At 67.5% G+C, this 57,355-nt stretch carries 50 protein-coding genes and 2 pseudogenes (1 of these 52 cut by a window edge); 28 read left to right on the top strand and 24 right to left on the bottom strand.

Features of this window, described 5'->3' with window-relative positions:
* Positions 1–2,936, bottom strand: the 5' portion of a protein-coding gene (locus CEX88_RS22555; protein ID WP_094295203.1) for a TM0106 family RecB-like putative nuclease. Its footprint begins 490 nt before the window's first position; 2,936 of the gene's 3,426 nt are visible here — the first part of the coding sequence; it begins with the start codon at positions 2,934–2,936; the stop codon falls past the left edge of the window.
* A 199-nt stretch (positions 2,937–3,135) separates the two neighbouring features.
* Between CEX88_RS22555 and CEX88_RS22550 the strand changes: the two genes are divergently transcribed.
* Positions 3,136–4,041 (top strand): hypothetical protein, encoded by a 906-nt coding sequence (locus CEX88_RS22550; RefSeq protein ID WP_094295202.1) that lies wholly within the window; start codon positions 3,136–3,138, stop codon positions 4,039–4,041.
* Positions 4,042–4,129: 88 nt separating this feature from the next.
* On the opposite strand, the gene CEX88_RS22545 is transcribed toward CEX88_RS22550, so the two are convergent.
* Positions 4,130–4,708, bottom strand: coding sequence for an LppP/LprE family lipoprotein (locus CEX88_RS22545; RefSeq protein ID WP_420799242.1), 579 nt, complete (start codon positions 4,706–4,708; stop codon positions 4,130–4,132).
* Between the two features lie 93 nt (positions 4,709–4,801).
* Here CEX88_RS22545 and CEX88_RS22540 point away from each other — a divergent pair, with 93 nt between their 5' ends.
* The 3 genes from CEX88_RS22540 to CEX88_RS22530 all read left to right on the top strand — a co-directional run bounded on the left by CEX88_RS22540 (position 4,802) and on the right by CEX88_RS22530 (position 8,479).
* Positions 4,802–6,487, top strand: coding sequence for a DEAD/DEAH box helicase (locus CEX88_RS22540; RefSeq protein ID WP_064396277.1), 1,686 nt, complete (start codon positions 4,802–4,804; stop codon positions 6,485–6,487).
* The gene (locus CEX88_RS22535) at positions 6,484–7,623 is read left to right on the top strand and encodes an acyltransferase family protein (protein ID WP_094295201.1); all 1,140 of its coding nucleotides are present in this window, start codon (positions 6,484–6,486) and stop codon (positions 7,621–7,623) included. The genes CEX88_RS22540 and CEX88_RS22535 overlap by 4 nt, the downstream gene beginning before the upstream one ends.
* 139 nt (positions 7,624–7,762) lie before the next feature.
* The gene (locus CEX88_RS22530; RefSeq protein ID WP_094295200.1) at positions 7,763–8,479 is read left to right on the top strand and encodes a siderophore-interacting protein; all 717 of its coding nucleotides are present in this window, start codon (positions 7,763–7,765) and stop codon (positions 8,477–8,479) included.
* An 11-nt stretch (positions 8,480–8,490) separates the two neighbouring features.
* Here CEX88_RS22530 and CEX88_RS22525 read toward each other — a convergent pair whose 3' ends face one another.
* The 3 genes from CEX88_RS22525 to CEX88_RS22515 all read right to left on the bottom strand — a co-directional run bounded on the left by CEX88_RS22525 (position 8,491) and on the right by CEX88_RS22515 (position 11,792).
* Positions 8,491–9,075 (bottom strand): TetR/AcrR family transcriptional regulator, encoded by a 585-nt coding sequence (locus tag CEX88_RS22525; RefSeq protein ID WP_064396283.1) that lies wholly within the window; start codon positions 9,073–9,075, stop codon positions 8,491–8,493.
* Entirely contained in the window at positions 9,075–10,316 is a 1,242-nt protein-coding gene (locus CEX88_RS22520; RefSeq protein WP_094295199.1) for a cytochrome P450, read from the bottom strand. The genes CEX88_RS22525 and CEX88_RS22520 overlap by 1 nt, the downstream gene beginning before the upstream one ends.
* A 111-nt stretch (positions 10,317–10,427) precedes the next feature.
* Positions 10,428–11,792 carry an FAD-binding oxidoreductase gene (locus CEX88_RS22515; protein WP_238382168.1) on the bottom strand — a complete coding sequence of 455 codons (1,365 nt, stop codon included), beginning with the start codon at positions 11,790–11,792 and terminating at the stop codon, positions 10,428–10,430.
* Between the two features lie 100 nt (positions 11,793–11,892).
* Between CEX88_RS22515 and CEX88_RS22510 the strand changes: the two genes are divergently transcribed.
* Positions 11,893–14,508, top strand: a complete 2,616-nt coding sequence (locus tag CEX88_RS22510) for a LuxR family transcriptional regulator (protein WP_094295224.1) — start codon at positions 11,893–11,895, stop codon at positions 14,506–14,508.
* A 27-nt stretch (positions 14,509–14,535) separates the two neighbouring features.
* On the top strand, positions 14,536–16,092 hold the full coding sequence (locus CEX88_RS22505) for an acyl-CoA synthetase (RefSeq protein WP_094295198.1): 1,557 nt from the start codon (positions 14,536–14,538) through the stop codon (positions 16,090–16,092).
* Here CEX88_RS22505 and tap read toward each other — a convergent pair.
* Complete coding sequence (tap, locus tag CEX88_RS22500; protein ID WP_094295197.1) at positions 16,089–17,318, bottom strand: multidrug efflux MFS transporter Tap; 1,230 nt, start codon at positions 17,316–17,318, stop codon at positions 16,089–16,091. The genes CEX88_RS22505 and tap overlap by 4 nt on opposite strands.
* Before the next feature lie 83 nt (positions 17,319–17,401).
* Here tap and CEX88_RS22495 point away from each other — a divergent pair, with 83 nt between their 5' ends.
* Positions 17,402–18,220, top strand: a complete 819-nt coding sequence (locus CEX88_RS22495; protein WP_202931618.1) for a uracil-DNA glycosylase — start codon at positions 17,402–17,404, stop codon at positions 18,218–18,220.
* Here the strand turns inward: CEX88_RS22495 and CEX88_RS22490 are convergent.
* Positions 18,195–18,788: a TetR/AcrR family transcriptional regulator gene (locus tag CEX88_RS22490; RefSeq protein WP_094295195.1), complete on the bottom strand. Its 594-nt coding sequence runs from the start codon at positions 18,786–18,788 to the stop codon at positions 18,195–18,197. The two genes, CEX88_RS22495 and CEX88_RS22490, sit on opposite strands and share 26 nt — an antisense overlap.
* A 78-nt stretch (positions 18,789–18,866) precedes the next feature.
* Between CEX88_RS22490 and CEX88_RS22485 the strand changes: the two genes are divergently transcribed.
* A complete protein-coding gene (locus tag CEX88_RS22485; RefSeq protein WP_094295223.1) occupies positions 18,867–20,117 on the top strand; it encodes an FAD-dependent oxidoreductase in 1,251 nt (416 codons plus the stop codon).
* Between the two features lie 5 nt (positions 20,118–20,122).
* On the top strand, positions 20,123–21,160 hold the full coding sequence (locus CEX88_RS22480; protein ID WP_094295194.1) for an LLM class flavin-dependent oxidoreductase: 1,038 nt from the start codon (positions 20,123–20,125) through the stop codon (positions 21,158–21,160).
* 85 nt (positions 21,161–21,245) lie between these two features.
* On the opposite strand, the gene CEX88_RS22475 is transcribed toward CEX88_RS22480, so the two are convergent.
* From CEX88_RS22475 to CEX88_RS22465, 3 genes are read right to left on the bottom strand one after another with little or no spacing between them, the layout of a single operon-like run.
* Complete coding sequence (locus tag CEX88_RS22475) at positions 21,246–21,707, bottom strand: nitroreductase family deazaflavin-dependent oxidoreductase (RefSeq protein ID WP_094295222.1); 462 nt, start codon at positions 21,705–21,707, stop codon at positions 21,246–21,248.
* A gap of 10 nt (positions 21,708–21,717) precedes the next feature.
* Entirely contained in the window at positions 21,718–22,155 is a 438-nt protein-coding gene (locus CEX88_RS22470; protein ID WP_068194338.1) for an HIT family protein, read from the bottom strand.
* A 16-nt stretch (positions 22,156–22,171) separates the two neighbouring features.
* On the bottom strand, positions 22,172–22,645 hold the full coding sequence (locus CEX88_RS22465; RefSeq protein WP_094295193.1) for a VOC family protein: 474 nt from the start codon (positions 22,643–22,645) through the stop codon (positions 22,172–22,174).
* Between the two features lie 95 nt (positions 22,646–22,740).
* Here CEX88_RS22465 and CEX88_RS22460 point away from each other — a divergent pair, with 95 nt between their 5' ends.
* Together CEX88_RS22460 and CEX88_RS22455 are read left to right on the top strand one after the other, a co-directional pair.
* Positions 22,741–23,574 (top strand): AraC family transcriptional regulator, encoded by an 834-nt coding sequence (locus CEX88_RS22460; protein ID WP_094295192.1) that lies wholly within the window; start codon positions 22,741–22,743, stop codon positions 23,572–23,574.
* 17 nt (positions 23,575–23,591) lie between these two features.
* A complete protein-coding gene (locus tag CEX88_RS22455) occupies positions 23,592–24,971 on the top strand; it encodes an amidase (protein ID WP_094295191.1) in 1,380 nt (459 codons plus the stop codon).
* Here the strand turns inward: CEX88_RS22455 and CEX88_RS22450 are convergent.
* A pseudogene (locus tag CEX88_RS22450) lies at positions 24,968–25,469 on the bottom strand (DNA-deoxyinosine glycosylase). The gene CEX88_RS22455 and the pseudogene CEX88_RS22450 overlap by 4 nt on opposite strands.
* A gap of 34 nt (positions 25,470–25,503) precedes the next feature.
* On the opposite strand from CEX88_RS22450, the gene CEX88_RS22445 reads away from it, so the two are divergent.
* Complete coding sequence (locus tag CEX88_RS22445; protein WP_066842539.1) at positions 25,504–26,622, top strand: adenylate/guanylate cyclase domain-containing protein; 1,119 nt, start codon at positions 25,504–25,506, stop codon at positions 26,620–26,622.
* Between the two features lie 102 nt (positions 26,623–26,724).
* Positions 26,725–27,135 carry a hypothetical protein gene (locus tag CEX88_RS22440; protein ID WP_094295221.1) on the top strand — a complete coding sequence of 137 codons (411 nt, stop codon included), beginning with the start codon at positions 26,725–26,727 and terminating at the stop codon, positions 27,133–27,135.
* 1 nt (position 27,136) lies between these two features.
* Here CEX88_RS22440 and CEX88_RS22435 read toward each other — a convergent pair whose 3' ends face one another.
* The 3 genes from CEX88_RS22435 to CEX88_RS22425 are packed head-to-tail and all read right to left on the bottom strand — an operon-like array spanning position 27,137 to position 30,466.
* Entirely contained in the window at positions 27,137–29,350 is a 2,214-nt protein-coding gene (locus CEX88_RS22435; RefSeq protein ID WP_094295189.1) for a heavy metal translocating P-type ATPase, read from the bottom strand.
* Positions 29,340–30,260: a hypothetical protein gene (locus CEX88_RS22430; protein WP_066842535.1), complete on the bottom strand. Its 921-nt coding sequence runs from the start codon at positions 30,258–30,260 to the stop codon at positions 29,340–29,342. Before CEX88_RS22430 ends, CEX88_RS22435 begins: the two co-directional genes overlap by 11 nt.
* On the bottom strand, positions 30,260–30,466 hold the full coding sequence (locus CEX88_RS22425; protein WP_066842533.1) for a heavy-metal-associated domain-containing protein: 207 nt from the start codon (positions 30,464–30,466) through the stop codon (positions 30,260–30,262). Before CEX88_RS22425 ends, CEX88_RS22430 begins: the two co-directional genes overlap by 1 nt.
* An 85-nt stretch (positions 30,467–30,551) precedes the next feature.
* On the opposite strand from CEX88_RS22425, the gene dtd reads away from it, so the two are divergent.
* Complete coding sequence (gene dtd, locus CEX88_RS22420) at positions 30,552–30,983, top strand: D-aminoacyl-tRNA deacylase (RefSeq protein ID WP_094295188.1); 432 nt, start codon at positions 30,552–30,554, stop codon at positions 30,981–30,983.
* Here dtd and CEX88_RS22415 read toward each other — a convergent pair whose 3' ends face one another.
* A complete protein-coding gene (locus CEX88_RS22415) occupies positions 30,984–31,877 on the bottom strand; it encodes an AIM24 family protein (RefSeq protein WP_066842531.1) in 894 nt (297 codons plus the stop codon).
* A 97-nt stretch (positions 31,878–31,974) separates the two neighbouring features.
* Here CEX88_RS22415 and CEX88_RS22410 point away from each other — a divergent pair, with 97 nt between their 5' ends.
* Both CEX88_RS22410 and CEX88_RS22405 read left to right on the top strand, forming a co-directional pair.
* Positions 31,975–32,178: a hypothetical protein gene (locus tag CEX88_RS22410; protein WP_066842530.1), complete on the top strand. Its 204-nt coding sequence runs from the start codon at positions 31,975–31,977 to the stop codon at positions 32,176–32,178.
* A gap of 109 nt (positions 32,179–32,287) precedes the next feature.
* Positions 32,288–32,854, top strand: coding sequence for a hypothetical protein (locus CEX88_RS22405; RefSeq protein WP_094295187.1), 567 nt, complete (start codon positions 32,288–32,290; stop codon positions 32,852–32,854).
* Here the strand turns inward: CEX88_RS22405 and CEX88_RS22400 are convergent.
* The 3 genes from CEX88_RS22400 to CEX88_RS22390 are packed head-to-tail and all read right to left on the bottom strand — an operon-like array spanning position 32,851 to position 38,685.
* Complete coding sequence (locus CEX88_RS22400) at positions 32,851–35,013, bottom strand: molybdopterin-containing oxidoreductase family protein (RefSeq protein WP_094295186.1); 2,163 nt, start codon at positions 35,011–35,013, stop codon at positions 32,851–32,853. The two genes, CEX88_RS22405 and CEX88_RS22400, sit on opposite strands and share 4 nt — an antisense overlap.
* A 19-nt stretch (positions 35,014–35,032) precedes the next feature.
* Positions 35,033–36,937, bottom strand: a complete 1,905-nt coding sequence (locus CEX88_RS22395; protein ID WP_094295220.1) for an ABC transporter ATP-binding protein — start codon at positions 36,935–36,937, stop codon at positions 35,033–35,035.
* An 8-nt stretch (positions 36,938–36,945) separates the two neighbouring features.
* Entirely contained in the window at positions 36,946–38,685 is a 1,740-nt protein-coding gene (locus CEX88_RS22390; protein WP_094295185.1) for an ABC transporter ATP-binding protein, read from the bottom strand.
* Positions 38,686–38,762: 77 nt separating this feature from the next.
* On the opposite strand from CEX88_RS22390, the gene CEX88_RS22385 reads away from it, so the two are divergent.
* Positions 38,763–39,326, top strand: coding sequence for a DUF3558 domain-containing protein (locus CEX88_RS22385; protein ID WP_066842526.1), 564 nt, complete (start codon positions 38,763–38,765; stop codon positions 39,324–39,326).
* Positions 39,323–39,880: a DUF3558 domain-containing protein gene (locus CEX88_RS22380; RefSeq protein ID WP_094295184.1), complete on the top strand. Its 558-nt coding sequence runs from the start codon at positions 39,323–39,325 to the stop codon at positions 39,878–39,880. Before CEX88_RS22385 ends, CEX88_RS22380 begins: the two co-directional genes overlap by 4 nt.
* 9 nt (positions 39,881–39,889) lie before the next feature.
* On the opposite strand, the gene CEX88_RS22375 is transcribed toward CEX88_RS22380, so the two are convergent.
* Entirely contained in the window at positions 39,890–40,408 is a 519-nt protein-coding gene (locus CEX88_RS22375; RefSeq protein WP_094295183.1) for a SixA phosphatase family protein, read from the bottom strand.
* A 103-nt stretch (positions 40,409–40,511) separates the two neighbouring features.
* Here CEX88_RS22375 and CEX88_RS22370 point away from each other — a divergent pair, with 103 nt between their 5' ends.
* The 4 genes from CEX88_RS22370 (at position 40,512) to CEX88_RS22355 (ending at position 46,403) form a co-directional block, all read left to right on the top strand.
* Positions 40,512–41,660: a metallophosphoesterase family protein gene (locus CEX88_RS22370; protein WP_094295182.1), complete on the top strand. Its 1,149-nt coding sequence runs from the start codon at positions 40,512–40,514 to the stop codon at positions 41,658–41,660.
* Positions 41,657–44,278 (top strand): AAA family ATPase, encoded by a 2,622-nt coding sequence (locus CEX88_RS22365; protein WP_094295181.1) that lies wholly within the window; start codon positions 41,657–41,659, stop codon positions 44,276–44,278. The genes CEX88_RS22370 and CEX88_RS22365 overlap by 4 nt, the downstream gene beginning before the upstream one ends.
* Before the next feature lie 99 nt (positions 44,279–44,377).
* The gene (locus CEX88_RS22360) at positions 44,378–45,913 is read left to right on the top strand and encodes a GMC family oxidoreductase (RefSeq protein ID WP_094295180.1); all 1,536 of its coding nucleotides are present in this window, start codon (positions 44,378–44,380) and stop codon (positions 45,911–45,913) included.
* Positions 45,914–45,938: 25 nt separating this feature from the next.
* The gene (locus CEX88_RS22355) at positions 45,939–46,403 is read left to right on the top strand and encodes a DUF309 domain-containing protein (RefSeq protein WP_066842517.1); all 465 of its coding nucleotides are present in this window, start codon (positions 45,939–45,941) and stop codon (positions 46,401–46,403) included.
* On the opposite strand, the gene CEX88_RS22350 is transcribed toward CEX88_RS22355, so the two are convergent.
* Genes CEX88_RS22350 through CEX88_RS22335 form a run of 4 tightly spaced genes read right to left on the bottom strand, consistent with a single transcriptional unit; the run spans position 46,400 to position 51,814 of the window.
* Complete coding sequence (locus CEX88_RS22350; RefSeq protein ID WP_094295179.1) at positions 46,400–48,070, bottom strand: ABC transporter family substrate-binding protein; 1,671 nt, start codon at positions 48,068–48,070, stop codon at positions 46,400–46,402. The genes CEX88_RS22355 and CEX88_RS22350 overlap by 4 nt on opposite strands.
* A gap of 11 nt (positions 48,071–48,081) precedes the next feature.
* The gene (locus tag CEX88_RS22345) at positions 48,082–49,923 is read right to left on the bottom strand and encodes a dipeptide ABC transporter ATP-binding protein (RefSeq protein ID WP_094295178.1); all 1,842 of its coding nucleotides are present in this window, start codon (positions 49,921–49,923) and stop codon (positions 48,082–48,084) included.
* Entirely contained in the window at positions 49,920–50,840 is a 921-nt protein-coding gene (locus CEX88_RS22340) for an ABC transporter permease (RefSeq protein WP_094295177.1), read from the bottom strand. The genes CEX88_RS22345 and CEX88_RS22340 overlap by 4 nt, the downstream gene beginning before the upstream one ends.
* Positions 50,837–51,814 (bottom strand): ABC transporter permease, encoded by a 978-nt coding sequence (locus tag CEX88_RS22335; protein ID WP_068194400.1) that lies wholly within the window; start codon positions 51,812–51,814, stop codon positions 50,837–50,839. Before CEX88_RS22335 ends, CEX88_RS22340 begins: the two co-directional genes overlap by 4 nt.
* A gap of 221 nt (positions 51,815–52,035) precedes the next feature.
* On the opposite strand from CEX88_RS22335, the gene CEX88_RS22330 reads away from it, so the two are divergent.
* The 5 genes from CEX88_RS22330 to CEX88_RS22310 all read left to right on the top strand — a co-directional run bounded on the left by CEX88_RS22330 (position 52,036) and on the right by CEX88_RS22310 (position 55,586).
* Positions 52,036–52,284 carry a hypothetical protein gene (locus tag CEX88_RS22330; RefSeq protein ID WP_094295176.1) on the top strand — a complete coding sequence of 83 codons (249 nt, stop codon included), beginning with the start codon at positions 52,036–52,038 and terminating at the stop codon, positions 52,282–52,284.
* 153 nt (positions 52,285–52,437) lie between these two features.
* Positions 52,438–52,683 carry a hypothetical protein gene (locus tag CEX88_RS22325; RefSeq protein ID WP_094295175.1) on the top strand — a complete coding sequence of 82 codons (246 nt, stop codon included), beginning with the start codon at positions 52,438–52,440 and terminating at the stop codon, positions 52,681–52,683.
* Positions 52,684–52,803: 120 nt separating this feature from the next.
* Positions 52,804–53,508, top strand: a complete 705-nt coding sequence (locus tag CEX88_RS22320) for a response regulator transcription factor (RefSeq protein ID WP_066842504.1) — start codon at positions 52,804–52,806, stop codon at positions 53,506–53,508.
* Positions 53,486–55,024, top strand: a complete 1,539-nt coding sequence (locus tag CEX88_RS22315) for a sensor histidine kinase (RefSeq protein ID WP_094295218.1) — start codon at positions 53,486–53,488, stop codon at positions 55,022–55,024. The genes CEX88_RS22320 and CEX88_RS22315 overlap by 23 nt, the downstream gene beginning before the upstream one ends.
* Positions 55,025–55,094: 70 nt before the next feature.
* Positions 55,095–55,586, top strand: coding sequence for a beta-class carbonic anhydrase (locus CEX88_RS22310; protein WP_064347063.1), 492 nt, complete (start codon positions 55,095–55,097; stop codon positions 55,584–55,586).
* A gap of 94 nt (positions 55,587–55,680) precedes the next feature.
* On the opposite strand, the gene CEX88_RS22305 is transcribed toward CEX88_RS22310, so the two are convergent.
* On the bottom strand, positions 55,681–56,106 hold the full coding sequence (locus CEX88_RS22305) for a PaaI family thioesterase (RefSeq protein ID WP_094295174.1): 426 nt from the start codon (positions 56,104–56,106) through the stop codon (positions 55,681–55,683).
* Between the two features lie 232 nt (positions 56,107–56,338).
* Between CEX88_RS22305 and cysD the strand changes: the two are divergent.
* Positions 56,339–57,309: pseudogene (gene cysD, locus CEX88_RS22300) on the top strand (sulfate adenylyltransferase subunit CysD).
* Positions 57,310–57,355 lie beyond the last annotated feature (46 nt).

The raw sequence follows: 57,355 nt of genomic DNA, 5'->3' as shown, positions 1-57,355 counted from the left end.
GCCTGGCCGTCAAGGCGGCGCGCTGCCGGCTGGCCCTCCGCGGACTGCAGCCTGCCCTGGTAGGCGAGCCGGGACACCCGGGCGCACACCGCGGGATGCATTCGGTGGGAGCGGTCGAGGAAGTAGCCGAATTGTTCGGGCAGCGTGCGGTTCTCCTGCACCAGCCAGCCCAGCGCCGATGCGTCGACCGGCTCGGGATGGTGGCCCTGGCTGACCTGAGGCAGCTGTTGCGGGTCGCCTAGCAGCATCAGGCTGTCGGCCGCCCTGGCCACCGCGATGGTGTTGGCCAGGCAGTACTGGCCAGCCTCCTCGATCACCAGCAGGTTCAGGCTGCGGGCCTCCACGCGGGTGTCGTTCGCGAAATCCCATGCGGTGCCGCCGATGACGCAGCCGGCGTGGTCGGCGATAAACGCGGCGTACTCGTCCTTGTCGATCGCCTGACAACCGACGTCGTCGGGACAGTCCTTCTTGGCGATGCGCTCAGGGGCCACGCCTGCCTTGATCAGGTCGCGAAAGAGGTTCTCCACCACCGCATGTGACTGCGCCACGACACCGATGCGCCACTGGTGGTCGTTGACCAGGCGGGCGATGATCCGGGCGGCCGTGTACGTCTTGCCGGTCCCGGGTGGGCCGTGCACCGCCAGATACGACGAGTCCAGGTCGAGCACCGCGGCGGCGATGTCGGCGGTGACATCGCCGGTGCGGGGAAGAAGGGCGCCGCTGCGGGTGCGCGGCGGCCGGCGCAGCAGGATATCGACCACCGCCGTGCGCGGCAGATCCGGTAGCGCAGCGGCGACCTCTGCGGCCGCGCTGTCGATGGCCTCACGTAACTTCTTGTTGGGCACGATGTTTCGCGGCGTCAGCGCGAACGGGGTTTGCGTGAACGTCCCGGCAGGGGTTTCGCGTTCGCAGATCACCACCCGGGTGGGCGGGTCGTCGACCTCGATGACGTCGGCGTTGCCGGCCGCGCGCCGGTCCGCGTTGTCCGCCATGCCCGCGGGCGACGGCGGTTCATACAGTGCGAACACCTCTCTGCTGACGTCACCGCCCTCCAGCGCCCCGGTCAGTTCCAGCCAGCGCTGCTGTTTGCGGGCCCGCGTCGACGGCAGATGCCAGTCCTTGACGACCGCCACGCCGTCGGCGTCGACCAGGAACACGTCGCTGGTGTCACCCCACTCGTCGACAGGACTGTTCAACCGGTCGAAATGCGCCCACCAGAACGGTTTGTCCTCGCGGCGGTGATATCCACGCGCGGCGGCCATCAACGCCACGGCCGTCTGCTGCGGACTGCGCTGGGCCACACCGTCTCCGGCGAAGTCCATCAGCGTGCGCGCCAGTTGATCGGTGTCCTCGACCGCGACGCTCTGGGTGACCGGCTGCGGCCCGAGCGGCGGGACGCTCGACTCGATCGCGATCTTGATCAGCCAGTCGCGCAGCCGGTGGGTCGATCGGCAGTCGTAGCGGTTGTAGTCCTCGATCTTCTTGAGCATGTTGTCGGCTTCGTCGCGGCGACCTTCGGCGCGCAGCTCACAGAACCGCGCGTACATCGTGATCGATTCCGTGGCGGTGGTGACGTCGCCGGTGCGCAGTTCGGAGCCCATGTACAGCGGCTCCAGGGACTTCAGGCTGTAGTTCTCGGTGCCGACGCGAATGCTCTTGCGCACCAATGGATACAGGTCGACCAGAACACCGCTGCGCAGCAGGTCGTCGACCTCGTCCTCGCCGACCCCGTAGCGCCCGGCCAACCGGAGAAGCGCCGTCTTCTCGTACGCCGCGTAGTGGTAGATGTGCATCTTCGGATACCGCTTGCGGCGCTGGCGCACCAGCTTGAGGAAGTCGACAAGGGCCTTACGCTCACTCGGACGGTCGTGCGCCCACAGCGGCCGGAAACCGCCGCCGACCTCGAGCACTCCCCACATGTACTCCAGGCCCCACTCGCGGCCGTCGGCGCTCCACAGGGGGTCGCCTTCGAAGTCGAAGAACAGGTCGCCCTTGTCGGGGTCGGGTAGCAGGGTCAACGGTTGGGCGTCGACGATCTGATACGGCGGCTTGCCCTCCACCCGCGGCGCCAGCTGCAGCCTGGCCTGCTCCCGCAGTGCGGTAAGGGTCCGGGCCGGAAGCTCGGCGACCGGTCCTTCGTGTCGCGCGAGTTCGGCGACCGTGCTGATGCCCGCGTCGAGCAGGCGCGCCCGTTGGCTCACCCGCATGTTCGCCACCAGCAACAGGTCGTCGCCGGCGCGGACCTGGGCCTCGCATTCCGGGCAGCGGAAGCACGCGCGCACGGTGTCGTCGGCCCAGTCGACCGGCTCGCCCGACGCGAAGTGGTCGTCGAGCAGGCGCTGCAGGGCTTCGCGCCGCGGGCGATAGACCGGGAGCAGTTCGTCGATGCGGTAGCTCGCGGTGGCGCCGTCGCCCAGGATCAGCTCGACCTCCTCGGCCACCGGCACACCCGCGGCCGCGAGTGTTTCGGCGTAGGCGGCCAACTGCAGCAGCGCCTCGACCTTCACCGAGCGCGCGAGCTTGGTGTCGCGCAATCGATACCGCTCACCGTCGGCGTCCCGCTCCAGGATCAGGAAGTCGGCGAAGCCGACGAATCGGCCGTCGAACATCGCGGCCTGGTAGATCACCTCGGCGCGGCGCTCCACAGCGCGACGCGTCTGCTCGGCGGCGGCGGTCAGCCCGTCGATCGTGTACGGAGGCCTGCCGATGATCGCGACGTCGGCCCCGTCGCGCAGCAGATCGAGGTGTCGCTGTTCATGCTCATCGCCGAGCTGAGCCGTCCTGGCCAACAGCTCGTCCTCGCTCGCGACGGCGGGACCTCGCCCGAGCTTGGCGTCGAACGCGCGCAGCAGCGCGTACTCGCAGCGGGCTGCCGCTGCGAGATCGGATGCGCTGTATACGACGCGGGTTTCGGCGCCCTCGGAGGCCACGAACACGCTGCCACTGTATGTGACCCGGACGACACATCCCGGTCCCTCAGTCTCCGCGAACGTGGGTTACCCGCACGCCAATTGCGGCTCGGGCGTGACACGAGGCCACACTCGCCGATTCACAACGACGCGCGTATCCACAGCCCGAGCGTTCCGTGGGCCGCGCTGACCGAATTGTGTGAGACCCCGTACTGACCGTCTCCGCATGGATACGAATTCATTGCCGTTCATCGGCACCGAGGGGTTGGCGGCAGGCGGAGTGACCAGGCGAACACTGGTCAGCCGCCACAACATGGTCTATCGCAATGTCTACCTGCCGAAAGGGGTGACGCTGACGCCGGAGAGACGGGCGGTTGCGGCGTGGCTGTGGTCCCGGCGAAACGCCACGATCGCCGGACTATCCGCCGCGGCGTTGTACGGATCCCGATGGATCGACGAGAACCTGCCCGCCGAATTGATCCGTGGCGAGGCCTGTGCTGTCGACGGAATCACCATCCAGCGGGCGAAACTGCGCGCTGAGGAGATCGGCATCGTCCACGGAATGCCGGTGACCACGCCGGTGCGAACGGCGTTCGACCTCGGCCGCTGGGGCAGCCTCGAGACGGCGATCATCAGGGTCGACGCGCTGGCGAACGCCACCGGTCTCAAGCCGGTCGACGTCGAGCGTCTCGCCGAAACGCGTCGTGGCGCCCGCGGCATCGTGCAGCTGCGGCGGGTGCTCGAGTTGATGGACGGCGGCGCGGAGTCGCCGCAGGAAACCAGGACACGCCTGCTGCTGCTCGCCGCCGGATTTCCGAGGCCGCAAACGCAGATCCTCGTCGCTGACGAGTACGGCTCCTTCATCGGCCGCGTCGACATGGGCTGGGAGGAATTCAAGGTCGGCGTCGAATATGACGGTCCGCAGCATTGGGATGATCCCGCACAGCACGCGCGCGACATCGACCGGCTGGCTGAACTGGCGGGTCAGCGCTGGCTGATCATCCGGGCGAGTCGCGATATTCTGCGCACTCGCCCCCATATCTTTCTCGCGCGCGTACGGGACGCGATGCAGGCGAGGGGTTGGCCGCGTTCGGATGAGGTTCGACTCGACGCGCGAATTGCTTGGCTCTAGGTCGCCGAGTGTGGGCTCGACACACGTCGGCGCCACGAAAGGTGTGCGGGTAACCCACGTTCGGCGGAGGCGGCCGCCGGGCGGTCCCTCAGCCGCCGGTGTTCCCGATCAACTCGACGCCGTTTCCGTTCCAGCGGAACCTGACCACGCTGTCGAGGCCGGGCACGCCGTTCGAGTAGCGCAGCGCGACCGTGTCGCCGGTGCTCTCCGAGGTGTCGACGCCGTTGAACCCGTAGGTGTCCGGCGCCCCGCTCGGGATGAACTTGCCGAGGTGGAACATCACTGCCCGAGTGTTCGGGTTGGTGGCGTTGGTGTTGGCCTTGACGATGACGACCGATAGCTGCGCGCACTCGTTGTAGTTGCCTGCGATCGGCTCCGGGTTCCAGCCCTGGTCGCTGCGCGGGTCGCGGGGCAACTCGGCCACCGCCCTGGTGATCTCCGGCGCGGCGAGGTTGACCGCGCACGGATCGGCCGCCACGGGTGCGCTGGACGCCGCCGCGTTCGGGGCCGACGGCGGCGGCCCGGCCGGGGGAGGTGCGGCGGGGGGCATCGCGTCGGGGGTCTTGGAGACCGTCGAGTCGCTTGCTCCACAGCCGACGGCGACCACCAGCACCGCCGAGAGCACCGCCGCCGATCGCATGAGGCCGTTGAGCCGAACCGTGCACATCACCTGAGCCACCCTTGCAAATCGCGTCGACCAGGTCGCGCCGACACACCGCGTGGCGAATCGGGCTGCTCGCGGGCACTAGACTCGACGCCGATGACCTCCGCCGAGTCGGATGCGAGCCACGACGGCTCGACCGGCGACCTGACCTTCGACGACCTGCAGATTCACCCTTCGGTGCTGCGGGCCGTCGTCGACGTCGGCTACGAGACACCGTCGGCTATCCAAGCGGCCACCATTCCGGCAATGATGGCCGGTTCCGACGTGGTGGGTCTGGCCCAGACCGGCACCGGCAAGACCGCCGCGTTCGCGATTCCGATCCTGTCGAAGATCGACACCGACAGCCGGGCGACCCAGGCGCTGGTCCTGGCGCCGACGCGCGAGCTGGCGTTGCAGGTGGCCGAGGCGTTCGGCCGCTACGGCGCGCACCTGCCGGAGGTCAACGTGCTGCCGATCTACGGCGGGTCGTCCTACGGTCCGCAGCTGGCGGGGCTCAAACGCGGCGCCCAGGTCGTCGTCGGCACGCCGGGCCGGGTGATCGACCACCTCGAGAAGGGCCGCCTGGACCTGTCGCGGCTCGACTACCTCGTGCTCGACGAGGCCGACGAGATGCTGCAGATGGGCTTCGCCGAGGACGTCGAGCGCATCCTGTCCGACACCCCCGAGTTCAAGCAGGTCGCGCTGTTCTCGGCGACCATGCCGCCGGCGATCCGCAAGATCACCAAGAAATACCTGCACGACCCGGTCGAGGTCACGGTCAAGGCGAAAACCGCCACCGCAGAGAACATTTCGCAGCGCTACATCCAGGTCTCCGGCCACCGCAAAATGGATGCGCTGACGCGCGTGCTCGAGGTGGAAGAGGGCGACGCGATGATCGTGTTCGTCCGCACCAAACAGGCCACCGAAGAGGTCGCCGAGCGGCTCAAGGCGAGAGGCTTCGCCGCGGCAGCGATCAACGGAGACATCCCGCAGGCGCAGCGCGAGCGCACCATCGCCGCATTGAAGGACGGCAGGATCGACATCCTGATCGCGACGGATGTCGCCGCCCGTGGACTGGACGTCGAACGCATCTCGCACGTGTTGAACTACGACATCCCCAACGACACCGAGTCCTATGTGCACCGCATCGGTCGTACGGGCCGGGCGGGCCGGTCCGGGTCGGCGTTGCTGTTCGTGACGCCGCGCGAGCGCCATCTGCTCAAGGCCATCGAGAAGGCCACCCGGTCCAAGCTGGTCGAGGCGGAACTGCCCACGGTCGAGGACGTCAACGCCCAGCGGGTGGCGAAGTTCCGCGACTCGATCACCGAAGCGCTGAGCGCTCCGGGCGTCGACGTCTTCCGCAGCATCATCGAGGACTACGAACGCGAGCACGACGTGCCGATCGCCGACATTGCTGCGGCGTTGGCGACACAGGCGCACGGCGGTGACGAGTTCTTCATGGTCGAACCGCCGCCGGAGAAACGACGCGAACGCGAAGAGCGTCCCCGCCGCGACAAGCCCGACCGCAAACCGCGGGAAGGCCTGGCCACCTACCGCATCTCGGTGGGCAAACGGCACAAGGTCGGACCCGGCCACATCGTCGGCGCCATCGCCAACGAAGGCGGTCTGCACCGCAGCGACTTCGGCCACATCACCATCCGCCCGGATTTCTCGTTGGTGGAGCTGCCCGCCGATCTGCCGAGGAAGACACTCAAAGCCCTTGAGAACACCCGTATCTCGGGGGTGAAGATCAACCTGCAGCCCGACCGACGGCCGGACAAGGGCCGGCACAAGCAGAGATGACGCTGTCGCGCGGCTTGGACGCGCAGGGCGGACTGGAATCCGTCAGCAGGGTCGAACGTGTCTCCTCGCTCACCGGTATCCGCGCCGTCGCCGCGTTGTTGGTGATGCTCACCCACGCCGCGTACACGACCGGCAAGTACCCGCAGGGCTATGTCGGCCTGGTGTACTCCCGCGCCGAGATCGGGGTGCCGATCTTCTTCGTGCTCAGCGGATTTCTGTTGTTCTCGCCGTGGGTGAAGGCGTCCGCGGCTGGGAGGCCCGGACCTTCGGTGCGCCGCTACGCCTGGCGCCGGGTGCTTCGCATCATGCCCGCGTACGTCGTCACGGTCCTTGCGGCATACCTCGTCTACCACTTCCGCACGGCGGGCCCGAACCCCGGACACACGTGGGAGGGGTTGCTGCGCAACCTCACGCTGACCCAGATCTACACCGACAACTATCTGTATTCGTTTCTGCATCAAGGGCTTACGCAGATGTGGAGCCTGGCGGTCGAGGTCGCGTTCTACGCGGTGCTGCCGCTGCTGGCGTGGTTGTTGCTGGTGGTGCTGTGCCGACGACGGTGGCGTCCGGGCCTGCTGATCGGCGGACTGGCCGCCCTGGCGCTGATCACGCCCGCGTGGCTGATCCTGGTGCACACCACCGACTTTCTGCCCGACGGCGCGCGGCTGTGGCTGCCGTCGTACCTCGTCTGGTTCATCGGCGGGATGCTGCTTTCGGCGTTGCAACCGCTGGGGGTGCGGGCGTACGGCCTGGCGTGCGTACCTCTGGCGGTGGCGTGCTATTTCATCGCGTCCACGCCCATTGCCGGAGAACCGACGACCTCGCCCGCCGAGCTGCGCGAGGCGCTGGTGAAGGTGTTCTTCTACACGGTGATCGCCACGCTGGCGGTGGCGCCGCTGGCGCTCGGTGATCGCGGCGTCTACGCCCGGTTGCTGTCCAGTCGGCCGATGGTGTTCCTCGGCGAGATCTCCTACGAGATCTTCCTGATCCACCTGATCTTGATGGAGCTGGCGATGGTTGAGGTGCTGCACTATCCGATCTACACCGGTTCGATCGTCATGCTGTTCCTCGTCACCTTCGTGATGACCGTCCCGCTGGCGTGGCTCCTGCACCGGTTCACCCGCGTGCGGCCCTGACGGCACCGCGTTGACGAGTTGATCGCACCCACCAGGTGGGTGGGATCAACCTGCTAAGGCCCCCAAGCGTGCTATCTGCCGCTTCCGCACATCGGAGATTAGGGTAGCCTAACCGGGACAGCGACACGGAAGGCTAGTGATGTCGGACAAGAAGCCAACGCGAGGTTTCCAGGGCGCGGTGCTCAAGCTGCTGCGCGCGGGCGACTACCGGCTGACCGTGACCGGTAAACGCGAGATCAGCCCGCACTACCTGCGGCTGAGCTTCGACGCAGGCGGCATGCTCGAAGGCTCGCCGCTGCACCCGACGATGTGGATCCGCATGTGGTTCGCCGACGGCGAGAAGCTGCATCAGCGCGGCTACACGCTGGTCGACCCGAACCCACAAGCCGACACCGTCGACATCGAGTTCGCGCTGCATGACGGCGTCGCCTCGCACTGGGCGGAAAACGCGCAGCCCGGCGACACGATCGAGGTCACGGTGCTCGGCAGCAACTTCACGCTGCCCGAACCGCCGCCTGCCGGTTACGTGATCGTCGGCGACACCGCGTCGCTGCCCGCCATCAACTCGTTGCTGACCGCCATCGGCGACACCCCGGCGCGGGTGTTCCTGGAGGCGGCACACGACGACGACCGGCAGCTACCGGTCGCCCGCACCACCGACGTGATGTGGGTGGACCGCAAGAACGCCGGCGAGGCACTCGTGGAAGCGGTGGCCGCAGCCGCGTTCGACGCCCCCGACCACTTCGGATGGGTCGCATGCGACAACCGCACGACCCGCGCGGTGGCCAAGGTCTTCCGCGAGCAGTACAAGATCTCGAAGAAGGCGATCAAGGCTCAGGCTTACTGGGTGGCCTGACGAATCCGGCGCTAGAGCGTCGGCTCCCGTTGGCTGGGCAGCACGATCGGAACGACGAACTCCTCGAGCATCGACCGCTCGTCGTCCTCGTCGTGGCCGGGGAACAGCATCAGCGAGGTCATCACCCGCACCAGCCACCGCGCGCGGTGTGCGACCAACTCCGGTGCGTCGGGACCGAGCGAGATGACGAACGCCTCGGTCAGCGCCTTGATCACCTCGGACTCCTCGGCCATCTCCGCACCGATCGGTCGCTGGGTCGTGGCGAACCACGATGCCAGGGCTGGGCTTTCGCGCACGTTGCGCAGCGAGGCCAGCATCCCCTCGATCAACCGCTCACGCGGATCGGTCAGCGCGTTGATCTGTTCGGTCATCTCGCGGTACAGCCGGTAACTCTCGCGGTGCACGTAGGCGGTGTAGAGCGCTTCGCGGTTCTCGAAGTAGCGGTACAGCGTGGCGCGAGAACATCCTGCCGCCGAAGCGATCTCGTTCATGCCGACGGTCGCGGCCTCTTTCTGGGTGAACAGCTCACCCGCCGCGTCGAGAATTCGGTCCGCGGCCACCTCGGTGCGCCGCGCGGCCAACCAGTCACCGGCCATCAGGCGACCACCTCGAACGGAACGGACAGCGGTCGTCGTACATAACTGCCACCGGCCCAGACGATTCCGCTCTCGTCGACCTCGAAGTCGGGGATGCGCGTCAGCAGTTCGGTCAGAGCGACGCGCGACTGCATGCGCGCGGCCGCCGCGCCGAGGCAGTGGTGCGCGCCGTGGCTGAAGGTCAAGATGTTACGGGGTCTGCGCGTCACGTCGAGTTCGGATGCGTTTTCGCCGAATTGGCGTTCGTCGCGGTTGGCCGATGCGTAGAGGAACAGCACCCGCCTGCCCTCCGGGATGGTGGTGTCGGCCACCGTCACATCGCGGGTGACGGTGCGGGCCAGCCCCTGCACCGGTGAGGTCATGCGCAAGAACTCGTCGACCGAATCCGGTATCAGGTCCGGGTTTTCGACAAGAAGGCGACGCTGGTCGGGCCGCTGATGGAGCAACTGGACCGAGCCGCCGAGCATGCCGGTGGTGGTGTCGTTCCCGCCGGTGACCATGGTGAAGGTGAACGCGAGGATCGACAGCACACCGGCGATGTCGCCGTCGGCACCCACACCCGCGGCCACCAGATGCGACACGGTGTCGTCCTCTGGCTGGACCCGTCGCCGCTCGATGAGATCGGTGAAGTATGCCATCATCTCGCCCAGCTTGTCGCCGAGCGTCTCGAGCGCACCGCCGATTCCGCCGTCGGCGGTGTTGGCGGCGACGATCGCCTCGGTCCAGCCGTCGAACTTGTCGCGATCGGCCTCCGGTACGCCGAGGTAGTGGGCGACCACCATGGACGGCAGCGGTTTGAACAGTTCGGCGACGATGTCGCCGCCGCCGTTGCTCCGGATGCGCTCGATGCGCTCGACGACGTAATCGCGGACCTTCGGCTCGACCGCCTCGACCTGCCGAGGCGTGAATCCCCGCGACACCAGCTTGCGGAACTCGGTGTGCACGGGCGGGTCCTGCATGACCATCGGCGGGTTGTCGGCCAAGCCGATCAGTTCGAGCTCCCCGTAGTTGACCGTGAGCCCCTGCGCCGAAGAGAACGTCTCGTGATCACGCGCGCCGGCCCAGATGTCGGCATGGCGCGACATGACGTAGTAGTCGTGATCCGGCCGGTCGCTCGGCACGACGTGGTGTACGGGATCGTGGTCGCGCAGGGACTGATACATCGGCCACGGATCGGCCCACGTGTCGGCGTTGGCGAGCTGGAATCGAACCGGCGTGTCATGAGACAGAGCAGCCGTCATGTCTCATTGGTACGACAGAACCTGGGGCCATGTCAATAGCATCGACCTCGAAACCGACGAATTGGTCGAGGCCGGCGGGTGATTTCAACCAATACGTCGGTCTCGGCGCAATCAAATCGCGGCACCCGGGTTGAGGAGGTTGTCCGGATCGAGCGCGGCCTTGATCCGCCGGTTGAGCTCCATCGCCTCCGGGCCGATCTGACCGGCCAGCCACGGCCGCTTCAGCCTGCCGACCCCGTGTTCGCCGGTGATCGTGCCGCCCAGGCTCACGGCCAGATCCATGATCTCGCCGAACGCCTGGTGGGCGCGGTCGGTCATCGCGGGATCGGCGGGGTCGTAGACGATCAGCGGATGCGTGTTGCCGTCGCCCGCATGCGCGATCACCGAGATCAGCAGTTCGTGGTTGGCCGCGATCTTGGCCACGCCGCCGACGAGATCGGCCAACGCGGGCAATGGAACTCCGACGTCCTCGAGCAGCAGCGAGCCCTTCAACTCCACGGCCGGAATGCAGAACCGCCGCGCGGCGACGAAGGCCTCGCCCTCCTCGGGGTCCGACGTCGAGAACACTTCCTTGGCGCCGTGTTCGGTGAAGACGTCGGCCATGAACCGGGCGTCTTCGGCGCCGGACGGACCACGGTCGTCAGAGGCGGCCACCAGCATCGCGGCAGCGCTGCGGTCGAGGCCCATCTTCAGCTTGTCCTCGACGGCGTTGATGGCCGCCGAGTCCATGAACTCCAGCATCGAAGGCCGGATCCTGGCCGTGATAGCGACGACGGCCGCCGCCGCGGATTCCACCGAGCCGAAGGCCGCGACCACAGTGCACGCCGCCGACTGCGCGGGCAGCAGCTTCAACGTCACCTCGGTCACCACGCCGAGCGTGCCCTCGCTGCCGACGAACAGCTTGGTCAGCGGCAGCCCGGCGACGTCTTTGAGCCGCGGACCGCCGAGCCGCACCGCGGTGCCGTCGGCGAGCACCACCTGCAGGCCGAGCACGTAATCCGTTGTGACGCCGTACTTCACGCAGCACAGGCCACCGGCATTGGTGGCAACGTTGCCGCCGATGCTGCAGATCTCGAACGACGACGGGTCCGGCGGATACCACAGCCCGAACTCCGCGACCGCCTTCTTGACCTCCGCATTGAGCAGACCAGGTTGGACGACGGCGGTGCGCGTCACCGGGTCGACGGCGATGTCGCGCATCTTCTCGGTCGTCAGCACGATGGCGCCGTCGAGGGCCGATGCGCCGCCGGACAGGCCGGTGCCCATACCGCGTGGCACCACAGCGATCTTGTTCGCGGTCGCCCAGCGCAGTACGGCTTGTACCTCTTGGGTGCTGCGCGGACGCACCACCGCCAGCGGTGTGCCCGCGTTCGGGTCGAACGCCCGGTCCTGCCGGTATGACCCCAGGATGTCCGGATCGGTGACGACGGCTCCCTCGGGCAGCGCGTCGACCAGATCGGCCAGGGGTGACTCCACAGCGCCATGGTACGAGCCGGCGGCTTCGACAGGTCCGGAGCCGCGTGACGGCGGCTCGAAAACCCGCGCGGGTGGGAGAACGGCGGGATATAGTTCCGCCGTGATCAGCGGGGATCCGCTGGCGGGACGTGACGGCGAACTGGCAATCATTCGTCGCGCACTCAGCGGGGGCGCCGACGCATCCGGCGTCGTGCTCGTCGGCGCCGCAGGGGTGGGCAAGACCCGGCTCGCACGTGAGGTGCTTCGGCTCGCCGACCGCGCGGGCGACCGCACGAACTGGATCGTCGGCACCGAATCCGCGAAAGCGCTACCGCTGGGCGCGTTCACCGCCGTCATCGACGAGGCCGTTGCCGAGCCGGTGCCCAACATACGCCGACTGGTCAATTCCCTTGTCGGCCAACATCGTCACGGCCGCACCCTGATCGGGGTCGACGACGCGCATCTGCTCGACGGGCTGTCCGCGCACGTGGTGCATCAGCTTGCGCAGGCCCGGGCGGCCCGTCTGGTCGTCACCCTTCGCGCGGGCGCCGACGAACCCGATGCGATCACCGCGCTGTGGAAGGACGGACTGCTCGTCCGCCTCGACCTCGCACCGCTGTCCGTCGACGCGGCCCGCGCCGTGATCGAGCAGATCCTCGGTGGTGCGGTCGACGCCCGTAGTGCTCACCGGTTCTGGAAGCTGACCGGCGGCAACGCCCTCTTCCTGCGCCAGTTGGTCACCGATCAGATCGACGCAGGCCGGCTACGGCAGACGGCTGGGGTATGGATCTGGGACGGCGGCGTGGCGGTGTCGCAGAGCATCAGTGACATGGTCGGGCGCCAACTGCGTGAACTGACCCCGGCTGTCGCCCTCGTCGTCGACACGCTGTCGCAGTGCGAACCGCTGGAGGTCGACGCCCTGTGCGACGTCGTGGACCGGGACGCGCTGGAGACCGCCGAGCGGTTGCGGCTGGTGACCGTCGAGCGAAGCGGGGCCCATTTGGCGGCGCGCCTGGCCCATCCGCTGTTCGGCGAATTGCGTCGGGCCACCGCCGGCGAGCTCTACCTGTCGACGATCCGCGGCAGGTTGGCCAACCGGCTCGCCCAGGACGGTGAGTCCGACGGTCAGGCGACGGTGCGACGGGCACTGCTCGCGCTCGAATCAGACCTGCCACCGGACACCGAGCTCTTCCTGACGGCGGCTCGGGGCGCAATGACGCTGCTCGACCTCGAACTGGCCGACCGGTTCGCGACCGCGGCAGCCGACGCCGGTGCCGCCGAGGCGCCGGGGCTGCGCGCGTTGAACCTCTTCCTGCTCGGCCGCGGCGCGCAGGTCGAGGAAGTGTTGAGCCGGATGGTCGGCGACGGCACCGCAAGCGCACACCGCTGGTCGATTGTGAGGGCGGCCAACCTGATCTGGATGCTCGGCCGCATCGACGACGCGTGTGCGGTGCTGACCCGGCTGGCATCGGGTCCCGAGTCGACGGCCGAGCAGTTCGCGCGCATGGCCGTCGAAGCGTGCGTCGACGCCGCATCGGCGCGATGTGACGCCGCAGCCCAAAAGGCCACGGCCGCACTGGAGTCGGGACTGCTGACCGACTTCGACGCGATGTTGGCGGCTGTGGCGCTGACGATGGCGCTTGGTGCGCTCGGCCGGGCCGACGAACTTACCGCGGTCGCGGAGTCGGCGCTGGAGCGGGCGATGACGTCGTTTCAGGCGTCGCACATGCGGTTCTGGTTCGCCAGCGTGTATGCCCGGGCCTGCCGGTTGACCGGACATGTCGACGAATGTGAGGCTATGACACGGCGAATCGCGGACTCCGCCAAAGAGATGCCGAGCCTGGCCTACGCCAATCTGGCGTCGCTGCTGGGTAACGCCGAACTCATGCGGGGCAACGTCCGCGCAGGGGTGACGCTGTTGCACGAGGCGTTGGCCGGTGTGCAAAGGCATGGTGTGACAAGCGGTTTGCGGCCGGCCACCTGTTTCGCCCTGGCCGAGGCGCACGCGAAACTGGGTGAGGGGAAGGCGGCCGAGCACGCAATCGCCGAGGCGTGTGAGAGCGTGCCACCCGACTACGTGTTCATGCAGACGGCGCTGAGCATCGCCACCGGTTGGTCCTTGGTGGCCAACGGATGCGTCACAGACGCCAACGCCACCGTGCGAGCGGCGGCGTTCCAAGCCCGCACGCGTCGCCAGCCCACTCACGAGCTGGCGTGTCATCAGGCGGCGGCGCAGTGGGGTGACACATCGTGCGCCAAGCCCGCACGTGAACTCGCCGACGCACTCGGGTTGCCGTTGGCCGATGCCGTTGCGCGCCATACAGAAGCGCTGGCCGCCGACGACGGCGAAGGATTGCTCGCGGCCGCCGACGCCTACCGCACCATCGGTGACCGGGCGGCCGCAGCGGACGCCGCCGCGCAAGCGGCGGTCGCGTTCACCCGCGGCCAGCACCGCAAGCGCGGCCTGTATGCCGCCGCCGTGGCCAAAGAACTCAGCGACGCCTGCGGGGGACTGTGCACACCGGCCCTGAGGGTTCCGGCCAGTCAACCGCTGACCGGCCGTCAGCGCGAGATCGTCGAGTTCGTGGTGGCCGGTTTGTCGAACCGTGAAATCGCCGAGCGGCTGGTGATGTCGGTGCGCAGCGTCGAGGGCCACATCTATCGCGCGTGCCAACGGGTCGGGGCGAGTTCTCGTGAGGAACTCGCCGCAATCGCCAGGCAGGGCCCTGCTCGCTAACGGAGGCTCTTCGGGAAAGGTCGCTCCATGGACGAGATCCACTACCGCAATGCCGGATTCGGCGACTGGGCGACCCGCCGTGCCTTCCTCTGCGGTGACCGGGTCGCCCTGATCGACGGGGACCGCCGGATCACCTACACCGAATTCGACCGGCGCACCAATCGGCTGGCGCAGGCGTTCCACGCGTGTGGCGTGCGGCAGGGTGACCGCGTGGCCGGGCTGATGACCAACTGCTCCGCCTTTCTCGAGACGCTGTTCGCCACCGGCAAGCTCGGCGCGGTGTTCGTACCCATCAATTTCCGGCTTGCCGCACCCGAAGTCGCCTACCTGCTCTGTGATTCCGGTGCGGTCGCCTTCGTGTGGTCAAATGGGCTATCGGCGGTCGCACGGGCGGCGTACGCCAACGAGGCCGTTCGAGTGCGGACGCGGGTGGTGGTCGGCGGTGAAGTCGAGGATGGGGAAACGGACTTCGAGCAACTCCTCGCCAGCGGTGAGGATCGCCCTGCGGACGCCGACATCGCCGGTAGCGACTTGTGTTGCCTACCATACACTTCGGGCACGACGGGCCGGCCCAAGGGAGCGATGCTCACCCACGACAACCTGTTCTGGAATACGATCAACGGCGTTTGCGCCGGGAGAGGGCTACGCGAAGGGGACCGGACCGTCACGGCGGCGCCGTTGTTTCACATCGGTGGGCTCAGCGTGCACACTCTGCCGCTGATCTACGTCGGCGGCACCAACGTGTTACTGCCCGCTTTCAGCCCCCCGGAAGTGCTAGCCGCGATGGTGCGTGAACGCGCCACGGTCCAGTTTCTCGTACCGGCGATGTGGGCGGCGCTCATGGCCGTGCCCAATTTTGAGTCCTACGATTTGTCGGCGCTCGAATTGGCCGTCAGCGCGGGCGCACCGTGTCCGATGCCGGTGCTCGAGTACTTCCGGGCCGGTGGTGTTCCGTTCCAGGGGAGCTTCGGTCTCACCGAAACCGGAGGCGTCACGCTCCTCGACGCCGACCACGTCACGGAGAAGTTCGGTTCTGTCGGCCGATCGCTCTTCCACGTGCAGACCCGTGTCGTGGACGACCAGGACCGCGACGTCGCCACCGACATGGTGGGTGAAGTCGTGGTCCGCGGACCCGCCGTTTTCGCGGGCTACTGGAAGAAGCCCGAAGCGACAGCCGAAGCGATCCGTGGCGGGTGGTTCCACACCGGCGACCTGGGACGCATGGATGCGGACGGTTTCATCACCTTGGTCGACCGGAAGAACGACATGATCATCACCGGCGGTGAGAACGTCTACCCGGTCGAGGTCGAGCAGGTGCTCTATCGCCACTCGGCAGTCCATGAGGTCGCGGTGGTCGGCGTCGCGGACCCCAAATGGGGCGAAACACCGATCGCGGTGGTCGCCCTCGAGGACGGTGCGCGGGCCACTGAGGACGAACTGATCGCATACGCGCGGGAGCGGTTGGCCCATTTCAAGTGCCCCACCCGGGTGGAGTACGTCCCGGAACTGCCCCGCAACGCTTCGGGCAAGGTGCTCAAGACGGCGCTGCGCGACGAATTCGACGGCCGACCGTCACGCCGTTAGACCGTTGGCGGGTGGTCGAGTTCGCGCAGGCCGGGCAGGAACACGGCGATGATGCCCAGCAGCAGCATCGGCAGCGCCAGTGCGAGGAACGTGGTGTGCAAGCCGGCCGAGTCGGCAAGCGGCCCGGCGATGATCAGTCCCAGCGGACCCGCCGCATACGCCAGCGATCCCATCACGCCGACCACCCGGCCGCGAAGATGCTGCGGTGCCCGCGTCTGCATGACGTAGTTGTAGATCGGTTGGATCGGCCCGTAGACCAGCCCGACGATCGCCGAGAGCACCAGGATCAGCGGTAGCGGCGGCAGGAATGCGATGACCGTCATCGCGACTCCCAGCGTCAGCACCGCGGTCAACATCGTCACCCGACGGCTGATGTACTTCGAGGACACCGCATAGCCGAGCGCGCCCACCAGGCCGCCGATGCTCAACGCCATCAGCACCCAACCGAGTTGCACGGGTTCGTCGCGGTCGGTGAAGTACTTGGGGAACAGGACCGACTCCATCGGCATGTAGAGCCCGGTCACCACCAGGTCGACGATCGCGAGCGTGCGAAGGACCCTGTTGTGCCAGACGAACCTCAGCCCTTCCACGACGCCCGCCCACACCCCCTCGGGCAGGGAGGTGCGGTCGGGCGTACCGGCTCCCTCCAACCGCAGGACGGCGATCGCGGCGATCGAGAGGATGAATGCCGACGCGGTGACCCACATCGTGTTGATGCCGCCCAGTGTGGCGATCAGCAGGCCGCCGATGCCGGGTCCGACGATGTAGGCGAGGTTGAACACCGCCTCGTAGACGCTGTTGGCGCGGTCCAGCGTCCACCCGGCGCGAATCGCCGCTTCGGGCAGCATCGTCTCGCGAGCGGTCATCCCCGCTGGGTCGAAGAAGGCGCCCAGCGCGGCCAACGCGGCGAGCACCGCGACGTTGACGGCCTCGACGCCGAACGTCAGCGCCAGCACGGGCACGGCGGCCACCGACAGCGCGGAAAGGGCATCGGAGATCATCGAGACCAGCCGCCGGCCCAGATAGTCGACGGCGGCCCCTGCGATCAGCGTCGCGACGAGCAACGGCAGCGAGCCCGCCATCGCCACGATCGAGGCGTCGAGCGCAGAGCCGTTGCGTTGCAACACCAGCCATGGGAACGCGACGAGCGAGATTCCGTTGCCGGCACCGGCCGTGAGCGCGGCGAAGAAAATCAGTATCAGGGGACCGCGCCGGCTATCCGTCATGAGTTATCGCGGCAGAATCTAACAGCGCACAGGCCCGTTCGGCATCAGATTTCCCTACCAGGCACAGTGGTGCTGTGCAGCGCTTGCCTCACCCGCGGACCGGTGGGCGGTTCACGTCGCCGGTTCCTCCCGGCTCGGGCTGGCCGGGTGACCCCGCCACGTCTAGGACCGCCGTCGCGCAGACCGCCGCGCACGTCGTGTCGATGGCCGCGGCGACGCAGTCGCTCGCAGAGCTCGACGCCGAGGTATCGGTGTGCCGCGCCTGTCCCCGTCTGGTCGAGTGGCGTGAGGAGGCCGCCGTCGTCAAGCGCAGGTCCTACGCCGACGAGCCGTACTGGGGCCGTCCGGCTCCGGGCTGGGGGTCATCGCGGCCCCGGGTGTTCGTCGTCGGTCTCGCGCCCGCGGCCCACGGGGCCAACCGCACCGGCCGGATCTTCACCGGCGACCGGTCGGGCGATTTTCTGTTCGCGGCGCTGCACCGGGTGGGCCTGGCGAACCAGGCGCTGTGTGTCGACGCGGCAGATAGCTTGGCGCTCAACGAGACCCGCGTGGCCGCCGCCGTGCGCTGTGCACCGCCGGCCAATGCGCCGACACCCGCCGAACGCGCGACCTGCGCTCCGTGGCTGGATGCCGAATGGCGGCTGACGGCTGCGCACGTGCGCGTGGTCGTCGCGCTCGGCGGGTTCGCATGGCGGGCGGCGCTGCAGATGCTGCGCACGGGCGGTGTGCCGGTGCCGGTGCCCGCGCCGAAGTTCGGCCACGCCGCCACCGCCGAGATGGGCGGCGTCACGTTGGTGGGCTGCTACCACCCCAGCCAGCAGAACACGTTCACCGGCAAGCTGACGCCGCAGATGTTCGACGATGTGTTCCGCACGGCTAAGGCGCTAGCGTCCGTCGAATAGTCGCGAACTGGGCGACGGCCAACTCCTGCAGGGCCGAATCCGCGAAGTCGTCGTAGTGCGCGATGGTCCATTCGTCGAAGACCTGCAGAATTCGGAAAACGAGCTCCGCCTGCAACGGCTCGGGCAGGTCGGTGCGGACGGCACCGGATCGACGACCGACGTGCAGCACCCGGCGCACCCACTCCCGGACTGCTCCGAGCGCTCCGCCGACGGCGGTTTTCGCCGGGTCGGGGGCCTGCAGGTAGAACATCCGTCCCAGCAGCAGGAATGTGGGCTCGCGCTGCGAGGCCCGGACGAGCTTCGTGAAGTACCGTTCGATTTTCGGCCAGAATTCCGTTCCCGCGAATTCCTCGGGCTCGATGACGTCGATTTCGGCTGCCACTTCAGCGATCAATTCCCCCACCACGAATTCGTAGAGTTCCGCCTTCGAAGACAAGATGTAGTAGAACGAACTCTTGCTCATCGCGCACTGCTCGATGATCCGGTTGAGCGACGCGTGTTCATAACCCGCGGAACCGAATTCGAGGGCCGCCGTCTCCACCAAACGCCGTCGCCTCTCTGCGGGCATGCGGGCGATTCTTGCCGAGGTCACGATTCAGGATAACAGAGTGGACCACCCGGTCCACTTAATGGTAGCGTGGAAAACATGTTGAGTCCGAGAAGCCTAGAAGAGCAATACCAGCAGGCGACCGCGGACGAATTGCGAATTTTGGTTGTCGGCGCCGGGATCGCCGGTGTGACGGTTGCGCAACTGCTCCGCGGGGACGGCAGGCACCCGGTCCTGATCGAGCGCGCCGAAAGCGCGCCCGCGCAGGGCTACATGCTCGCGTTGATGCCGATGGTCGACGCCGCACTCGACGACCTCGCCGTGCGCGACGCGTATCGCGCGGCGAGCGTTCCGCTGAAGCGGTACGCCGTGCACGGTCACACCGGCCGCATGCTGCGGACGGACTCGACCGTCGACCTGATGTCGCGGTACGGCGACTACCGCGGCATTGCCCGCGGTCGGCTGATCGATGTACTGGCCGAGGCGGGCTGCCCGGTGACGTACGACTCGGTGGTCACCGACCTGGCGGAGACGTCGGCGGGTGTCGACGTCCGCGTGAGGAGCCAAGGCGCCGATCACCGCTTGCATTTCGATCTCGTCGTGATCGCCGACGGAATGCACTCGAAGTCACGCGATTTCGTGTTCGAGGGGCAATCGGTGCAGTGGGAGGACACCGGCTGGGGCGGCTGGGTGGTGTGGGCGCCCGACGAAGGCGACTCCGATCTCGGTGAGGAGTTGTGGGGAGCGGGCGGCATGGTCGCGATGTATCCGGTGGCCGATGCGCTCGGGGTGTTCCTCGGCGGGCCGCGTGAGGACACCGCGGCAGGTCCCGCGCCCTTCGTCACGGCGATGCGCCGTGGCCTCAAGACCGTCAACCCCAGACTGGACCGCGCGATGGCCGCCGTCGCCACCGATCCGGCTCCCTACTACTGGTCGTTGACCGACTGCCGCGCCCCGCGCTGGACGACCGAGCACACCGTTCTGCTCGGTGACGCGGCGGCCGGGTTTCTGCCGACCGCCGGCGTGGGTGCGGGCATGGCGATGGAGTCGGCGTGGGTGCTCAGCCGCGTGCTCCGCCATGCGCCCCGCATCGCACTCGGTGAGCTGCTGCGCGCCTACGAACGCGGACAACGTCCCCGCATCGAGGCGGCCCAGGACAACTCGCGCCAACTCGCCAAGGTGATGTTCCGCCGCAGCCGGTCGCTCGCCGTCGCCCGCGAGCTCGCGATGCGCGTGATGAGCGTCGAACGCGCGCTGCGGCCGATCCAGCGCCTCCTGCAACAGCAGCCCGACCCGGAAGCGCTGGTGGACGCGGTACGGGGAACGTCCATGCGCTCAAATGCGTTGTGATTGCTATGCGTCTCTCAGTCCTTGATCTCGTACCGGTGCGCACCGACCAGTCGACCTCCGATGCGCTGGCAGCGTCGACGCGGCTCGCGCAGACCGCCGACCGCCTCGGCTACACCCGCTTCTGGGTCGCCGAGCACCACAACATGCCCTCGGTGGCGGCCACCAGCCCACCGGTGCTCATTGCGCACCTCGCTGCGCACACCGAACACATCCGGGTCGGATCCGGCGGGGTGATGCTGCCGAATCACGCGCCGCTGGCCGTCGCCGAGCAGTTCGCACTCTTGGAGGCGGCCCACCCTGGACGCATCGACCTCGGCATCGGCCGCGCGCCGGGCTCGGACCCGGTGACGTCGATGGCGCTGCGCGGTGCCGCCGGTCGCGACGATCGTGACATTGAGGCCTTCCCCGACTACCTCGACGACGTGGTCGCTTTGATGAGTGCGCGCGGCGTGCGCGTGCCGATTCCGAATCAGCGTTACGTCCTCAAGGCGACACCCGCTGCGGTGAGCGAACCGAAGCTGTGGCTTCTGGGGTCGTCGATGTATTCGGCGCACTTGGCCGCCGCGAAGGGACTGCCGTACGTGTTCGCCCACCACTTCTCGGGCCAGGGCACCGCGGAGGCGCTGGAGGTGTACCGCTCGGAGTTCCGGACCAGTGAGCTGGCGCCCGAACCCGTCACCTTCCTCACGGTCAACGCGGTCGTCGCCGAAACACGTGAGGAGGCAGAGGCTTTGGCGTTGCCCAACCTTCAGATGATGGCGCGGCTGCGCACCGGTCAACCGTTGGGTCCGTTGGATCTCGTCGAGGACGCCCAACAGCAGGAGCTCACACCGCAGGCGCAGCGCATCGCCGAAGCCTCCTTCGGGCGCGCTGTCGTCGGGGATCCGACCGAGGCGGCCGAGCAGGTGCGTGCGCTGGCCGACCGGTTCGGTGTCGATGAGGTCATGGTCAACCCGGTGGCTTCGGCCCGCCGCGGCACCGACCCGGCGACCGCGCCAGCGCGCGACAACACGCTGGAACTGCTGGCCAAAGAGTTGTTCTAGGCCGGCGTCAACCGGCGGGCCGGTTATCAGGCGTCAACCGGCGGGCCGGTTATCAGGCGTCAGCCGGCGGGCCGGTTATCAGGCGTCAACCGGCGGGCCGGTTATCAGGCTTCAGCCTGACCACCGGGATCGGACGTGACGTCCGCTTCTGATAGCCGATGTAGCGGTCCTTGTTGCCGCGCATCTCGTTGACGATCTTCCACAGTCGCGGGAAGTCGGGATCATCGTGAGTGACGGGGGTCGCGGTGACCTTGATCCGCTTCGGGCCGACGTTGATCTCGACGTTCGGATCGGCCTTGAGGTTGTGATACCACCCGGGCGCTTTCGGTTCGCCTCCCTTGGACGCGACCACCAGATAGTCGTCTCCGTCGCGGGTATAGGCGAGCGAATTGGACCGCTGCAAACCGGTTTTCGCGCCGACCGTGTGCAGGATCAGCATCGACGGTGCGCCAGGGACTGTGTGGCCGATGCGGCCGTTGGTGCCCTTGTAGATCTTGTCGTGCAGCAACAGCATCGGGTAACCGATGTACTTCTCGTACCAGGGCATGCTCATGGGCTCAGTCTTGCGCAGCCGAGTCGAGTTCCGCCAGCGCCTCGCGCAGCAGCCGTCCCGACTCCTCACGGTCCGGGTCGCGGCGAAGGAGCATGTTCTTGGCGAACGAGAGCTTGTCGCCCTGCTGTCGCGGCAGCACGTGCAGATGGATGTGGAACACCGTCTGAAACGCGGCCTTGCCGTCGTTGATCACCACGTTGTTGCCGTCGGCGTGCAAACCGGACCGGCGTGCGGCACGCGCGATCCGCTGGCCCACCCGCGCCAAGGTGGCGACGGTCTCCGGCGGCGTGTCGGTCAGGTCCACCGTGTGCCGCTTCGGGATCACCAGCGTGTGTCCGCGGCTGAACGGGCGGATGTCGAGGATGGCGAGGACGTCGTCGTCTTCGTAGATGCGGATGGCCGGGGCCTCGCCGGCGACGATGGCGCAGAACACACAGGACATGCCGCCACGGTAGCGCTCAGCCCGCGACGTTCTCGTTCGCCCATGCGGCCAACCGCCGATCTCGCTCCTCACCAGAGATGTCCTCGACGCGTGTCATCACCGACCAGCGAGTGCCGAACGGGTCGACGATCGACGCGAACCGGTCGCCGGTGACGAACGTCTGCGCCGGTTCTCGCACGACGGCTCCGGCCTGTTCGGCCCTCGACACGACCGCGTCGACGTCCTCGCAGTACAGCCCGATCGAATACGTGGCAGGTCCGGATGGGTCCGGCGCGGCGATCTGGTACGCCTCGGCGGGATCGCCGAGTTGCAGGCGGCCGTTGCCGAAGTCGAGTTCGGCGTGCGCCACGGTGCCGTTCGGACCGTCCATACGGTCGACCAGCGTGGCGCCGAACACCGAGGTGTAGAAGTCGATCGCGGCCGCGGCGCCGTCGAGGCAGAGGAAGGGGGTCAGGCTGGTGTAGCCCTCGGGCATCTTGTTGACGGTCATGGTCGCCACTTTGGATGCCCCATGCCCCGGGGTTATTGGAATTTCGCGACAGTCCGAATGCCTCGGGCATGGCGACGTTTCGTAGCCTCGATCCCATGTGCGATGGCGGAACGTCGGTACATGCGAAGCCCGTGCGCGGTGTCGTCGGGCGCGCCGCGAGCGCCTCGGTATTCGACCTCGACCGCTGGGCTCCTTCGCGCCGAGCGGCTCCGTTCGTTGAGCACTTCTGGTCGGTTCAGTGGGATCTCGCTGACGAAGAGCCGTTCACCAGCACGGTGATCACATTTCCGTCGGTGCACATCACTCATGAATGGGGCAGTGACAAAGCGCGCCACGGCTTTGCGTTACCGAACAATTTGGTGCACGGCGTCGTGGACCGCGTGTTCGAGACGACCATCGGCGGACGCGGCGCAGTGGTGGGCGCGCGATTCCACCCCGGAGGCTTCACCGCGCGCTTCGATCGCGACGCGTCGACCCTGACCGGACGAGTGGCGCCGGTGGACGATGGTCTCTTCGGCTCGGTGGTCGATCTCCACGACGATGTGGCATCGGCCGCCCTGCGCCTCGACGATTTGATCGCGGCACACAGCGGTGGACTCGACGAGACCTACTTGGCCCTCCGCGATCTGGTCGACCGGATCAGTGACGACGATCAGCTGCACCGGGTGGAACAGGTGATGCACCTGTCGCCGTGGAGCACGCGCACCACACAACGGGTCTTCCGCCGGTATGTCGGCGTGCCGGTCAAGTGGGTGCTGTGCCGCTACCGACTGCAGCAGGCGGCGCTCGAGATCGAGACGAACCCGGGCGTGGACTTCGCCGACCTCGCCGTGCGCCTCGGGTGGTACGACCAAGCGCATTTCATCAACGATTTCCGGACGATGCTGGGTGCTACACCCGGTGAATACGCCGACCGACACCGGGTCTGAGCGGCTACGCTGCGGCCGTGGACACCAGCGAGCTTGTCTTCGCAGGCGCCGCTGAGCAGGCGCGGTTGCTCGCGTCCGGCGTCATCACCGCTCCGGAATTGCTCGGCCACTATCTCGAGCGGATCGCTCGACTCGACACCACGCTTCGCTCGTACCGCGTGGTGCTCGAAGCCGGCGCACGACGCGAAGCGGACGCCGCGCAACGGCGGCTTGACGCGGGGGAGCGGGCGCCATTGTTGGGCGTGCCGATAGCGATCAAGGACGACGTCGACATCGAGGGTGAGACGACGACCTACGGCAGCGCCGCACACGGGCCCGCCAAGACCCGCGACGCGGACGTGGTGCAGCGGCTACGCGACGCGGGCGCGGTGATCATCGGCAAGACCACGGTGCCGGAGCTGATGCTGTGGCCGTTCACCGAGACGGTGACGTTCGGCGCGACCCGCAACCCGTGGAACGTCGACTTCGCGCCCGGCGGAAGCAGCGGCGGAAGTGGCGCGGCGGTGGCCGCGGGTCTGGCGCCGATCGCGCTCGGTTCCGACGGAATGGGCTCCATCCGCATTCCGGCGACGTGGTGCGGACTGTTCGGCCTCAAACCGCAACGAGACCGGGTGCCCATCGCGCCGCACGACGACGCGTGGAACGGCCTCAGCGTCAACGGCCCGATCACCAGAACGGTGGAGGACGCGGCGCTGTTCTTGGAGGCGACGACGGGGGAATCCGGATTCGTCGCGGCCGCCTCCGCAGAACCTCGACGCCTCCGAATTGCGTTGAGCGACAAGCTTCCTCCGCTGCTGACGAGCCGGGTGGGACATGCGCAGCGCGCGGCGCTGAAGGAGTCGGGTGAGCTGCTGCGGGAACTCGGTCACGAGGTGGTCGACCGCGACCCGGATTACCCGGCATCGGTGATGATCGACCAGGCACTGCCGCGGTATTTCAGGGGCTGCTACGACGACGTCCAGACGCTGCCCCATCCGGAGCGGCTGGACGCCAGGACACGCAGCTTCGCACGGGTCGGCGGAATGATCTCCGATCGGAGGATGGCGGCCATCCGCGACGCGGAAGCCCGTACCGCCGACCGGATTCAGTCCATTTTCGACGACGTGGACGTGGTGCTCACCCCGGGGACGGCAAGGGGCCCCTCGCGCATCGGGGCGTATCAGCGCCGGGGGATGCTGTCGACGCTGTTGTCGGTGGCCTCGCGAGTGCCGTTCCAGGCGTTGTTCAACGTGACGGGTCAGCCGGCGGCGGTGGTGCCGTGGGGTTTCGACGGTGCCGGCGTACCGACGTCCGTGCAGTTGGTGGGCAGGCCCTTCGATGAGGCGACGCTGCTGTCGCTCGCCGGGCAGATCGAGCGCGTACGCCCGTGGGCGCACCGGCGTCCGCCCGTGTCCTAAGTCGCCGCCTCGGAAAGGGCTTCGCGCCAGATCGTGAGCTTGTCGGCGAATGGCATGGTCTGCGCCGGGCTTGTCGACGGCAGTCGTCGGTACCGCAGATCGCTTGCGACGCGGACGAGCCGCGTGAAGTTTCTCTCGGCCGCCGCACCGTTGAACAGCACCACTTCGATGCCGCGGTGTTCATCGAAGAAGCGCTGAAAATCGTTCGGCACCATGCTTTCCAGCCTCACCGCGGAGTCGAGGCTGCCCTCGCGCTGACAGGAGTGCAAGACGTCCCAAGCGGCGATCCCGTGAGCCGTCAGTCCAGTGCAACGCTGCTCGTACGGCGCGTCGGCCGCGAACCCGAAGACGTCGCCCATGACGCCAGAAGGCATTGCGTGGGTTGTCGTAATACCGCTGGGCGGCGAGCGAGATGACGCTGGGCATATTGCCCAGGATCAAGGTGTGCGCATCAACGCCGACAATCGGCGGCAACCCGTACAGCACCGGTGAACCCATCCCTCGACTATCGCACGCGGTATACGTTGGGCCGGTGGCCGATGACTTCGACGTCGAAGGGTCCGGTCTGCTCGACGGGCTCGAAGGTGACGAGCGCGCCGAGCGCGCCGAGCTGGTCGAGTGGTTGGTGAGCAAAGGCATCGACGTCGAGGTGATCCGAGACGCGTTCCTGCCGATGCTGCTCGGCGCGCGTCAGGCGCTCGGCGACGACGGGGTCTACGTCTCCGCGCGCGAAACCAGCGAGAAGACCGGCATCGATCTCGAACTGCTGCAGCGTATTCAACGCGCGATGGGACTGCCCACAGTCGATGACCCCGACGCCAAGGTCCATCTGCGTGCCGATGCCGAAGCCGCGGCGTACGGTCAACGTTTCATCGAGATCGGAATCCTGCCCGACCAGATCATCCAGATCACGCGCGTGCTCGCAGAGGGGCTGTCGAAGGCCGCGGAGGTGATGCGGTACGCCGGGCTGGCTTCGGTGCTCGACCCTGGCGCATCCGAAGTCGTCATCGCCAAGAACGCCGAGGCCCTGGTGCGTACGGCCGATCCGCTGCTCGGTCCGATGATCCAGGACATGTTGCGGTTGCAGTTGCGCCATCTGATGGAGACCGAGGCGATCACCGCGTCAGAGCGCGCGAAGGGTCAACGGCTGCCGGGCGCACGGCTGGTGACGATCGCGTTCGCCGATCTCGTCGGTTTCACCAGACTCGGCGAGGCGGTGCCCCCGGAGGATCTGGAACAGCTCGCCCACCGGCTGTTCGATCTCGCGCATGAGGCGTCCGTCCCGCCCGTGCGGTTCGTCAAGACGATCGGCGACGAGGTGATGCTCGTGAGCCAGGAACCGGTACCCCTGCTCGACGCGGCGCTGACCCTCGTCGAGCAGACCAACGACGACGAGGACTTCCCACGGCTGCGCGTCGGCCTGGCCACCGGAATGGCGGTGAGCCGCACCGGTGACTGGTTCGGCGGGGCGGTGAACCTCGCGAGCCGCATCACCAGCGCCGCGCGGCCCGGCACCGTTCTGGTCTCGGAGTCGACGCGCGACGCCGTCGGTGACGATGAGGGGTTCTCGTTCTCGTTCGCGGGGGCGCGACATCTCAAGGGCATCAAGTCGGATGTGAAGCTGTTCCGCGTGCGACGGGGAGGCGACTGAACTTGGCAGCGGTTCGAACCATTGTTCGAGGCAGCGAAGGGCCGTGAGACGACCGCTGGCATTTCGAAACGGCTGCTGGCGTAGGTGATCTACGATCCAGGAATGAGCCGCGTCGCAAAAGCCGTGCTGGTCACGCTGTTCGTCGCATCATCCGGTCTGCTCGGTGTGGGTCCGGCGAACGCGCAACCGCCGCAGCCGGCATGCGGCTACACGCTGTCGCCGCCGCAGGTTGTGAACACCGGCGGCGTGAGCAAGGTGACGGCGACGGTCTCGTTCCTCGCTTGCGGTGCGCCGTTCCAGCCGGCGTACAGCGTCGCGTGCGTCCACCAGGCCGGCCATGACTCTCAGGGGCAGTGCACGCAGGCGCGAGGGCCGGCCGCCGCGCAAGTGTTCTTCGAGCCGTATCAGCCGGGCGGGACCTACATCGCGAGCGGGCGCGGCTGCGGCAAGGTCTTTCAGGACGCGCTCGAGCCGAACTGCGACATGCTCGGCCCGATCAACGCGACGCTGTAGATCACCGCGACGCGGTAGCCGAGAACCGGCGCAGCCGAAGGCTGTTGCTGACGACGAACACCGAACTGAATGCCATCGCCGCACCGGCGATCATGGGGTTCAGCAACCCGGCCGCCGCCAACGGCAACGCCGCGACGTTATAAGCGAACGCCCAGAACAGGTTTCCCTTGATCGTCGCCAGCGTCCTGCGAGACAGGCGGATTGCGTCGGGGACCGCGTTCAAGTCGTCGCGGACCAAGGTCAGATCGCTCGCCTCGATCGCGACGTCGGTGCCGCTTCCCATCGCGAGTCCGAGATCAGCCTGGGCGAGGGCCGCCGCGTCGTTGACGCCATCGCCGACCATCGCGACCACCTTGCCGTCAGCTTGCAGGCGCTGAACGGCATCCACCTTGTCCTGCGGCAGTACTTCGGCGACGACATCCTCGATGCCCACCTCCGCGGCGATCGTGCGGGCCGCGGCCTCGTTGTCGCCGGTCACCATGATCGGCTTCAGCCTCAGCGCACGAAGCCGCGAGATCGCTTCGGGTGAAGTCGGTTTGATCGCATCCGCGACCACCAACACCCCCCGGGCCTCACCGTCCCATCCGACGACGACGGCGGTGCGACCCTGTGATTCTTCCTGCCGCACCGTGACTTTCAGCGACGCGGGAAGCTCGTGCGACGACAGCAGCCGTTGCCGTCCGACGGTCACATCGCGCCCGTCGACCCGTCCGCGCACCCCGAGACCGCGCAGGTTGGTGAAACCTTCGACCGTCGGCAGCTCACCCAGCTTCTCCCGCGCGCCTGTCACGATGGCCCTGGCGATCGGATGCTCGGAACCATCCTCGACCGCACCGGCCATCCGTAGCACGTCGTCGGGCCGTTCAGCGTCGGCGGCGACGACGTCGATCAACGTCATCCTGCCGGTGGTGATGGTCCCCGTCTTGTCCAACACGATGGTGTCGATTCGCCTGGTCGACTCCAGCACCTCGGGCCCCTTGATCAAGATGCCCAGCTGCGCGCCGCGACCCGTACCGACCATGAGGGCGGTCGGCGTGGCCAACCCCAGCGCGCACGGGCATGCGATGATCAGCACTGCCACCGCCGCGGTGAAGGCCATCGCGGCCGACGCCCCGGTGCCCAACCAGAAGCCCAGAGTCGCAACCGATAGCGCGATCACAACCGGCACGAACACACCCGAGATCCGGTCGGCCAGCCGCTGTGCGTCGGCCTTCCCGCTCTGGGCGTCCTCGACCAGCCGCGCCATCTGGGCAAGCTGCGTGTCGCCGCCGACCCGCTTGGCCCGCACCACGAGTCGGCCGTCGACGTTAACCGTCGCACCCACGACCTCGTCACCGGGTCCGACGTCCACCGGAACCGCTTCGCCAGTCAGCATCGACGCATCCACCGCCGAGGCCCCCTCGACCACGACGCCATCGGCGGCGATCTTCTCACCGGGCCGCACCACGAATTCGTCACCGACACCGAGCTGATCGATCGGAATCCGTTGTTCGCGGCCATCGCTGCGAATCACGACGTCCTTGGCGCCCAGCTCCAGCAAGGCACGCAGGGCCGCGCCCGCGCGCCGCTTGGAACGCGCTTCGAAATATCGCCCGGCCAGAATGAACGTGGTGACCCCTGCGGCGACCTCGAAGTACACGCTGCCCGAGCCGTCGGTGCGTGACAGCGTCAGCTCGAAGCCATGGGTCATTCCCGGGATGCCTGCGGTGCCCCAGAACAACGCGTAGACCGACCATCCCAGCGCGGCGAGCGTGCCCATCGAGATCAGCGTGTCCATGGTAGCGCTGCCGTGGCGCAGGTTCGCCCATGCGGCACGGTGAAACGGCCACGCCCCCCACACCACTACCGGCGCCGTCAGCGTCAGCGAGAGCCACTGCCAGTTCGTGAACTGCAGAGCGGGGATCATCGCCATCGCGATCACCGGAACCGTCAAGGCGAGTGAGACCAGCAGCCGGTACCGCAGGGTGGCGGTCGGATCGTCTTCGACGGCGGTCGCCTGTTCGGTAGGCAGGTGCGCTTGATACCCCGCGTCTTCGACGGTGGCCACCAACGCCTCCGGGGTCACGTCTGCGCTGTACTGGACGCGCGCCTTCTCGGTGGCGAAGTTGACTGTGGCCGTCACGCCCTCGATCTTGTTGAGCTTGCGCTCGATTCGGTTCGCGCATGACGCACAGGTCATACCGTCGATGGACAGCTCGATCGTGTCAGTGGCCATGGCCGGCCTCGCCGTGGTCGTGGGTGGGGACGTCCTGCTGCGCGGAGGAGGGATCGACCGACACGGTGAACTCGGCTGTGCGCACGACGTCGCGGTGTTGGAAGTCAAGGAAAAGGCGGTACTGCCCGGCGCTGGGGAACGTGGTGTGGAACTCGATCGCCGGGCCCGGGCGTGTACCCGGGTCGCCGGGTCCGCCCATCGGATGCACGTGCAGATATGCGAGGTCGGCGGCCCGCAGCGCAACGAGGTGGCCGTAAGCCCCCAAGTACGGCTGCAGGTTGTCGACCGGAATCCCGTTGCGGTGGACGTTGAGCGTAAGAGTCGATGCCTCACCGGCTTTCGGGGTCCCGCTGAGCGTGACGGTGTAGTCGTCGACGGTCGCTGACGTGTCGGCCGCGGGCAGTGGAACGGGGGAGTATGGGCCTGCGACATGCACGTTGGCCCCGAGCGTGAGCGCGGGACCGCCGCTGGGCACGAAGTCGGCGAAGACGCGGTAGTCGCCCGCGCGGCCGAAATCCACGGGAGTCCGCCATGTGCCGCGGTCGTCGAGCACAGGGTGAAGGTGCTGGAAAGCGGACAGGTCGTTGCGGACCACGATCAGGTGCAACAGCTTCTCGTGAGTTTCGTCGAAATGCGTCACGGGAGAACCCTGCTGGTCGAGGATCCTGAACTCCAGAGGAGAGTCTCGGTTCGCCGGCGGGAGCGGTTGTGGCACGTCCAGCGTGTAGCCGCTCTCGGTCACCTCTAAGCCGCCGGGCGCCTCGGTGGCCTGTGCATCTGCGTGAGCGGTGGAGTGCTGCGCGGTAGCGGCATCACCCTCAGGGCCGAACGAGCGGCCGACCCACATCGAGGCTGCGAACACCACCGCGAGCGCGGCGATGAACGCGGCGATCCGAGGGGCGGTCTTCATCAGCTCGCCAACTTATAGCCGGCCTCTTCCACGGCGGCCTTGATGGCGTCGGCCCCGACGGGGGCGTCACTGTCGATGGTCACCGCTCCGCTGGCGACATCCACGTCGACCGCCTTGACGCCCGGGATCTCCCCGATCTCCTCGCGCACCGATGCGGCGCAGTGTTGGCAGGTCATTCCGGTGACTGTGACAGTGGTGGTAGCCATGCAGCCAGGCTACCTGATACCCCCTAGGGGTATTGACTCGGGCGGAGCCCGCCCCCGCGCGACCACCGTGGCAGCATCGGCATCCATGCGTGTTCTCACCCAACGGGTCACTTCAGCAGCCGTCACGGTGGACGGCGAGGTCGTCGGGGCGATCGAGCCCGAGGGGCAGGGTCTGCTCGCGTTGGTCGGCGTGACGCACGACGACGACGCGGCCAAGACTCGGCGGATGGCCGAAAAACTCTGGCAGCTCCGGATTCTCGACGACGAGAAGTCCGCCTCGGATGTCGGCGCCCCGATCTTGGTGGTCAGCCAGTTCACTCTGTACGCGAACACCGTCAAGGGACGGCGCCCGGCATGGAACGCCGCCGCGCCGCGCGCGACCGCCGAGCCACTGGTCACCGCGTTCGCCGATGCGCTGCGTGATCTGGGGGCATCGGTGGCGACCGGTGTCTTCGGCGCTCACATGCAGGTTCAGCTGGTCAACGACGGCCCGGTGACCGTGCTGCTCGAGCTGTGACTATGTGGTGGCGACCGGCGGTGCGCCCTCCGAGGGCTGCACGATCACGAATCCCTGCCCCTGGAACGCGACCTGGATCGCCTCACCGGAGCCGCGGCCGATGAGCGCGCCCGCCTTGAAGCTGGTCTTCAGCTGAGTCTGTAGGTTCGCCGACCACGCCACCACCGCATTGGTGTCGGCGAACGTCGGCGCCTCAGCGGCATTGAGCACGACCGGGGGCCCGTCGGTCGTCAGCGCCACCCAACCGGTCCCGCGCAGCGTGGTGTTGAACAGGCCGCCGGTCGCAATGCTGCCGCCCCGCACACGCTCGATGTTCCAGTTCAGGTTCGACGAGAACGCCAGCACGTTCTTACCGCTGATCGACAACCCGGAGTTGGTCAGCTGCAGCAGATGCACGTCGTAGCCCCGCTCGGCGAGGAAGACGTCGCCCTGCCCCTGGCAGCGCATCAGCGGCAGCCCTTCACCTGTCAGCGCCTTCTTGATGAACTTCGAGGCGCCGCCGCCCTCGAACGCGAAGTCGACATTGCCCTGGTAGGCCACCATCGAGCCCTGCCGGGCCATGAACGGCTCCCCGAGGCGCACCCGCAACATCTTGGTGTTCTGGTTGGCGATGGCCTTGGCTTCTTTTTCGCTGAACCGGCCGTCCACCAGATCGCCGCTGATCCCTCCGAAGCCGTCGCCTGCAGGCTGTCCGACCGCCATGGCCTGGGGCGGCGCCGTCTGTTGCGGAGGTGCCTGGGATGCCGGCGGGGGCCCGCCGAGTGACGTCAGCGGCGCCCTGCCGACCTGACCCTGGTGCGACACCTGGTCGGTCCAGTTGCGCCCGTCCCACCAGCGGTACTCGTAGCGACCTTCGGGATCGGGTCGCCAGCTTCCGTTGTTCGGTGCTGTCATGGTTTACAAAATAATCCGGCGGCCCTCCTGTAGTGAGGTACTTTTTCGCACTGATCCATCCCGCCCGAAACCACTCGACGACTGGCATTCTTGTGCCATGGCAAAGGAAATCGACCGGGTCCGGGCGCAGGGCGCCTTCGCGGTCCTCAAGCAGCATCCGGGCATGGTGCTCTTCGTAGCCTCACCTGCGCTCATCGCGGTCGGGCTGGTGTGGTGGTTGGTCAGCCCGACGCTGGCCGTTCTGCTGTTGATCGCTGCGATCGTCGGCGGCGGCGCGCTGCTGCTGCGCAAGCGCGGCTAGTCACAGACGTCGTCCGGTTTTGTCGGTGTCGATAACCCCTTCTGACCTGGAGCGTTCGCTCTCAGCGAACAGTCACCTCGTAGGGGTGTAACGGTGTAAGCATGTAATCATGCGACACGACATCCATGGCCGGCGCCGCCAAGGCGGCTGGCAACAGGCTCAGCAGCCCGATGCGGGCGACGCCGCCGACTGGTTCGCCGGTCGGCTTCCCGAGAGCTGGTTCGGCGGAGACCCGACGGTGGTGGTCGACCGCGAGGAAATCACCGTCATCGGAAGGCTCGCGGAACCCGAAGGCGACGAGAGCGAGGCCCGCGCATCCGGACGGGCCGCGCGGTTCCGTGAGGAGACCCGCGCCGAACGCATGCGCATCGCCGATGAGGCCGAGGCGCGCTACGGGCGCAAGGTCGCGTGGGGCATCGAGATCGGGGCGCCGGTCGCCGACAGCTATGAGCGAATCATGTTCACCAACATGGCCGTTCCGGTGATGACGCGACTGCGCCAACCCGAACGTCAGGTGCTCGACACGCTGGTCGACGCGGGTGTGGCGCGGTCCCGCTCGGATGCGCTGGTGTGGTCGGTGCGGCTGGTCGGTGAGCACGCCGAGGAGTGGCTGGGCAAGCTGCGCGAGGCGATGCGCAACGTCGACGAACTGCGGGCCGAGGGCCCGAACCTCTAGATCCGCTCCACGCCAACGTATTGCGAACTCAACGCCGCCGTCTGGGACAGCGGGTCCACCGGAGCGCCTTCGACCAACAGGTTGCGGTTCGCGCCGTAGGAGACCGGCGCGTCGTGGCCGCGCGGATCGAAAACCCGTGAGCCCCAACCGTGGTCGACGATGATCACCCCTTGACGCGGACGGTCGTCCACCACCGCCGTCAACTCGACCTCGCCGACCGGAGAGAATACCCTGACCAGGTCGCCGTCGCCCACCCCGAGATCGGCCGCGTCCTTCGGGTGAATGATCACGTCGTTGCCCTTACCGGCGGGATGAAGCCCGGGTAAGTCGTTGAGCCACGAGTTCATCGAGTGCCGGTGCCTACGGTTGGCCAACTGGAACGGATAGCCGACGGGTGCCGCCGGAAGCGGATCGGCGAGCAGTTCGCGGGTCCGCGCGACGAACTCGGATGGTGCCGCGTGCACCTTCTTGTCGTCGGTTCTCAACGCGTCGCGGAAATGCCCGAACTCGCGGGGACCCAACACCCAGCCGTGCGGGTGCGATATGACGTCTCGCCATTTGATCCTGCGCCCGTTGATCTTTCGTGAGGTCGCCACGACCAGGCGGTCGATCCAATGCGGTCCGAACTCCAGGGCCGGCCTGCGCGTCACACGCGCCGCGGCCCGCGTTGCCTTGATGAATCCGTTGAGGCCCTTGGCGCCGAACAGCGGTCTGCCCATCGCGATCGCGAGGTCGGTGAAGATGCGCCACTCCTGCCGCACTCCCGGCGGCGGCTCGACGACCTTGGCGCCGTACTGCAGATATGGCTCGTCGTGCATGTTGCTGGTGAACGCGAGCAGGTCGTTGCGCTCGAGCCAGTGGGCCGCGGGCAGCAGCCAGTGTGCATGGCGGTGGCTCTCCCGCTGGACGAAGTCGATCGCGACCAACAGGTCCAGATCGGCCAGGGCACGGTCCAGCTTGTCGCCGTCGGGGCCGGAGATCACGGGGTTGCCGCAGTTGATCAACAGCGCGCGAATCTGACCGTGGCCCGGTGTGGTGATCTCGTCAGGCAACTCGCTGAGTGCGTGTGCGCCCGCGACCATTTCGCGGCCCAGCAGCCGACTGTAGTGCGGCTTGGCCTTGACCATCGCCGACATCCGGATCGCGTCGACGTAGCCGGGTTCGAAGCGGCGTCCGCCGGGGCGGTCCATCCGGCCGGTGATCACGTTGAGCACATGCCCGAGCCACTCGGCGACGGTGCCCGCCATGTGCAACGACACCCCGGTGCGCGTGACCACCATGGCGCCGCGCGCTGCGGCGAAGTCGCGGGCAACCCGCTCGATCTGGTCGCGGGGGATGTCGCAGCGGGCGGCGAGTTCGTCGAGGTCGACGTCGGCGACCAGCGCATGCAGATCGCCGACTCCGGTGGCCAGTTCCGCGCAGTCCTGCCGATGTTCGAGACGCTCATCGAGGATGACCTTCACCATCGCCAGCAGCAGCGCCCAGTCCTGCCCCGGACGCACCGCGAGGTGCACGTCGGCCTTCTCGGCGGATTCGGTGCGCAGCGGGTCGACCACCACGATCGTCGCGCCCTGTTGTTGACGTGCCAGTGCACGTCGCCACCCACCGGGTACCGTCTCGAGCCAATTCCACGCGCTCACAGCGGGGTTCGTGCCGACCAGCAGGAAGTAGTCGCAGTTGTCGACGTCGGACACGGGCACCATCAGCATCGAGCCGTACATCGCCTCCGCGACGACGTGCATCGCGTTCTGGTCGACCGAGCCCACGGCGTAGCGGTTCTGGGTCCCGAGCGCGTCCAGCCAGCCGTTCATGAAGATGACGTTGGACGAGGAGAAGCCCGCAGGGTTGCCGTAGTAGACGCCGACTGCGTCGGGTCCACCCGCCTCGATCGCGGCGTTCATCCTGGTGGCGATGTCGGCGATGGCCTCGTCCCAGGTGGCCTCCACGTAGGAATCGCCGACGCGGCGCATGGGGTTGAGGATCCGGCGCGGATGCTCGACGAGCCTGTGTGCGGTGCGGCCCTTGGCGCAGAAGTCCCGCCAGCTGTGCGGATTCTGCTTGTCGGCGGCGATCTTCGTGACGCGGTTGTCCTCGACCGTCACCTCGAGTCCGCATGAGGCCAGACAGATCCGGCAGAACGTGTAGACCGTTTCGCTCATCGCCTTGAGCGTACGACGCTTAGGCCTGCGTCATGGACCAATAAGCGCCATGCTTAGCGACCAACTCCGCATGGGTGCCGCGTTCGACGATCTCGCCAGCGTCCATCACCACGATGCGGTCGGCGTCCCGGATGGTCGATAGCCGGTGGGCGATGATGAAACTCGTTCGGTCGCGGCGCAACTCGGCCATCGCCTGCTGGATCAGCAGCTCGGTGCGGGTATCCACCGAGCTGGTCGCCTCGTCGAGGATCAGCAGGCTGGGCTGGGCCAGCACCGCGCGCGCGATTGTGATGAGCTGTTTTTCGCCGGCGCTGATGGAGGCGCCGTCGTCGCTGACGTGGGTCTGATAGCCGTTGGGAAGCATGTGGACGAACCGGTCGACGTATGCCGCCTTGGCCGCCGCGATCACCTCGTCCTCGGAGGCATCAGGTCTGCCGTAGGCGATGTTCTCGAAGATGGTGCCCGCGAACAGCCAGGTGTCCTGGAGCACCATCCCGATGCGGGACCGCAGCGAGTCCCTGCTGACCGTCGAGATGTCCACGCCGTCAACCAGGATCCGGCCGGAGTCGACGTCGTAGAACCGCATCAGCAGGTTCACCAGCGTGGTCTTACCCGCGCCCGTCGGCCCGACGATCGCCACCGTGCTGCCGGGTTCGGCGATCAGCGACAGATTCCGGATCACCGGGGTGTCGGGGTGGTAGCCGAACGTGACGTCCTCGAACTCCACCCGACCGGCCTGCCCGCCCGTTCCCGGCTCTGCGACCGGTAGCCGGTCCGCGGGATCGGGCGCCTCCTCTTCCGCGTCGAGCAGGTCGAAAACCCGCTCCGCACTGGCCACACCGGACTGCAGCGTGTTGTACATGCCCGCGACCTGCGTCAGCGGCTGGTTGAACTGGCGGACGTACTGGATGAACGCCTGGATACTGCCCAGCGTGATCTGGCCCGTGGCCACCTGCAACCCGCCGACCACGGCGACCGCGACATAGCTCAGGTTGCCGATGAACGTGGTGGCCGGCCCGACCAGACCGGAGAAGAACTGGGCGCCGAAGGCGGCGTGATACACGTCGTCGTTGCACTCGCGGAACCGCTCCTGCGCCGCGGCACGGTGACCGAAGGTCTTGACGATCGTGAAGCCGCTGTAGGTCTCCTCAATGTGGGCGTTGAGCCTGCCGGTGTTCGCCCATTGCGCGACGAACAGTCGCTGCGACCGGCGCGCGATGGCCCGGGTCGCCCACAGCGACAGCGGCACCGTCACCACGGTCAGCAGTGTCAGAAGCGGTGAAATGGTCAACATCATCACCAGCACCGAGAACACCGTCAGCACGGACGTCAACAGCTGGCTGATGGTCATCGACAAGGAGCCCTGGATGTTGTCGACGTCGTTGGTCACCCTGCTGAGCACCTCGCCGCGTTGACGAGAGTCGAAATACGACAGCGGCATTCGATGCAGCTTGTCCTGGACGTCGGAGCGCAGCGTGGCCATGGTGCGCTGCACCGCGACGTTGAGGAGCAGGGCCTGCAACCACACCATCAATGCGGCGACGAGATACAGCCCCAACGCGAGCAGCAGGGTCCGCCCGACGGCCTCGAAGTCGACACCTCGCCCCGGGACGACGTTCATCCCCGACAGCAGATCGGCGAAGGTGCTGTCACCACGGGCGCGGGCGGCGTCGATGGCCTGCTCCTTGGTGATCCCCGCGGGCAGCGCACGGCCGACGACGCCGTTGAACAGAAGATCGGTGGCGTGCCCCAGTATTCGCGGGCCGATGACGCTGATCGCGATGCCCGCGACGCCCAGGAGTATGACGCACGCGGTCAGGCCGCGTTGCGGTGTCAGCCGCTTGACCAAGCGGATCGCCGAACCCTTGAAGTCGCGCGAGCGTTGGGTCGGGGCCTGCATCACGCCGCGGATCGGCCGGCCCATCGGGCCGGTCACTGGGTGTCCCCGACGATGGCGAGCGACTGGGAGTCGGCGAACTCGGCGTACTGCGGGCAGTCCCTCAGCAGGGTTTCGTGAGTGCCGATGCCGACGATCCGGCCGTCGTCGATCACCACGATCTGATCTGCCTCGATCACGGTGGAGATGCGCTGGGCGACAACGATGACCGTCGCTTCTGCCGACGCCTCACGCAGCGCAGAGCGCACGCGGGCGTCGGTGTGCACGTCGAGTGCGGAGAACGCGTCGTCGAACAGATACACCGCGGGTCGGCGGATCACCGCCCGGGCGATCGCCAGCCGCTGACGCTGTCCGCCCGAGAAATTAGCCCCGCCCTGCGCGACCTTCATGTCCAGGCCGTCGGGGTGGGCGCGCACGAAGTCGTCGGCCGCGGCCACTCGCAGCGCGGCCCACATCTCCTCGTCGGTGGCATCCGATTTGCCGTACCGCAGATTGTCAGCGACGGTGCCCGAGAACAGGTATCCGCGCTGCGGCACCAGGCCGAGCACCGACCACAGCTGCTCGGGGTCGTAGTCGCGTACGTCGACGCCGTCGAGATACACCGAACCGCTCGTCGCGTCGTACATCCGGCAGATCAGCGACACCAGCGTCGACTTGCCTGACCCGGTGGAGCCGACCACCGCCGTCGTTGTACCCGAGCGTGCCGTCAGCGAAATACCCTGCAGTACAGGTCGTTCAGCGCCGGGATAGCTGAATGTCGCGGCCTCCAACCGGATCTCGCCCCGGATCCTCGACGGCCGCACCGGGTCTTCGGGGCTGACGATGTGCGGTGCGACCGACAGCACCTCGGATATCCGCTCAGCACACACCGACGCACGCGGGATGATGACGAGAATGAACGTGGCCAGCAGGACCGCCATCAGTATCTGCATGAAATAGGCCAGGAACGCGATCAGCGAACCCACCTGCATCTGCCCGGCGTCGATCCGCAGCCCACCGAACCAGATCAACGCGACGCTCGAGACGTTGATCACCAGTGTCGTCGTGGGCAGCATCAGCGCCTGCCACCGTCCGGCTTCGAGCGCGGTGTCGGCCAGCGCGTGGTTGGCTTCGGCGAACCGGTTGCGTTCGAACGGTTCTCGGGCGAACGCGCGGATCACACGCAGGCCGGTGAGTTGGTCGCGCATCACCCGGTTGATGTCGTCGACCATTCGTTGCATGCGGCGGAAGATCGGAAGCAGGTGACGCACGATCCAGTAGTTGGCCAAGGCCAGGATCGGCACGCTCACCAACAGCAGCCAGGACAGCCCGGCGTCCTGATGCAGCGCCATGAAGATTCCGCCGATCGACATGATCGGCGCGGTGACCAGCATGGTGCAGGTCAGCTGCACCAGCAGTTGGATCTGCTGGACGTCGTTGGTGGTGCGGGTGAGCAGCGACGGTGCCCCGAATCGTGCAGCATCCTCGGCCGAGAACCCGGTCACGTGGTTGAACATCGCCGCGCGCAGGTCGCGGCCGACGCCCATGCCCGCCCGCGAGCCGAAGTACACCGCCCCCACCGCGCACACCACCTGCAGTGCGGTGACCGCCAGCATCACACCGCCGAGTTCGACGATCCGGCGCAGGTTCCCGACCGCGACGCCGTCGTCGATGATCGCGGCGTTGACCGTCGGCAGGTACAGCGAGGCGAGCGTGCTGACCAATTGCAGCGTGGCGACGGTGGCGAGCAGCGCCCGATATGGCCGCGCGTACTGTCGCAGCAGCGCCCATAGCATCCCGTTACTGTCGCACATCCGATATATGGGCAGGTCAACCGGCATGTCGGTGGTTGACCCCCAGAGCTGCCGCTACAGTGCATGGCGTGACTCACAGCACGCGCGTGACCCGCTGCCTGGCCCTCGCGGCCGCCGTGGTCATTCCGCTGTCCGCATGCTCGGATTCCGAACCCGCAGGCCCGCAAGTGCCCGAGGACACCACAGCTCCCACGGAGAACGTCTCGCACGGCCCGTTCTTCCCCCAATGCGGCGGCATCAGCGACCAGGAGGTCATCAAGCAGACCCGGATTCCCGGGCTGATCAACACCGCGAAAACCTCCGTCGGATGTCAGTGGCTGGCCGGTGGCAGCATCCTGGGTCCGCACTTCTCGTTCACCTGGTTCCGCGGCAGCCCGATCGGGCGTGAACGCAAGACCATGGAACTGTCGCGCACCGCGGTCGAAGACATCAGCATCGAAGGCCACGACGGGTTCATCGGGTACAGCGAGGACCCGATCAACGGCGTCAACCTCTGCGAGATCGGCATCCAGTTCGACGACGACTTCATCGAGTGGTCGGTCAGCTACGGCGCGAAGCCGTTCCCGGATCCGTGCGAGGTGGCCAAGGAACTGACCCGCCAATCGATTGTGAACTCCGAATGAGAACCGCGTCCGCTCGTCGGCTGATCGCGGGCATGGTCGCCGTGCTCGCTTCGTTGTCCGTGCTCACCGGTTGCACCCAGACGGTCGAAGGCACGGCGGCCAAATCGGGGACGGGCGGCGGACCGCGCAACGAAGACTCCGAGCGCCAGTACCCGAACCTGCTCAAGGAGTGCGAGGTGCTGACCGAAGACATCCTCGCCGAGACCGTCGGCGCCGACCCCCTCGACATCCAGAGCACGTTCGTCGGTGCGGTGTGCCGCTGGCAGGCGGCCAACCCGGGTGGCCTCATCGACATCACCAGATTCTGGTTCGAACAGGGCGATCTGGACCACGAGCGCGAGGTGGCCCAGCGACTGGACTATCGGATCGAAGACCGCAGGGTCGCTGGGATCCAGTCCATCGTGATGCGGCCGAACGATCCGAACGGGGCGTGCGGTGTGGCCAGCGACGCGGCCGGGGTGGTCGGTTGGTGGATCAACCCGCAGTCGCCGGGGATGGACGCCTGCGGAATGGCGATCAAGCTGATGGAGTTGACGCTCGCCACCCGCGCGTAGCTTCGCCGGCTAGCGCGGCACGTGGAAGGTGACCAGCGCGGCGCCGTCGAGGGTGAGCCGGTTCCACGGTTCGCCGGTGCGCAACACCGCGATGGACGACGTCGGGAACTTCAGCGAGATCTGTTCGGCCGCACCGGTGTTGCTGCCGTCCACGGTGGCCAGGCCGAGCGCGACACCCGACATCGCTGGCTCGTGGCCGATCACCAGCAGGGTGCCGACCTCGAAGTCGAAGTGTGATTGGACCCGGTTGATCTCGTCGATCACCGCTCCCGGAGTCGCGTCGTAGAGGCGATCGCGGTACTCGACGGGCGCGGCGATGCGGGTGCGTGCGAGCGTCTCGCGGGTGCGGGTCGCGGTGGAACACAACACGGCGTCGACGGCGGGCGCGTGGGCGCGCAGCCAGTCGCCGGCCAACCCGGCCTCGCGCACGCCCCTCGGCGCCAGCGGGCGGTCGTGGTCGCCGACCCCCGGCGGGTAGTCCGACTTGGCGTGCCGGAGCAACAGCAGCGTGCGGTACCGGTCGGTCACCGGACTAACGGTAAGGCATGCCGCCGCACCTCCCGGGACTTGTCGGCGTGCCGCCCTACACTCGCGGTGCCCGGCAAACACACCAGGGGAAGGGGGCGCTGAGATGCGATTCGTGCACACCGCCGACTGGCAACTCGGGATGACGCGATACTTCCTCAATGGTGAGGCGCAGCCCCGTTATTCGGCAGCGCGCCGCGACGCGGTGGCCGAGCTGGGACGGGTGGCCGCCGAGACCGGTGCGGAGTTCGTCGTCGTCGCCGGCGACGTCTTCGAGCACAACCAGCTCGCGCCACGCGACATCAGCCAGTCGCTCGAGGCCATGCGCACCATCGGCGTTCCCGTCTATCTGCTGCCGGGCAACCACGACCCGCTCGACGCCTCGTCGGTCTACACCAGCCCGCTGTTCGTCGCCGAGTGCCCCGACAACGTGTCGGTCCTCGACCGCGCCGGTGTGCACGAGGTGCGGCCCGGCCTCGAACTGGTCGCGGCGCCGTGGACCTCGAAGGCGCCGTCGTCGGACCCCGTTGCGGGCGTGCTCGAGGGTCTTTCCGCCGACGGGGTGACGCGGGTCGTCGTCGGCCACGGCGGTGTGGACATCTTCGTGCCGGACAAGGAGCGGCCGTCGCTGATTCGGCTGGCGGCGCTGGAGGCGGCCGTCGATCGGGGCGCCGCGCACTATGTGGCTCTGGGGGACAAGCACTCTCGGATGCAGGTCGGGTCCACCGGGCGGATCTGGTATTCCGGGTCGCCGGAGGTCACCAACTACGACGACATCGAAACGGACCCGGGCCATGTGCTGATCGTCGACATCGACGAGGACGACCCTGCCCGTCCGGTGACCGTCGAACCGCGGAAGGTGGGCCGCTGGCGGTTCGTCACGCTGCGCCGCGGAGTGGACAGCGACCGCGACGTCGCGGACCTGGACATCAACCTGGATCTGTTGCCGGACAAGGAACGCACCGTGGTCCGGCTCGCGTTGACCGGATCGTTGACGGTCACCGACAAGGCCGCCCTCGACACCTGCCTGGACAAGTACGCCCGACTCTTCGCCGCGTTGAGGGTGGACGACAAGCAGAGCGACATCGCGGTCGTTCCCGCCGACGGCGAGTTCGACGACCTCGGTATCGGCGGCTTCGCCGCATCGGCCGTCGACGAACTGGTCGCGACCGCACGCTCGGACGGCGAGGCGGCCGATGACGCCCGAGCGGCCCTGGCGTTGCTGCTGCGGCTATCGGATCGGGGTGTGGCGTGAAACTGCACCGTCTGGTCCTCACCAATTACCGAGGTATCACCCGCCGGGAGATCGAATTTCCCGACCACGGCGTGGTGATCGTCAGCGGGGCGAACGAGATCGGCAAGTCGTCGATGATCGAGGCGCTGGACCTGCTGATCGAAGCCAAGGACCGGTCGGCGAAAAAGGAGGTGAAAGAGGTCAAGCCGACGCATGCCGACGTCGGTGCCGAGGTCGAGGCCGAGATCTCGACCGGCCCATATCGTTTCGTGTACCGCAAGCGTTTCCACAAACGCTTTGAGACCGAGCTGACGATTGTGGAGCCGCGCCGCGAACAGCTCACCGGCGACGAGGCGCACGACCGCGTTCGGGCCATGCTCGACGAGACCGTCGACACGTGCCTGTGGCAGGCCCAGCGGGTGCTGCAGTCCGGGTCGACGGCGGCGGTGGACCTGTCCGGATGTGACGCGCTGTCCCGTGCGCTCGACGTGGCTGCCGGTGAGGCCGTGCAACTTTCGGGTGCCGAACCGCTGCTGGTCGACCGCGTCGAAGACGAATACCTGCGTTACTTCACCCGCACCGGCAGGCCCACGGGTGAATGGGCCGCTGCCGTCAATCGATTGCGAACGGCCGAGGAGGTGTTGGCCGAGGCGGCGGCCGCCGTCGCGCAGGTTGACGACGCTGTTCGCAGGCACGCCGCGCTCACCGACGAACTGGCCCGGTTGACCGCACAGCGCACCGACGCGGCGAAGCAGGTCGCCATTGCGCAGAACGCCGCCGACGAGGTGGCCGCGCTGAGGGGACAGCTCAAGGAAGCCGAGTTGGTTCTCGCGGCGGCGCAGGCCAACCACGACACGTCGCGTACCGCGGTCGAGGAGCGGCGCCGCCTGCGTGCCGACATCGAGCAGCGGACCGCCGCGATGGCCGACCTAGAGACTGCGGCGGCCCAGGCCGGCGAGAACCAGTCGACGGCCGCCGAGGTGGCCGAGCTCGCCGAGGCCGCCGCCGAGCAGGCACGGAAAGCGTTGGCGGACACTCAGTCCCGCGTCGAAGCGGCGCGCAGCGCCGTTCAACGCCTTGCCGACCGCGACGAGGCCGATCGCATCACCGCGCAACTGTCGAAGATCGAGACCGCTCAGCGTGAACTCGACGGCGTGCTGGACGAACTCGCCGAGGTTCGGGTGACCGGTGAGAGAATGCGGGCCATCGAATCCGCCAAAGCGACGGTCGACGCCGTGGCGGCACAGGTCGAGCTGGCGTCGGCCCACATCGAGCTGATCGCGACGGCCGACGTCGAGGTACGCGTCGGGGGCCAGGCGATCACCCTCGGCGCCGGCGAGGCGTGGAGGGCCAGCATCAGCGCCGAGACCGCCATCGAGGTGCCGGACCTGCTGATCGCTCGGCTGGTGCCCGGCACGCCCGCCTCGCAGACGCAAGCCAAACTCAATGCGGCACAAGATATGCTGGCGTCGGCGCTGACGGCGTGCGGCGTGAACGACGTCGCCGAGGCACGCGCCCTCGATCAGCGGCGGCAGCAGTTGATCACCACCCGGGACCGGCTGGGCGCGAGGGTCGAGGTGCTGACGGGCGACGAACCGGCCGACCGGCTCAGGGCGCGGCTTGCTGACCTCAAGGCGCGTCAGCCGGAGGTGGCCGAACTGTTCGATATCGACGCCGACGCAGCCCGCGCCGAGCTCGACGCGGCGAGCGCCGCGCAGAAGCAGGCGATCGCCGATTGTGAAAAGCAGCGCAAGGTCGCCGAGGAGGCCGCTAAGCGGTTGGGGGAGTGCGACACCCGATCGACCGTGCAGCACGAGAAGTTGGCCGGTGCGCAGTCCGAGCTTGCGCTTGCCCGGGAACGGTTGGAGGGGCAGCGCGCCACTGTCGGTGACGACGAGCTGGCGGTGCGGGCTCAGGCGCATGCCGACGAAGCGCTGCGGGCCACGGCGCTGGTCGAGGAATTGAGCCAGGAGCTGGCCCGCGCCGAGCCCGACGCCGTGGCCGCGGCTCTTCAGGAGGCGACGCGCCGGGCCGACACCCTGTCGGCCGGGCACGACCAGATGGCTGAGGAGTTGCGGGAAGTCAGCACGCGGTTGACGGTGTACGGCACCGAGGGCCGCAAGGGCAAGCTCGACGAGGCGGAGACGGAGCGGGAGCACGCCCTCGCCGAATACGAAAGAGTGCAGCACCGCGCGCGGGCCGCGGAGCTGTTGCGGTCGGTGATCGCTAGGCACCGCGACTCCACCCGGCTGCGTTACGTCGAGCCGTTCCGCGGCGAAGTGGAGCGGTTGGGCCGCATGGTGTTCGGGGACAGCTTCGAGGTGGAAGTCGACAGTGCGCTACGGATCTGCACCCGTACGCTGTCGGGCCGCACCGTGCCATACGACTCGCTGTCCGGTGGGGCCAAGGAACAACTCGGCATCGTGGCGCGGCTGGCCAGCGCGGCGCTGGTGGCCAAGGAGGACAGCGTGCCGGTGGTCATCGACGACGCGCTCGGATTCACCGATCCCGACCGCCTGGTCAAGATGGGTGCGGTGTTCAACGCGGTGGGCGGCGACGGGCAGGTCATCGTGCTGACGTGCAGCCCGCAGCGGTACGCGGCCGTCGACGGAGCCCAGCACATCGCGCTCACGGCATAGCCGCATCCGTGTACGGACCGGCGGTCGGTGGCGCCGATCTCCGGTCGGGTTTCCTCCACTTGCGCGTTTCTCCGTCCCGGAAAACCTAGACTCCGGCGGATGGAAGCCGACTACATCGTCGTGGGAACCGGCTCGGCAGGGTCGGTGGTGGCCGCCCGGCTCAGCGACGATCCGTCCGTCCGGGTCGTCGCACTGGAAGCGGGTCCGCATGACAAGGACAAGTTCATCCGCATCCCCGCGGGCTTCGTCAAGTTGTTCCGCGGCCCGATGGACTGGGACTACCTGACCGAACCGCAGAAAGAGCTCGACGGCCGCCAAATCTATTGGCCGCGAGGCAAGATGGTCGGCGGGTCATCGTCGATGAACGCGATGATGTGGGTCCGTGGATTCGCCGCCGACTACGACGAATGGGGCCAGGCCGCCGGCGAGCAGTGGGACTACGCGCACCTCGAGCCGTACCTGCGCCGTATCGAAGCGGGTCCGCTCTCCATCAGCAAGCAGCGCAGCCCGCGCAGCGCCACCGCCAAATGGCTCACCGCTGCCGAGGAGTGCGGCTACCGCATCGAGAAGCCGAACCAGGCAGCGCCAGAAGGCTTCTGCGAGACGCTGGTCACCCAGCGCCGCGGTGCCCGGTGGAGCGCCGCCGATGCCTACCTCAAGCCCGCCCTCAAGCGCAAGAACCTCACGCTCGAAACGGAGGCGCTGGCGACCAGGGTGGTGTTCGAGGGCCGGCGCGCCGTCGGCGTCGAGATCGACCAGAACGGTGCCCGTCGCGTCATGAAGGCCCGGCGCGAGGTGGTGTTGTGCGGCGGCGCCATCAACAGCCCGCAGCTGTTGATGCTGTCGGGCATCGGCGACGGCGAACGGTTGGCCGAGCACGGCATCCAGACGCTGGTCCATGCCCCGGACGTCGGAGCCAACCTCCTCGACCACTTCATCGCGGCACTCGGCTTCGACGTTCCCAACGACAGTCTGTTCGCCGCCGAGAAGCCGCTTCAGCTGCTCAACTACCTGCTGCGACGCCGCGGGATGCTCACCTCGAACGTGGGGGAGGCCTACGGTTTCGTCCGGAGCCGACCCGACCTCGCGCTGCCCGATTTGGAGCTGATCTTCGCCCCGGCCCCGTTCTTCGAGGAGGGCATCGGCGACCCCTACGACACGCACGCCGTCGTCCTGGGGACAGTCCTGCTCAAGCCGGCCAGCAGCGGCACCATCGAACTGCGTTCGGCCGACCCGGCGGACAAGCCGATCATCGACCCGCGCTATCTCACCGATCCCGACGGCGCCGACCGTGCGGCGGTGATGGCCGGCCTGCGTATCTGCGCCATCATCTCCCAGGCGCCCGCGCTCGAGGGCGTCATCGGCAAGATCGCGCGGCCCCTCGACTCAGCGGCGCTCGATGAAGCGACGCTCGAACGCGCGCTCGCCACGTTCTCGCACACGCTGTACCACCCGGTCGGCACGTGCCGCATGGGCCGCGACGACGCGAGCGTGGTCGACCCGAATCTGCGCGTCCGCGGCGTCGAAGGGCTGCGAGTCGCCGACGCGTCGGTGATGCCGGCGATCATCCGCGGGCACACCCACGCGCCCAGCGTGCTCATCGGGGAGAAGGCCGCCGAGCTACTGCGTGCCTGATAGCCGCGAGTGTCAAGATGGTTCCATGGCCGAGCGCGACCGCGACGACGCCGGGCGTCCCCGCAACACCCGACCCCGCGATGCTCTAGGGCGGCCGCTGCCCCACGGCAGCGAGGGTGTCGAGCGCATCCCCGACGACCTCGACCTGCCGCCGACCGAGACCCTCGCCTACGCCCAGGAGCTCCTCGACGACGGCATGGCGTTTCACGCGCACGAGGTGTTGGAGGCGGCGTGGAAGAACGGCCCGGACGCCGAACGCACGCTCTGGCAGAGCCTGGCCCAACTCGCCGTCGGCATCACGCACATCCAACGCGGAAACACCCAGGGAGCGCTGGCGGTGTTGGACCGCGCACGCGCTGGTCTGGCCGACGCCTCGGTCGCCCACGACGTCGACGTCCCGGGACTCGTCGACTATGCCCAGACGCTCATCGACGACCTCGAAGCGGGAGCGGCGATCGACCCGCAGCGATTGCGGCCGCGCCTGCACTAGGGCTTCATGAAGCCGATCTTCGTGTAGTCGGCGTCGGCCAGGCCGAACGCACCGAAGTTCGCCAGATTGCTTCGCGTCGCGATGTTTCCCGGCGACTGGGTCAACGGCAGGCTGAACACCTCTTCGAACAGCATCTTGTCCAGCTCGTTGGCCAGCACCCGGGCTTTCGCGGGATCCAGTTCGCCGACGGTCTGCTCGATCTTCGCGTCGATCTGCGGGCTGCCGATCTGTCCGAAATTGCTCTCGGCTCCGGTCCGGTAGATCTGCGTCAGGCTTGCGAGCGGGAAAGCGTCACCGCTCCAGGAGAATTGAGCGATGTCGAAGTTGCCGACGGTGACGTAGTCGGTGAAGAAACCGGCCGCAGGCCGGACATCCAACTCCAGTTTCACGCCGATCTGGGCGAGGTTGTTCTGCGCGATCTGTCCGTACTGCCGGGTGCTGAGCGAGTCGAACAGCACGTCGCGGATCACGAGTTGGCGGCCGTCCTTCTCCCGGAACTGGCCATTGAGTCGCCAACCGAGCGCGTCGAGTTCCTGCTTGGCCTTCTCCGGGTCGAAGGCTATAACGCCGCTGTTGTCCTGGTAACCCTCCTGGCCCGCGACGAAGATGTGGTTGTTCAGTGGTGCGGGGTTGTCGGCGAGCCCGCGCTGGGTGACTTCGGCGATGGTCTTGCGGTCGATGCCCTTGGCGATCGCGCGTCGCAGCGCGGGGTCGGCCAAAATCGAACCCGGAGAGCCGTTGAACGTGAAGTGATACCAGGCCAGACCGGGCGCGCGCCGGATGGTCACGCCCTGCGTGCGTCGAGCGATCTCCATCTCGTCGAGCGTCGCCAGACCGGTGGCGTCGATCGTGTTGTTCTGCAGCGCGGGAATGCGTGCGGCGTCGTCGAGGACCAGGAACGTGATGCTGTCCAGCAGCGGCTGCTCACCCCACCATTTGGGGTTGCGGGTCAACGTGATTCGTTTGGCACCACGGTCGAGGTTGGAGACGATGAACGGCCCCGCCGACGGGCCGGGGCCGTTGAGCTGACCCTTGTTGAAGACCTCCGGGTTCTCCGTCGAGCTCTTGGGCACCAGCATGCTGGTGCCCGCAAACATCCCGCGCCAATCGGACCACGGCTCGGCGAACGTGATGACGGCCTGGCGGTCGTCGACGCCCCGCTCGACCTTCTCGACCCGGTCGCTGCCGTTGGTCGCGGCGATCGCGAACCGGTCGTCCTTGCCGCTCGTGGCGTTGATCTGGGACTGGATGTCCTCCCAGGTGATCGGCGCGCCGTCGCTCCACACCGCTTTCGGGTTGATCGTGTAGGTGACGACCTGCGGGTCGGTGCTCGTCAGCTCCACATCGGTGAAGTAGTCGGTGTTGACGGTGGCCGAGCCGTCGGGGCCGATCCGGAACGCGCGCGGCATCGCCGGTTTCATCAGCGAGTTGTTGTCACCGGTGTTGCCGTCGATGTGCAGCGGGTTAAAGTTCGGCGGGAACTCGTTGATCGACAGCCGGAGGTTGCCGCCCTGCTGCAGGTTGGCGACGTCCTGCGGGTTGATGTCGTTGGTGTTTCCCACCGCCGCCTCGCCGCCAGCGGAGGGGGCTTCCTCGGAACCTCCCGAGCACGCGGTCAGGGTCAGCGCGGCGATCATGGAAGCCGCAGCAAAGCGTCGCATCCTCATGCGGTCCGACTTTAGCGGCGATTCACCTGCGGTCGCGGCACCGCGGCCAGCAACCGCCGGGTGTAGTCGTGCTGTGGGTCGGTGAACACCTGGTCACCGTCGCCCTGCTCGACCACGGTGCCCTTGTACATCACCGCCACCCGGTGGGCCAGGTGCCGCACCACTGAGAGGTCGTGGGAGACGAACAGATAGGACAGCCCGAACCGCTGCTGCAGATCCAACAGCAGGTTGATGATGCCGGCCTGGATCGAGACGTCCAGGGCCGACACCGGCTCGTCGAGCGCGAGGATCTTCGGCTGTAGCGCGAGCGCCCGCGCAATGCCGATGCGCTGCTTCTGCCCGCCGGAGAACTCGGCCGGATACCGGGTGGCGTCTTCACGTTGCAACCCGACGATGCCGAGCAGCTCGCCGATCCGTTCGTCGCGCCGGCGCTTGTCGAAACCGTTGGCCTGCAACGGTTCGGCGAGCACTTCGAACACCGGCAGCCGCGGGTCCAACGAGGCCACCGGGTCCTGGAACACCACCTGCAGGTCCCCTCGCAGCTCGCGGCGGGCCCGCCGGTCGAGTGAGGCCACATCCTTGCCGAGCACCTCGATAGAGCCGCCTTCCGGGGCGGTCAGCGCCAGGATCTGGTGCAAGGTTGTCGACTTGCCCGATCCGGACTCTCCGACGATGCCCAGCGTGCGACCCTGGTGCAGTGCGAAGCTGATGCCGTCGACGGCGCGCACCTCACCGACCTGGCGGCGAAACACCACGCCCTTGGTCAGCTTGTAGGTCTTGACCAGATCATCGACGCGCAGCACCACCGGCGGCTCGGCCGAAGACGGTGTGTCGGGCGGGGCCGTGGACACGCCGTAGATCTCGGCGGCGCTGCGGCCGACGACGTGTTCGGTGCGGATGCACGCGGCGAAATGGCCCGATCCGGAGTCCATCGGCAGCAGCTCGGGCTCGGCCGCGCGGCAGTCGTCGATCGCAAGCGGACAACGCGGGGCGAACGGGCACCCGGGCGGCAGCGCGGCCATCGACGGCGGTGCCCCCGGGATGGGGATCAGGCGCGCGCCTTGTGCTGCGTCGAGGCGCGGCACGGAGCCCAGCAGCCCGACGGTGTAGGGCATGCGGCGGTCGCGGTAGAGCTGATCGACGCCGGCCACCTCGACCGCACGCCCCGCGTACATCACCAGCGCGCGGTCGGCGAATTCGGCGACCACCCCCAGGTCATGGGTGATGATCAGGACGCCGGCGCCGGTCACATCGCGGGCGGTCTTCAGCACTTCGAGGATCTGCGCCTGCACCGTGACGTCCAGAGCGGTCGTCGGCTCGTCGCAGATGATCAGGTCGGGATCGTTGGCGATGGCGATGGCGATCACGACCCGCTGGCGTTCACCGCCGGACAACTCATGCGGGAACGACTTGGCCCGTCGGTCGGGCTGGGCGATACCGACCAGCTCGAGCAGTTCGACCGCGCGCTTCCTGGCGGCCTGCCGACCGATGCCGCGCTGGTGGATCCCGATCGCCTCGGCGATCTGGTCGCCGACGGTGTAGACGGGGGTGAGCGCCGACATCGGGTCCTGGAACACCGTGCCGATGGCCTTGCCGCGGATCGCCGACATCCGCTGGTCGGACAGGCCGATCAACTCGTCGCCGTGCAGGCGGATGGAACCCGACACCTCGGCGTACTCGGGCAGCAGCCCGACGACGGCCATCGCGCTGGCCGACTTGCCCGCCCCGGATTCGCCGACCAGCGCCACGACCTCGCCCTTGCCGACGTCGAAGTTCATGCCGCGCACCGCTTCCACCGGTACCGAGTCCGTGGGGAACTCGACGGTGAGGTCGCGGACCTCGAGCAGGCTCATCGCTTGCGCCTCCGCAGCTGACGCGCACCCGGATCGAGCGCGTCGCGCAGGCCATCGCCGACGAGGTTGGCGCACAGGATGATCAGGACCAGTACACCGCCGGGGAACAGAAACAGCCAGGGGAACGTCGTCGCCGACTTCGTCCCGTCGGCGATCAGCGTGCCGAGCGACACATCGGGCGGCTGGATGCCGAAACCCAGGAAGCTCAGTCCTGTTTCGGCCAGCACTGCCACACCGACGTTGAGCGCCGTGTCGATGATGATGATCGACGCGACGTTGGGCAGGATGTGGCGGATGATGATCCGCCAGTTGCTGACACCCATATAGCGTGCGGCCGCGACGAATTCGCGGTCGCGAAGGCTCATCGTCATGCCACGGACGATCCGGGAACTGATCATCCAGCTGAACAACGACAGCAGCACGATCATCCAGATGATGTCACCTTTGGTGCGCTGCACCACGATTGAGATCAGCAGGAAGCTCGGCACCACCAGCATCAAGTCGACCAGCCACATCAGGGCGGGGTCTCGCCAGTCGGCGAAGTACCCCGAGATCGTGCCGACAGTCGCCGCGATGATCGTCGAGATGAACGCGACGCAGACACCGATCAGCATCGACTTCTGCATCCCGCGCAGCGTCTGGGCGAAGAGGTCCTGTCCCAGCGCGTTGGTGCCGAACCAGTGCTCGGGGCTGGGCGGCTGCTGCAGCGCGAAGTAGTCGAGGTCGTTGTAGCTGTAGGGCAACAGGGGCGGCGATGCGTAGCACCCGATGAACATGACCACCAACAGCACCAGGGAGATGACGGCCGGCTTGTTGCGCAGGAACCGGCGGAACACCAGCGTTCGTCGCGACGCGAAGCCCTCCGAGACGCCGGATTGCGCGGTAGTCGACTTCTGTGTGGTGGCGGGTTCGGTCATGACGCCCGCACCCTCGGATCGAGCGCGGCGTAGACCACGTCGGAGAGCAAGCCGGCCAACAGGATCATCGCGCCGGACAGCACGGTGATCGCCGCGACGATGTTGATGTCCTGGTTACCGATGCCGGTGACGATCCATTCCCCGATTCCGTACCAGCCGAAGATCTTCTCGATGAACACCGCACCGGTCACCAAACCCGCGACGCTGTAGGCGAACAACGTCGCCATCGGGATCAGCGCGGTGCGCAGGCCGTGCCTGACGAGCGCGCGCCGCCGCGTCAGGCCCTTGGCCCGCGCGGTGCGGATGAAGTCCTGACCGAGGACATCGAGCATCGCGTTGCGTTGGTAGCGGCTGTAGATCGCGATCGAGGAGATGGCGAGCGTCATGCTGGGCAGCACCAGGTGCTGCAATCGGTCGACGAACTGGTTCCACGCCCCCTCGATGGGGAAGGGCGAAGTCTCGCCGGTGTATTCGAAGATCCGGACGCCGAGCACGTTGTTCACGCCCAGCGCGGCCAGGATGAAGAGGTTGGCCAGAACGAAGGTCGGCGTGCTGATCACCAGAAGGGACAGCACCGTCACGACGCGGTCGCTGAGCCGGTACTGCCTGATGGCGCCCCACGCCCCGGCGGCCACGCCGATCACCGTCCCGACGACCGAGCCGATCACCAACAGGCGGAGGCTGACACCCACCCGTCGCCACAGCTCGTCGGTGACCGGCTGCCCGCCGATGGTCATACCGAAGTCGCCGCGGATGGCGCCCGATACCCAGTGGGCGTACTGCTCGAGCACCGGCTTGTCGAGATTGAGTTCGACGCGTTTGGCGTCGATGACGCTCTGTGGCGGGCGCGGGTTGCGGCTCTCCAGGCTGTCGAGGGGATCGAACTGCCACGACGCGAGCAGGAAGACGAGGAACGAGGCCAGTGCCAGCAGCACGACGTAATTGAGCAGTCGGCGCGCCAAGAACCGCGTCATGCGGAGCGTCCGTCGGTCGGCTGCATGCGCTCAGGTTAGGAGATGACTGCCGTGATGGCCGGTATGCGGGCCGTGGAGCGCGGCAAGCTGCGCGATTTGGCGAATACGCACCCAGGGTCCAGCACGCTCGCAGGAACGCCCTGTTCAGTGAATGCGCAACTGAGTTTCACCGGTGGCCGCGCCGACGGGGCGACTGGGTAACCACGAATGGAGTGACTCAAGTGGTTCGTGACGGGAAGCGACGAACAATTCACGTCAAAGCTATCTCTGCGGTTCTCGGCGGCGGCGCGATCGTCGCGTTGACGGCGCTCGGCGCGGCGGTCGACCAAACGTCCGACCCGACTTCGATCGCGATTCCGAGGATGACCGTCGGCGCGACGGACACTCAGACCACACCGTCCGAGGCGCCCGGCGTGGGCAGGGCGGAGCCGACCATCAAGGGCACTGCGCCGTTTGCCGTGAAGAGGTGAGCGGCCGCCCAACACCTGGGGCGGTGTGACCGGCCTGTTTCGCCGGGCCTCCGTTCGGTTATCCACCACCTAAGGGTTCGACGACGAACCCTGTTTGCGCTGTTAGACGGGCCGCGACGGCGATCGCGCCCACCGGACCAAACGGAGACCGAAGTGAACACGAAACAGGTCAAGTTGTTCTCGGCAGCGGTCGGGACCATTGCCCTGCTCGCGATGGGGGCCTTCTCGGTCGCGTCCACCACGGCCGCCCAGGACGACGAACCACCCGTGACCCCGGGACCGGTGACGACGTCGGAGATCACGACCGGTGAGACGGTTACCGACAGCAAGGCTCCCGAAACCCCCACGACGTCGGTGGCCACGCCGCCGGTGACCGCCGAACCGGCGCCGACCGGCTAACCGAACCGGGCGGTTTCACAGCCGGCACCAAGGAAGCGCACAGCCGCCCCTCATGGGGCCCGCGATAATGGAGCCGTGGCGACCCCCGGCGTGAGCGAGCAGGACTCGGGCCGAGTCGTCATGCGTCGCGCCGACGGCACACCGATCCACGTACTGGTTGTCGATGACGAACCGGTACTCGCCGAGCTGATGTCGATGGCCCTGCGCTACGAGGGCTGGACCATCACGACCGCCGCCGACGGGGCTTCGGCCATCGCCTCGGCGCGCCAGACCGCGCCCGACGTCGTGGTGCTCGACGTGATGCTGCCGGATATGAGCGGTCTCGACGTGCTGCGCAGACTGCGCGAGCAGATTCCCGGGTTACCGCTGCTGCTGTTGACCGCCAAGGATTCGGTGGAGGATCGCATCGCCGGGTTGACCGCAGGCGGCGATGATTATGTCACCAAACCGTTCAGCATCGAGGAAGTGGTCCTGCGCCTGCGCGGGCTGCTGAGGCGCACCGGTGTGGCCACAGAACCGGACGGTGCGAAGATCGTCGTCGGTGACCTGGTGCTCGACGAGGACAGCCACGAGGTGACGCGCGGCGGTGAGCTGATCACCTTGACCGCGACCGAATTCGAGCTGCTGCGGTTCATGATGCGCAATCCCAAACGCGTGCTGAGCAAGGCGCAGATCCTCGATCGCGTATGGAGTTACGACTTCGGCGGCCGCTCGAACGTCGTCGAGTTGTACGTCTCGTACCTGAGAAAGAAGATCGACAACGGGCGAGCGCCGATGATCCACACCCTGCGCGGTGCCGGGTATGTCCTCAAGCCCGCGCGCTGACGGGCCGTCGACGCGGATCCGCTGGCCGCGGACGTGGTCGTTGCGCGCTCGGCTGCTCGCTTCGCAAATCGTGTTGCTTGCACTGGTGTGCGCGTCGGTCGGGATGGGGACCGTCCTTGCGCTGCAACACTTTCTGGTCAACCAACTCGATGGGCGTTTGGCCGAGACGGCTCGACGTTCGGCCGGCCTGTTCGAGTTCGGCCCGCCTACGGGGCCGCCGGGATTGCCACGACCGGGTTTTCGTCATCGCATGATGATCCGAGACGATCTCGGGCCGGGGCCCGCGTTTCTCAACGCGCCGGGGCAGGCAGCCCGCACCGTCGGCGCGGTCGTGTCGGGCGACACCCCGGTCGACGCCGGCGTGATCAAAGCAGACGGCACCCGCAGCCAGATCAGCACGGCCGCAGCACAACAACTCGCGCGCGTGGCGCCGGACTCGCCGACCACCATCGACCTCGACGGGCTCGGCCGCTACCGGGTGGTCGCAATGCATTCGCCCCGACGCGGCGACACGATCGTGATCGGGCTGCCCACCTCCGACGTCGACGACACGTTGTTCACCGTCGCGATCATCTTCTGCGTGGTCGGGGCGACCGCGTTGATCGGCGGGACGACGGCGGGCGTCGTGATCATCCGCCGCCAACTCGCGCCGTTGGCAAGGGTTTCCGATGCGGCACGCCAGGTCGCCGATCTCGAGCTCGACCGCGGCGAAGTACGACTACCGACGCCGATCGTGAAAGTCGACCCGGCCGGCGTACATACCGAGGTCGGGCAGTTGGGCTCCGCGCTGAACCGGATGCTGGACCGGATCGCGTCGGCGTTGTCGGCGCGGCACGCCAGCGAGACACGCGTGCGCCAGTTCGTCGCGGACGCCAGCCACGAGCTCCGCACGCCGCTGGCCGCCATCCGCGGCTATACCGAACTGGCGCAACGCAAACGCGATGACGTCCCCGATGACGTCGCCCACGCGATGAACCGAGTGGAGTCCGAGACGCGGCGCATGACCGAACTGGTCGAAGACATGCTGCTACTGACGAGACTCGACACAGGGCGCCCGCTACAGAGCGAGTCGGTGGATCTTTCCCGGTTGATCCTCGACGCGGTCGGCGACGCCCACGTCGCCGGGCCGGACCATCGGTGGCAGCTCGATCTGCCCGAGGAGCCCGTCGTCGTGGTCGGCGATCAGGCGCGCCTGCATCAGGTGCTGGCGAACCTGCTTGCCAACGCGCGTACGCACACTCCGCCCGGCACGTCGGTGACGACCTCTTTGCGCGCGGCCGGCGACGGGTCCGCGGTGCTGACCGTCGCCGACGACGGCCCTGGAATCCCCGGGTGGCTGCAGCCCGAGATCTTCGAGAGGTTCGCTCGCGGCGACTCGTCACGGTCTCGTCGCGACGGGGGGACCGGCCTCGGGTTGGCGATCGTGGCCGCCGTCGTCAAGGCCCACCGCGGCACCATCGAGGTGGTCACCGCCCCCGGCGACACCCGCTTCGTGGTGACCTTGCCCAGCCGGTGATCTGCTCCGTCATTCGATCGGCCTGATTTTCATGGGCCTCTTCTCGGGGGCGCGGTTATATGGTCGACGGATGTCTGTGACCGACGAATATCTGAAGAACAACGAGGAGTACGCGAAGACGTTCTCCGGTCCGCTGCCCCTGCCGCCGAGCAAGCACGTCGCGGTGGTGGCGTGCATGGACGCCCGTCTCGACGTCTACCGGATTCTCGGTCTGGGCGACGGTGAGGCCCACGTCATCCGCAACGCCGGCGGCGTCATCACCGACGACGAGATCCGCTCGCTGGCCATCAGCCAGCGGCTGCTCGGCACTAAAGAGATCATCCTGATCCACCACACCGACTGCGGCATGCTGACCTTCACCGACGACGGTTTCAAACAGCAGATCCAGGACGAGATCGGCATCAAGCCCGAGTGGGCGGCCGAGTCGTTCATCGACCTCGAGGTGGACGTGCGGCAGTCACTGCGACGAATCGAGGCGAGCCCGTTCGTCACCAAGCACGAGTCGCTGCGCGGTTTCATCTTCGACGTAGCGACCGGCCGGCTCACCGAAGTCACCCCGTAGCCCCTTTTTTCACTGCCGCGAGCGACCGTGTCTGTACACGAAACGCCGCCCAAATTCCGGCATTTTGCGGTCGCTCACCGCTCGCGAGGGACCGCTAACCGACCTTGTAGGTCGCGATCGCCTTCGCCACGGCATCGCCGTCGGCGGTCACGACGTCGACCTCGCAGTTCACCAACGTCTTGCCTCGCCGCAGCACCCGCCCGATGGCGACCAGGTCACAGGCGCGAGCGGGCGCCAGGAACTGCATCGACATCGACGTGGTGACCCCGCGCAGTGACTCCGGCACCTCGGCTTGCGACCACGCCGCGGCCATCACCGCGACGTCCGCCAACGCCGCAATCGCGCCGCCGTGCACCATGTCGCCGACGGTCACGTTCGATTCATCCCACGGCAGTCGCAATCGGATCGCGTCGCCGTCGAGTCGCTCGGCGACGACGCCGAGTTTGGCGACGAACGGGGACTGCGGGATGAACTGCGCCATGACATCGGCACCCGTCCGGGGCGGGGAAGTGGTGGTCATGGGTCGAGTATCGGCACTGGGCGTGTCGAAGCAATTACCTCGCGGGTAAGCGTTGAGCGCACGCTCGCGGCCCCTTGAGCGCGGCCAAACTGTCGACTTTTGGCGGCGTGTCCTGGGCAAACACGCACGCTCGCGCCACGAAGGGGAGGTGCGGGGGGAGGCACGAAAGGGAAGCGGGGCACCGACCGGTCGCGTTGACACTCCGGGCGGCAGCGGTGTCTAATATCGGGTAATGATCGTAAATATGGTCATTCCTACCAACTTTACGAGGAAATGATGACGGTCACGAGCGAACAGCTCAACGCGGGGCGCTACGAGCTCAGCCATCTGCGGTCCCTGGAAGCCGAAGCCATCCACATCATCCGTGAGGTCGCCGCCGAGTTCGAGCGGCCGGTGCTGCTGTTCTCCGGCGGCAAAGACTCCATCGTGATGCTGCATCTGGCGCTCAAGGCGTTCCGCCCGGGCCGGCTGCCGTTCCCGGTCATGCACGTCGACACCGGACACAACTTCGACGAGGTGCTGCAGACCCGCGATGAGCTCGTCGAGGAGTTCGGTGTTCGGCTGGTCGTGGCCAAGGTGCAAGACGATATCGACGCCGGCCGCGTGGTCGAGACGATCCCGTCGCGCAACCCGCTGCAGACGGTGACCCTGTTGCGCGCGATCCGCGAGAACAAGTTCGACGCCGCGTTCGGCGGCGCCCGCCGCGACGAGGAAAAGGCACGCGCCAAGGAGCGGGTGTTCTCCTTCCGCGACGAGTTCGGCCAATGGGATCCGAAGGCCCAGCGGCCCGAGCTGTGGAACCTCTACAACGGCCGCCACCACAAGGGCGAGCACATCCGCGTGTTCCCGCTGTCGAACTGGACCGAATTCGACATCTGGTCCTACATCGGCGCCGAGAAGATCAAGCTGCCGTCGATCTACTACGCCCACCGCCGCAAGGTGTTCGAGCGCGACGGCATGCTGCTGGCCGTGCACAAGTACCTGCAGCCCCGCAAGGACGAGGAGATCGTCGAGAAGACCGTCCGGTTCCGCACCGTCGGCGACGTCACCTGCACCGGCTGCGTGGAGTCGCACGCCGCAACGGTTTCCGAGGTCATCGCCGAGACGGCGGTGTCGCGGCTCACCGAACGCGGCGCCACCCGAGCCGACGACCGCATCTCCGAGGCCGGTATGGAAGACCGTAAGCGAGAGGGCTACTTCTGATGACTCGCACCACCGAGCGGCCCACCACCCGGCCCACCACCCGGCC

Source organism: Mycobacterium neumannii (assembly GCF_002245615.1).
Lineage (GTDB): Bacteria > Actinomycetota > Actinomycetes > Mycobacteriales > Mycobacteriaceae > Mycobacterium > Mycobacterium neumannii_A.
This window is presented reverse-complemented; position numbering and strand designations above follow the sequence as displayed.

Coding starts and splice junctions, on each gene's coding strand:
- CEX88_RS22550 (WP_094295202.1), top strand. CDS start 3,136: ATGGATACGAATTCATTGCCGTTCATCGGCACCGAGGGGTTGGCGGCA.
- CEX88_RS22545 (WP_420799242.1), bottom strand. CDS start 4,708: ATGTGCACGGTTCGGCTCAACGGCCTCATGCGATCGGCGGCGGTGCTC.
- CEX88_RS22540 (WP_064396277.1), top strand. CDS start 4,802: ATGACCTCCGCCGAGTCGGATGCGAGCCACGACGGCTCGACCGGCGAC.
- CEX88_RS22535 (WP_094295201.1), top strand. CDS start 6,484: ATGACGCTGTCGCGCGGCTTGGACGCGCAGGGCGGACTGGAATCCGTC.
- CEX88_RS22530 (WP_094295200.1), top strand. CDS start 7,763: ATGTCGGACAAGAAGCCAACGCGAGGTTTCCAGGGCGCGGTGCTCAAG.
- CEX88_RS22525 (WP_064396283.1), bottom strand. CDS start 9,075: ATGGCCGGTGACTGGTTGGCCGCGCGGCGCACCGAGGTGGCCGCGGAC.
- CEX88_RS22520 (WP_094295199.1), bottom strand. CDS start 10,316: ATGACGGCTGCTCTGTCTCATGACACGCCGGTTCGATTCCAGCTCGCC.
- CEX88_RS22505 (WP_094295198.1), top strand. CDS start 14,536: ATGGACGAGATCCACTACCGCAATGCCGGATTCGGCGACTGGGCGACC.
- tap (WP_094295197.1), bottom strand. CDS start 17,318: ATGACGGATAGCCGGCGCGGTCCCCTGATACTGATTTTCTTCGCCGCG.
- CEX88_RS22490 (WP_094295195.1), bottom strand. CDS start 18,788: ATGCCCGCAGAGAGGCGACGGCGTTTGGTGGAGACGGCGGCCCTCGAA.
- CEX88_RS22485 (WP_094295223.1), top strand. CDS start 18,867: ATGTTGAGTCCGAGAAGCCTAGAAGAGCAATACCAGCAGGCGACCGCG.
- CEX88_RS22480 (WP_094295194.1), top strand. CDS start 20,123: ATGCGTCTCTCAGTCCTTGATCTCGTACCGGTGCGCACCGACCAGTCG.
- CEX88_RS22475 (WP_094295222.1), bottom strand. CDS start 21,707: ATGCCCTGGTACGAGAAGTACATCGGTTACCCGATGCTGTTGCTGCAC.
- CEX88_RS22470 (WP_068194338.1), bottom strand. CDS start 22,155: ATGTCCTGTGTGTTCTGCGCCATCGTCGCCGGCGAGGCCCCGGCCATC.
- CEX88_RS22465 (WP_094295193.1), bottom strand. CDS start 22,645: ATGACCGTCAACAAGATGCCCGAGGGCTACACCAGCCTGACCCCCTTC.
- CEX88_RS22460 (WP_094295192.1), top strand. CDS start 22,741: ATGTGCGATGGCGGAACGTCGGTACATGCGAAGCCCGTGCGCGGTGTC.
- CEX88_RS22440 (WP_094295221.1), top strand. CDS start 26,725: ATGAGCCGCGTCGCAAAAGCCGTGCTGGTCACGCTGTTCGTCGCATCA.
- CEX88_RS22435 (WP_094295189.1), bottom strand. CDS start 29,350: ATGGCCACTGACACGATCGAGCTGTCCATCGACGGTATGACCTGTGCG.
- CEX88_RS22430 (WP_066842535.1), bottom strand. CDS start 30,260: ATGAAGACCGCCCCTCGGATCGCCGCGTTCATCGCCGCGCTCGCGGTG.
- CEX88_RS22425 (WP_066842533.1), bottom strand. CDS start 30,466: ATGGCTACCACCACTGTCACAGTCACCGGAATGACCTGCCAACACTGC.
- dtd (WP_094295188.1), top strand. CDS start 30,552: ATGCGTGTTCTCACCCAACGGGTCACTTCAGCAGCCGTCACGGTGGAC.
- CEX88_RS22415 (WP_066842531.1), bottom strand. CDS start 31,877: ATGACAGCACCGAACAACGGAAGCTGGCGACCCGATCCCGAAGGTCGC.
- CEX88_RS22410 (WP_066842530.1), top strand. CDS start 31,975: ATGGCAAAGGAAATCGACCGGGTCCGGGCGCAGGGCGCCTTCGCGGTC.
- CEX88_RS22405 (WP_094295187.1), top strand. CDS start 32,288: ATGCGACACGACATCCATGGCCGGCGCCGCCAAGGCGGCTGGCAACAG.
- CEX88_RS22400 (WP_094295186.1), bottom strand. CDS start 35,013: ATGAGCGAAACGGTCTACACGTTCTGCCGGATCTGTCTGGCCTCATGC.
- CEX88_RS22395 (WP_094295220.1), bottom strand. CDS start 36,937: ATGGGCCGGCCGATCCGCGGCGTGATGCAGGCCCCGACCCAACGCTCG.
- CEX88_RS22390 (WP_094295185.1), bottom strand. CDS start 38,685: ATGCTATGGGCGCTGCTGCGACAGTACGCGCGGCCATATCGGGCGCTG.
- CEX88_RS22380 (WP_094295184.1), top strand. CDS start 39,323: ATGAGAACCGCGTCCGCTCGTCGGCTGATCGCGGGCATGGTCGCCGTG.
- CEX88_RS22370 (WP_094295182.1), top strand. CDS start 40,512: ATGCGATTCGTGCACACCGCCGACTGGCAACTCGGGATGACGCGATAC.
- CEX88_RS22360 (WP_094295180.1), top strand. CDS start 44,378: ATGGAAGCCGACTACATCGTCGTGGGAACCGGCTCGGCAGGGTCGGTG.
- CEX88_RS22355 (WP_066842517.1), top strand. CDS start 45,939: ATGGCCGAGCGCGACCGCGACGACGCCGGGCGTCCCCGCAACACCCGA.
- CEX88_RS22350 (WP_094295179.1), bottom strand. CDS start 48,070: ATGAGGATGCGACGCTTTGCTGCGGCTTCCATGATCGCCGCGCTGACC.
- CEX88_RS22345 (WP_094295178.1), bottom strand. CDS start 49,923: ATGAGCCTGCTCGAGGTCCGCGACCTCACCGTCGAGTTCCCCACGGAC.
- CEX88_RS22340 (WP_094295177.1), bottom strand. CDS start 50,840: ATGACCGAACCCGCCACCACACAGAAGTCGACTACCGCGCAATCCGGC.
- CEX88_RS22335 (WP_068194400.1), bottom strand. CDS start 51,814: ATGACGCGGTTCTTGGCGCGCCGACTGCTCAATTACGTCGTGCTGCTG.
- CEX88_RS22320 (WP_066842504.1), top strand. CDS start 52,804: ATGCGTCGCGCCGACGGCACACCGATCCACGTACTGGTTGTCGATGAC.
- CEX88_RS22315 (WP_094295218.1), top strand. CDS start 53,486: ATGTCCTCAAGCCCGCGCGCTGACGGGCCGTCGACGCGGATCCGCTGG.
- CEX88_RS22310 (WP_064347063.1), top strand. CDS start 55,095: ATGTCTGTGACCGACGAATATCTGAAGAACAACGAGGAGTACGCGAAG.
- CEX88_RS22305 (WP_094295174.1), bottom strand. CDS start 56,106: ATGACCACCACTTCCCCGCCCCGGACGGGTGCCGATGTCATGGCGCAG.